This is a genomic window from Pseudomonas sp. HLT2-19-2, from assembly GCF_054898005.1.
The window spans coordinates 2,974,873-3,029,079 of record NZ_CM142712.1 but is presented as its reverse complement, the minus strand read 5'-3'; the positions used below and the strand labels follow the sequence as shown (position 1 = coordinate 3,029,079).

Here is a 54,207-nt window from a genome sequence, read left to right as displayed (position 1 = left end):
CCCAGCAAACGAGCAGCGAAGGATCAAAGCGACCTCGCCGCGCAACATGCCGCGACCGTGGCCGCCGCTTGCCGCCAGATTGAAACCGCGGAAAATCTGCCTGTACTGAGCGAACTGGCCTTGGCTGCCGGCCTCAGCAGCTTTCACTTCCATCGGGTATTCAAAGCAGTTACCGGTCTGACGCCCAAGGGTTACGCTACCGCCCATCGCTCGCGCAGAGTCCGTGAACGTCTAGCCAATGGCGGCTCAGTGACCGACGCGCTGTATGAGGCTGGCTTCAACTCCAACAGTCGTTTCTATGAAGCAGCCGATCAACTATTAGGCATGAAACCCGGTGATTACCGCTCAGAAGGCCAGAACAACCACATTCGTTTTGCCGTCGGCCAGTGTTCCCTGGGGGCGATTCTGGTGGCACAGAGTGAACGGGGAGTTTGCGCGATCCTGCTCGGAGATGATCCGCATCAACTGGTCTGCGATCTGCAGGACAAATTTCGGCGTGCGAATCTGATTGGCGCCGACCACGCGTTCGAGCAACTGATCGCCAAGGTGGTCGGTTTTATCGAAGCCCCGGCCTTGGGCCTGGATTTGCCGCTGGATGTTCGCGGCACCGCTTTTCAAGAGCGGGTCTGGCAAGCCTTGCGCGAAATTCCTGTTGGCTGCACTGCGAGCTACGCCGATATCGCCCAGCGAATCGGCGCGCCAAAAGCGATGCGCGCCGTGGCTCAAGCCTGCGGCGCGAACACTCTGGCGGTGGCGATTCCATGCCACCGCGTGGTGCGCAGCGACGGCAACCTGTCAGGCTATCGCTGGGGTGTAGAACGCAAACGGCAATTGCTGGAGCGTGAAGCCCTGTAATCAGCGATTCACATCCACCACAACCCGCCCACGCAATTGCCCCGCGAGCAACCGCGAAGCGGCGTCGATCGCTTCACTCAAGCCGATTTCGTGGCTGATCAGCGGCAGCAAGGCGAAGTCGAGATCCGGCACACGAACTGAAAACTCGACTGGCCTTGTATCAGTCATTGCTGATACAAAAACGGCCCTACCGTCCCTGCCCTGTTATGACGTCGGAGAACCTTTCAAATGAGCAAATGGCCAGACACTCGCATTCTTGACCTGCTCGGCATTGAACTGCCGATCATCCAGGCGCCCATGGCCGGCGCGACCGGTTCGGCCATGGTTATCGCAGCCAGTAACGCCGGCGGCCTGGGCTCGATGCCTGCCGCCATGTTGAGCATCGATCAGTTGCGCGAGGAGCTGACAACGATTCGCCAACACACTCGGCGCCCGATCAACGTCAACTACTTCTGCCATCAGTCACCCGCCACCGATGAGCAACGCGCTCGAGACTGGAAGAATCTACTGGAACCTTACTACCGGGAACTGGGCGTGGACTTCGACGCGCCGACGCCGGTGTCCAATCGAGCGCCGTTCGATAACACGGCCTGCGAAGTGATCGAAGAGCTTCGTCCCGAAGTCGTGAGTTTCCACTTCGGCCTGCCGGAAAAGTCCCTGCTGGACCGCGTGAAAGCCACTGGAGCGAAAGTACTCTCCTCGGCCACCACTGTCGAAGAAGCCATCTGGCTCGAGCAGCACGGTTGTGACGCGATCATCGCCATGGGGTATGAAGCCGGTGGCCATCGGGGCATGTTTCTCAGTGATGATCTGAGCAGCCAGGTGGGGATCTTTGCGCTGGTCCCGCAGATCGTCGACGCGGTGAAGGTGCCGGTGATCGCTGCCGGCGGTATTGCCGATGCACGAGGCGTCGCGGCAGCTTTCCTGTTGGGCGCTTCGGCGGTGCAAGTGGGCACAGCGTACTTGTTCACGCCAGAGGCCAAGGTAAGCCCTTCTCATCACAAGGCGTTGCGCACCGCCAAGGAAAGTGAGACAGCCGTCACGAACATTTTCACCGGACGCCCGGCGCGTGGAATTCTCAATCGGGTGATGCGCGAACTCGGGCCGATGAGCGCCAAAGCACCGGCCTTCCCGCTGGCGGGTGGTGCGTTGATGCCGTTGCGGGCCAAGGGGGAAGCGGATTTCAGCAATCTCTGGGCGGGTCAGGCGCTCACGCTGTGCGTTGAAACGACCACGGCTGAACTGACCCGGCGCCTGGCGGAAGAAGGGTTGGTGAAATTGCTTCGTCGGTAACGCGCGTCCATGTAGCAGCTGCCGAAGGCTGCTACTGATTCATGCGTGGCCACAACAACGCGCATCCAACACGTTCCGTTTGCAGGCATTTCGCTATATATTCCACTATATAGCGCTTACCCCCTCGTTGCACTTGCCTACCACGGAGCCGTTTCATGACCATTCGCGCCTCACGTTTTGCGCCAACCTGCCTGACAACCCTGCTCGCAGTGTTCGCTTTCGGGTCCGCCCAGGCGGACGAAGTCCAGGTTGCCGTCGCCGCCAACTTCACTGCACCCATTCAGGCGATCGCCGCCGATTTCGAAAAAGACACCGGGCATAAACTGGTCGCTTCCTATGGTGCCACTGGGCAGTTCTACACCCAGATAAAGAATGGCGCACCGTTCGAAGTGTTCCTCTCAGCAGACGACACCACCCCGCAAAAACTCGAAACCGAAGGCGACACGGTCAAAGGTTCGCGCTTCACCTACGCCGTCGGCACTCTGGCGCTGTGGTCGGCCAAGGAAGGTTACGTCGATGCCAAGGGCAAAGTGCTAAGCGACAACCAATACCAACACCTGTCCATCGCCAACCCGAAAGCGGCGCCTTATGGTCTGGCCGCTACTCAGGTGCTGGCCAAGCTGGGCCTGACCGACAAGGTCAAAACCAAGATCGTCGAAGGCCAGAACATCACCCAGGCCTACCAATTCGTCTCCACCGGCAACGCCGAAATCGGTTTTGTGGCCTTGTCGCAGATCTACAAAGACGGCAAAGTCACCAGCGGTTCGGCCTGGATCGTTCCAACCGACATGCACGACCCGATCAAACAAGATGCGGTGATCCTCAACAAAGGCAAGGACAACCCGGCTGCCAAGGCGCTGGTTGACTACCTCAAAGGCCCAAAAGCTGCCGCTGTCATCAAATCCTACGGTTACCAACTCTAAATGACGCTATCGAGTGCCGACTTTTCCGCCATCTGGCTGACCCTGAAACTGGCGTCGCTGACGACAGTCATCCTGCTGGTCATCGGCACTCCGATTGCGTTATGGCTGTCGCGCACCCGTTCGTGGTTGCGCGGCCCGGTCGGGGCGATCGTCGCCCTGCCCCTGGTACTGCCGCCGACGGTGATTGGCTTTTACCTGTTGCTGGCGCTCGGCCCTAACGGGTTTGTCGGCCACTTCACCCAGTCACTGGGGCTCGGCACCCTCACGTTCAGTTTTGCTGGGCTGGTGATCGGCTCGGTGCTCTACTCGATGCCGTTCGTGGTCCAGCCACTGCAAAACGCTTTTTCTGCCATCGGTACTCGCCCATTGGAGGTGGCCGCGACCTTACGCGCCAATCCCTGGGACACGTTTTTCAGCGTGATCCTGCCGCTGGCCCGCCCCGGTTTCATCACCGCTGCCATTCTCGGTTTCGCCCACACCGTCGGTGAATTCGGCGTGGTGCTGATGATCGGCGGTAACATTCCCGACAAAACCCGCGTGGTCTCGGTGCAGATCTACGATCACGTCGAAGCGATGGAATACGCCCAGGCCCATTGGCTGGCCGGGGCGATGCTGGTGTTCTCCTTTGTTGTGTTGCTGGCGCTCTACTCCAGCCGTAAAACCAAATTGGGCTGGAGCTGATCGATGATTCATACGCGTCTGAAACTGAGGTATTCGGGATTCACCCTGGAGGTGGATCTGCAATTGCCCGGCCGCGGAGTCACTGCACTTTACGGTCATTCCGGTTCGGGCAAGACCACCTGCCTGCGCTGCATCGCCGGCCTGGAGAAGGCCGAGCAAGGTTTCATCCAAGTCAACGGTGAAGTCTGGCAGGACAGCGACAAGAAGATTTTCGTGCCGCCACACAAACGTGCGCTGGGTTACGTCTTCCAGGAAGCCAGCCTGTTTCCCCATCTTTCGGTGCTGGCCAATCTGGAGTTCGGCCTCAAGCGCATTCCTCGCCAACAGCGCCGGGTCGACATGGCTCACGCGACTGAACTGCTTGGGATCGGCCACCTGCTGGATCGCCATCCGCAGAATCTTTCGGGCGGTGAACGCCAGCGCATCGGCATCGCTCGCGCCCTGCTCACCAGCCCCAAACTATTGCTGATGGACGAGCCGCTGGCAGCCTTGGATAGCCAGCGCAAAAACGAAATCCTGCCGTACCTGCAGCGACTGCATGATGAACTGGACATCCCGGTGCTGTACGTCAGCCATTCCCAGGATGAAGTCGCGCGGCTGGCCGACCACCTCGTCCTGCTCAGTAACGGCAAGGCACTGGCCAGCGGTCCTATCGGCGAAACCCTGGCCCGTCTCGACCTGCCCTTGGCGCTGGGCGACGACGCCGGCGTGGTGGTCGAGGGGCGCGTTAGTGCCCATGACGCCGACTACCAGTTGCTGACCCTGCAACTGCCCGACACGACCCTGAACATTCGAGTGGCTCACTCACCGATGGCCTTGGGTCAGGCGCTGCGCTGCAAGGTTCAGGCGCGGGATGTCAGCCTGAGCCTGCAAAGCGTCGAGCAAAGCAGCATCCTCAATCGCCTGCCGGTCACCGTGATCAGTGAAATGGGCGCGGATAACGCCGCCCACGTGCTGATCCGTCTGGACGCCGGCGGCACACCGCTGCTGGCGCGGATCACCCGCTACTCCCGGGACCAATTGGGCGTGCACCCCGGCCAGCAACTCTGGGCACAGATCAAGGCGGTGGCGGTGCTGGCATAAATGCGCTGGCACGACTGCAATGGTGTGCGGTCAATGGCTGTAACGGCCCCCTGATCCGCCGCCAAGGACTATCGCCATGTCCGATATCGCGCTGCCCGATGTGCTGCCATCCGACCTGCATTACGTCGATGACACCCAGCCCGGCATCACCCGCAAGAAACTGGGCGGCAAGTTCTGTTATTACGACCCTGCGGGTCAGCGCATCACCGACCAGGATGAGATCAACCGCATCAACGCCCTCGCCGTGCCCCCGGCCTATACCGATGTGTGGATCTGTGCCGACCCGCGCGGACATCTACAAGCCACCGGCCGTGATGCCCGAGGTCGCAAGCAATACCGTTATCACTCACGCTGGCGAGAAGTGCGCGATGCCGACAAATATTCGCGCCTGCGGGACTTCGGCCTGGCCCTGCCGAAACTGCGCAAACAGCTTGAAGCACTGCTGGCGGCTCCCGGTTTCAGCCGCGACAAGGTCATGGCCACGGTCATCACCTTGCTTGATGCGACGCTGATCCGGGTCGGCAACACCCAGTACGCTCGGGACAACCGCTCCTACGGCCTCACCACCCTGCGTAACCGTCACGTCGAGGTCAACGGCAGTGCGATCCTGTTCCAGTTCCGCGGCAAGAGCGGCATCGAGCATCAGATCACCGTGAAAGACCGGCGCTTGGCGCGAATTATCAAACGCTGCCTGGAAATTCCCGGGCAAAACCTGTTTCAGTACCTGGATGAAAACGGTGAGCGGCACGCCGTCAGTTCCTCCGACGTCAACGCCTACCTGCAAACCCTCACCGGCGCCGACTTCACTGCCAAGGATTACCGCACCTGGGCTGGCAGCGCGTTGGCGTTGGCGGTTTTGCGGGAACTGCAGTGGGAACCCGAGTCGGATGCAAAGCGGCATTTGGTGGAGATGGTCAAGAACGTCGCCAAACAGCTGGGTAACACCCCGGCAGTCTGCCGCAAGTGCTACATCCACCCGGCGGTGCTTGATGGTTTTCTTCTGGGTGCGTTGGCTGAGCTGCCCAGGCCACGAGCGCGCAAAGGGCTCAGGGCAGAGGAAGTCGGGCTCGCGGTGTTTTTGGAGATGAGGGCCGCAATGGCTGAGGCGACGAACTGACCCGTCTATTTTTTGCACGATCGCAAATGGCTTCTATAGTTATTCTGAACACGAATTAGCTGCGGTGGCGCCATGGAAGACATTTTTGTTGTTAAACGTTGCAATAAGATCATCATCCATGGCCGCCGAGACGGAGAAACCAGCCATCCACCACCGGACGCCGCCGTTTGGTACCGCATCGCCGATACTCGAACCCACGGCTTCATCGGTGACGGTTTCGACCGTGAAGAAGATGCCCATCGTGAATGCTGGCATTTAAACGCCAGGTCACAAGTGACGGCCCGACAAGGCTAAGGTCACCTGCCTTTTACGGGTCTATACTGAGAAAGCTGAAGGAACAGCGACCCCATCGGCAGAAAGCTCGCTCCCAGCGGGCTTTTTGCTGCCAAATACAGGTTTCTTGAACGGAGGTGTTTGCCATGTCCGAAAAAGAGTCCATCACCACTTTGCTCACCCTGCTCGACTCCCGTCAGGCTCGCCTGGCAGCGGCGTGCAAGGAAATCGCCGACTGGGTCGATCATCAAGGCGGGCACCCGACGGCCCTCAGAATTCGTGATCGTCTGAACGACATCGAGAAAGACGCGCCACTGATTCGCAATACGCTGTCGTCGCTCAAACCTGTCGACCCGCCCCTGCCGCGGTTCAGATGACTCGATCTGGACACCTTCAAGGATACGGCCTGATTCAGGACGCATGAACGGCGACATTGTTGTCACCGAGTGCGTCCTTGCCTGATCGCTTCCTGGTACATCCCCAACCCGGCCTGGTGCTGGGCTTTTTTATGGCTAAGCAGTCTATTTCACACGGCGTTCACATCTCAGGCTCTACATTGACCGGACTCCTTTGAAGAATCCCCTGGCCCGCCCGCACGCGGGCCTTTTTTTGCCCGTTACGCCAGCAACGAACGTCACCGTACGCTGGAGGTCAAACGATTACACGTCACCAAGGAGGCGTCTGATGGTTACTCACTTCAAAGTCGGCGGGCATCTGGCCTGCGGTCACAAAGGCAGCAAACTCGTCTCAACGAGCGAACTTACCCGGGTGAAATGCAGAAGCTGCCGCGAAACCGACGCGTTCAAGGATGCGCGCAAAGACCAGCGCAACGCTGCACGCCGCGCCGCACGCAAAGCCAAAGTTACGCACACTGCCATTGACTGGCGTGCGGCCTGGGTAGAACGACTCACCGCCATGGAAGGACGGCAACGATTGCCTCGTGGTTTTACCGGTCAGCCTTTCGTTTAGCTGACAGCTTCGGCGGCTGAATCGGGCTCACTCGATTCGGCCGCTGACGCCATGATTTCGTTAGTTAGATGATTCTTTAATGCACACTGTATTTATTATTGGTTTTCTTACTTGCTTCATCGTCTAGTCAGACTGAAGCACCCCACCACTGTGCACAGTATTGCATTCCTTTCCAAATGCTTTATAAGTCATCCAGATCGCGTCAGCCGTCAACGTCCAATTACCTTTAGCTCTGGATAATCAGCAGTTTTAATTACGCTGCTCCACCAGGATTCAAGGTTTCCGAGAATGGTTCCCCCTTGGCGGTTTTGCTTTTGAGCGGCAGTCACTAACTGACTCGTAACTTCCACCTCGTTACTATTTTTTATATTAATACAACGCAACTTTTAAGTTAGACAAACACAAACTGATCAATATATTTTTTGACGATAAGTCAATAGCGACGTCAGTGAGGTGCGCACCATCGCCATGCCCTTTTTTTTGGCGGCAAACAGATTTCTCGACTAGGGTTCTATCGAACCAAAATTGCGCCGACGGTGTTGGCGGGCCCCCATCAAGGAGGGGACAGATGACATCAATTCGTGAGACCGAGCAAACCTATCGCGCCTGGTCCAGCCCCATCTTGCTTGAACTCAAGGAGAGAGAGCACCAGCTGGACGCTGCAGCCCGCCAGGCCCTTCAAAATGTCTTGGTGGAGAGAAGGCTTGTCAATACAGGCAACCCTTCTGGCGAAGACCGACGCGAGGCTAATCCAGCGACTAACGACCGGCATCGATAGCTGCGCCCAACAAAATAGCCGGCTAGAAACAAACAAGGGTTTGCATCAGCTTTCGCCCGCAAACCCTTGATTTAAGATGGTGCCCGAAGCCGGAATCGAACCGGCACGCCCTTACGAGCGGGGGATTTTAAGTCCCATGCGTCTACCAGTTTCGCCATTCGGGCGGTAGCGCGGTGAAGCAGTCTGAAGACAGCCAAATAACGATCTGGCCGTTCTGACGCTTGTGCAGCGGAGGGGGAAATATATACATCCCGCCCCGGCGAAGCAAGTTCGCGACTGCCCTTTTCAAGACTAAATCTTGCAGGACAGCGCAAATAAAAAAGCTCCGTAAATCATAGATCTACGAAGCTCGTTTAAAGTGGAGGCCGAGGTCGGAATCGAACCGGCGTAGGTGGATTTGCAATCCACTGCATAACCATTTTGCTACTCGGCCTCAAACATCTGATGTCATGTAGCACAACATCAAACGCGTACAAACTTGGAATCAGATACGCGATCTAACTCCTTGAAAACATTGAGCTTTTTCAGCGGTCAGTGCTTTCGATGGCGTGAATTATGTACTGATTTCCCGAGGCTGGCAACCCCTTGATTTCAAAAAAAATTCTGTCAGGCGGTTTCTATGTTTCAAGGGGCTGGCTCAGCCCTTCTGGCTGGGATCGTCCGTTACGTCTTCCAACGCAATCAACGGTTCAATGCCCCAGTCCCCATGCAGGTACCAATCGTCTCCGATCATTTCGGCCGGATGCATCGTCCTGTCGGAGCCATTGCCGCACGCCAGGGAATTGGCTGGGCAGTATCTGTCGCAGCCCCAGCAAATGCGCTCGGGATGCTTGGGGCTTATGGGAAAATTCTTGGCCATGTTGATCCCGTGTTCGTCTCTAGGATGTGCCTTCAACCTACATCGCTTGTGCAAAAATGCCCTTGATACGGATCAAGGACTGAAATCGAATGCCTTAATCGCTGCAAACTTGATAACAATCATTATTATTCGCAAGAAAGCTTCCTACACTCGGGTTCTTACTCGTTAGTGCCCAGGAAGACATCATGCGTACGACCTTTTCGCTGTCACTCGCCCTGCTCTTGCTCACACCGTTAGCTCAGGCCAAGGAATACCCGATCGGGGAACCCCAGTTGTGTCCAGGGCTGGAAGTCGGGGCGGTGTATTTGCAGCCGATCGAGATGGCACCTGCCGGAATGATGCGGGCCACTGCAGATTCCGATGTGCATCTGGAAGCCGACATTCGCGCCACGGCGGACAATCGACAAGGCTTTCAGGAAGGCAGTTTCGTGCCGTACCTCAACGTCTCGTTCAATTTGAAAAAACAAGGCAATAAGAACGAACTCAAAGGTGATTTCCACGCCATGGTCGCCAATGACGGTCCGCACTATGGCGACAATGTAAAGCTGCTCGGTCCAGGTAAATATCAGCTGACCTTTACCGTCCTGCCACCCGGCGGTCATGGATCCCTTGGTCGCCATACCGATAAGGAAACTGGCGTAGCCCCCTGGTTTGAACGCTGCGAATTGCACTATGAGTTCATCTACGCCGGCATCGGTAAAAAAGGCGGCTATTGAATGAAGCGCCTGCACATTGCCTGGCTGATGCTTGCTGGAGCAGTGATGCCATTGACGGCTTATGCCGAGTTACCCAGCTATGAGCTGAGCCTGCGCGATGGCCACTTCTCCCCCGCCTTGCTGGAGGTTCCGGCCGGACAGCGCTTCAAAATCATCCTGAAAAATATCGGTCAAGGCCCAGCCGAATTCGAGAGCACGCCATTGCGGGTTGAAAAAGTACTGTCGCCGGGAGTGACAACCTTCGTGGTCATTCACCCCCTCAGGCCCGGTCACTACCCCTTCTTTGACGAGTTCAACCCTCAACTGCCCGAGGGCGGCATCCTCGCGAAATAACCCGTTCAAACACGGAGTTCCCATGAATCAATCAATGTTCATTGTCTGGCGCGAAAGCGTCGAAGCGCTGCTGGTGATCGGCATTCTCCAGGCCTGGGTCAGCCAGCAGCATCAGGGTGATCGACTGGTGAAGTACTTGTGGGCCGGTGTCGTGCTGGGGTTGATGTTTTCGGGCCTGCTGGCGGTGTTGATTCTGTTTGCCGGTGAGGCCATGAGCGGCTCAGCCAGTGAATGGTTCCAGGCCGCACTCTCGTTGGTTGCCAGCCTGCTGATCGTGCAAATGGTCGGTTGGATGCACCGTCACGGGCGCACGCTCAAGCACGATTTGCAACGACACGCCGATAGCCACCTGGCCCGGCAAGGTGGCGCAGGTCTGTTGCTGCTGGCCATGCTCGCCGTCAGCCGCGAAGGCAGTGAAACGGTAGTCTTTCTCTATGGCGCCGGCGCTCAGCTACGAGGTCCGCAGCTTGGTTTGTTTGCCGTCGGCGGTGCATTGGGACTGGTGTTGTCGGTGCTGACGATTGCGCTGCTCCACAGCAGTCGCCGGTTTATTTCGTGGCAGCGATTCTTTGCCATCAGCGAAGCTGTTTTGCTGATGCTCGGCGCGGCAATGTTGGTCAGCGGAACTGAGCGAATCGGCGGACAATTACTCGCCCTGGATTTGCCGGAAGTGATGTACAGCCTCGTTGGCGAAACGCTTTGGGACAGCAGTGCCTTGCTCAGCGACAGCCATGGGCTGGGCGGTTTTCTGGCCGGTTTTGCCGGTTATCGCGCGACGCCCAGCGGCATGACTTTGCTGGTGCTGGCAGGTTATTGGCTGGCCGTCGGCGGTTGGCTGCGCCAACGTGCTGCGGAAAAAGTCCCATGCCTAAGCTGAGTCGTCGCAATCGATGGCTGCGGCGCCTGGGCGATGGAATGCGTCGCCATGCGCCGGTCATTCGTGCCGTGCAGTGGGCCGTTGTACTGTTCTATGCGTTGCTGTTGGTGATCCCGGCGCTGTTGCCGCTCCCGGACAGCCAGGCACGGCTGCTCGACAACCTGACCCTGTTCGCGCAGTTTTTGTTCTGGGGTATTTGGTGGCCGTTCGTGCTGCTGTCGATCGTGCTGTTCGGCCGACTCTGGTGCGGCGTTCTGTGTCCGGAAGGCTCACTCAGCGAATGGGCCAGCCATTACGGCAAAGGCCTGGGTGTGCCGCGCTGGTTGCGCTGGGGCGGCTGGCCAACCTTGGCGTTCTGCCTGACGACCCTCTACGGCCAGTTGATCAGCGTCTACGACTACGCCCAAGCGGCGTTGTTGATTCTGGGCGGATCGACCGTCGCGGCGGTTGTCGTCGGGTTGCTGTTCGCCCGGGGCAAGCGGGTCTGGTGCCGTTACCTGTGCCCGGTCAGCGGCGTCTTCGCCCTGCTCGCCCGCCTGGCGCCCGTGCATTTTCAGGTAAACGAACAACGCTGGATGGAAAATGTCGCGCCGCGCCTGCCACCGCCCAACTGCGCGCCCTTGCTCGACATCCGTCGTATGCAAGGCGCGAGTGACTGCCACGCCTGCGGACGCTGCAGCGGACAACGCAGTGCGGTTCAGCTGATCGCCCGCTCCAGCAACCAAGAGATTCTTCACGCGACGGCGCAGACGCTTTCACCGTGGGACGCGCGCTTACTGCTGTTCGGTGTGATTGGCCTGGCCATGGGCGCGTTTCAGTGGACGGTCAGTCCATGGTTCGTCGCCCTTAAGCAAACCCTCGCCCAATGGCTGGTTGAGCACGACCAACTCTGGGCCTTGCAGGACAACGCGCCCTGGTGGCTGCTCACCCATTACCCGCAGCTCAACGACAGCTTCAGTTGGCTGGACGGCTTCAGCATCGTCGCTTACTTGAGTTTGAGTTCAATGGTGTTGGGCATGGCGTTGATGATCCTCCTGCGCCTGACGGCTCGACTGGCACACAATCGCGGACTGTATTGGCCCCTGGCACTGACACTCACGCCTCTGGGTGGTGCCGGGTTGTTTCTCGGGCTGTCGGCCACAACGGTGAAATTGCTGCGCTACGAAGGTCTGCTGCTGGAATGGGTACAACCGGCCAGGGCCGGTCTGTTAATCACCGCGATGGGTTGGAGTCTGCTGCTGGGTTGGAAACGGCTGAACCGCGAAGGTCTTTCCCTGGCGCGGTCCGTGTCTGGCAGTCTGTGCCTGCTACTGGCCATCGGCATGGTGGGATTTGGCTGGTGGTTGCAATTCTGGGGCTGGGTATAAGCTATCCCCGCAACACGAAGGCTGGAAACAGCTCGCGCATGGCCTCCCATAAGTCAGGTAGCAAGGCTTGTGCCGAAACACTCGGCAGCAGCGGATCGAACATCCGTTCAGTGCGAACCAGCTGCACGGCGAAGCGTTTGACGCCGAGCTCGTTCAGACGCTGTGCCAGGATCAGCAGACGCGCCGGCTCGAACAGATGCCAATGCACGGTGGTGCGACATTCGTAGTCGACACCGCTGGCCAGCAGATGCTCAAGGCTGCGCCAGTTAGCGGTTCCGCTGCCCTCGACGCGGGTGATGGCCTGGCAATCCTCGGGCAACGCCTTGACATCGAAACCGACCCAGTCGGCCCCGGTCAGTGCCTTGGCGAACGCTGCGGGTTTGATGCCGGCGCTGTGCAAACCGATGCGAAATCCCATCGCCCGCACCTCATCCATCGCGCCGAGCAAACCGTCCTGCAAGGTTGGCTCTCCACCACTGAACACCACGGCATCGAGCAGGTCCTGGCGCCGTTGTAGAAAGGCCAACACCCGCCGCCAATCCACTTCGTCTGTGCCACGAGGCGGGATCAACTGCGGGTTGTGGCAGTAACGACAACGCCAGGCGCAACCCTGGCAAAACAACACGCAGGCAAGCAGTCCCGGATAGTCGATAGTGGTCAGGGGCACCATGCCCCCGACCCGAAGCGTTCGACTCATTGGCGCCCGGCCAGCGCCGCGCTTTCAGTGAAGTGCACCCGCTCGCGGTGCTCCGACTGTTTACCCGGATTGAACGCCGACACAGGACGGTGATAGCCCATCACCCGGGTCCAGACTTCGCAGCGTTGACGTTGAGCCTGGGGCAATGTTTGCGATGCAGTCATGGTGAAGCTCCTTGCAGTTGAGTGGATCGAAATCAATGAACGGTGCCGGCTTTCTGTTCTTGCAGCAGCAGTGCTTCGTCGCACTTGGGGCAGAACTCATGCTCGCCATCGAGGTAGCCGTGCACCGGGCAGATGGAGAACGTAGGGGTCACGGTCAGGTAAGGCAGGCGGAAGCGCCCAAGGGCCTTGCGCACCAGTTGCTTGCAAGCCTCGGTCGAAGAAATCCGCTCGGCCATGTACAGGTGCAAAACCGTGCCGCCGGTGTATTTGCATTGCAGCTCGTCTTGAAGTTCCAGCGCCTCGAAAGGGTCTTCGGTGTAGCCCACGGGCAGTTGCGAGGAGTTGGTGTAATACGGCGCTTGCGTACTGCCAGCCTGGAGAATGTCGGGGTAGCGTTTGAGGTCTTCCTTGGCAAAGCGGTAGGTCGTGCCCTCGGCGGGCGTCGCTTCCAGGTTGTACATGTGGCCGGTTTCTTCTTGAAAACGCAGCAGCGTGGCGCGCACATGGTCCAGCATCTTCAGGGCAAACTGCCGACCGTGGTCGGTGTGCATGCCCTCCTCGTCGCCGGTGAAATTGCGCAGCATTTCATGCATGCCGTTGAGGCCTATGGTGGAAAAATGGTTGCGCAGGGTTCCGAGGTAACGCTTGGTGTAAGGGTACAAACCGGCGTCCATATGGTGCTGAATCACCTTGCGTTTGACCTCCAGGCTTTCCATCGCCAGTTCCATCAATGTGTCCAGACGCTGCAGTAAACCGCTGGTATCACCTTTGAACACATAGCCCAACCGCGCGCAGTTGATGGTCACCACGCCGAGCGATCCAGTCTGTTCCGCCGAGCCGAACAAACCGCCGCCACGCTTGAGCAACTCGCGAACATCCAGCTGCAAACGGCAGCACATCGAGCGCACCTGGTTGGGCTGCAGGTCCGAATTGAGAAAGTTCTGGAAGTACGGCAAGCCGTAACGCGCGGTCATCTCGAACAGACGGTCAGCGTTTTCACTGTCCCACGGAAAGTCATGGGTGATGTTGTAGGTCGGGATCGGAAAGGTGAACACCCGCCCTTTCGCATCGCCGGCCTGCATCACCTCGATGTAGGCACGGTTGAGCAGCTCCATTTCAACTTGCAGGTCGCCATAAGCAAACGGCATTTCCTCACCGCCGATGATGGGGATCTGCTCGCGCAAATCCTGCGGGCAAACCCAGTCGAACGTCAGGTTGGTAAAGGGCGTCTGAGTGCCCCAGCGCGAGGGAACGTTGAGGTTGTAGATGAACTCCTGGATCGCCTGGCGCACCTCCTGATAGCTCAGCTGATCCTTGCGCACATAGGGCGCCAGGTAGGTGTCGAACGAGCTGAACGCCTGGGCGCCCGCCCATTCGTTTTGCAGGGTGCCGAGGAAATTCACCATCTGCCCCAAAGCACTGCTCAAGTGCTTCGGCGGACCGGCTTCGACTCGCCCCGGCACACCATTGAGCCCTTCGTGCAACAGGGTGCGCAGTGACCAGCCGGCGCAGTAACCGGCGAGCATGTCGAGGTCGTGCACATGCAAATCCGCCTCGCGGTGGGCCTGGCCGATGGCCTCGCTGTACACCTCGTCCAGCCAATAGTTGGCGGTGACCTTGCCCGACACGTTCAACACCAGTCCGCCCAGTGAATAACCCTGATTGGCGTTGGCCTGGACCCGCCAGTCTTCACGGTCCAGGTACTCGTTCATCGAGGTCGCCACTTCGACCATGGTCCGGCGGTCACGACGCAAGCGCCCGTGCTGTTCGCGGTAGACGATGTAAGCACGCATGGCGAGGAAAAAACCGGCGTCCATCAACACCCGTTCAACACGGTCCTGGATTTGCTCGACATGCAGTCTTGGCAGACCTTCCAGCCTGGCCAATACCGCCTGAAGCAACCCTTCGACCTCAACCTCGCCGTACTCCCCCGTCGCCTTGCCGGCGGCGATCAATGCCTGACGGATTTTGTCGGCATCGAAGGCGACTTGGCTGCCATCGCGCTTGTGCAAGCGGTTACTTCCTACTGCGATCAGCGTGCTTTGCATTCGTCCTCCAGACACTACATATAGATGTTTTATTGCAAACAAACACAACATGCGGTGAAGACTACGGACAAAGTGCTGATCTGCAATTGATCGATATCAAGGTTTGTCGGCGAAAAAAAACCGCCAGCGGCGGCTAATTCCAGTGGGTTAATAAACTCTGGCTTCACATATTCCCTACGGTCCGCGTAGCTGCCAGAACTGACCGGCATTAACATCAAGGATCAACCACCACTCATGTTCATGAACCGCACAATCTGGACCTCCCCTTCGGGGCTGAAATCGTGGCGCAATGGCTTGCCGCGTAGCGCCCGCTGGACAGCGCTAATCACGGGTTGATCATCCAGCGGATAACGCCGCAGCAATCCCCGCAAATCCAGCGCATCGTCCTGGCCCAGACACAGCAACAGTTTCCCTTCAACGGTCATTCGCACCCGATTACAGCTGCCACAAAAATTGTGGCTGTTGGGTGAAATGAAACCGATCCGGGTATCAGGATAGCGTTCAAGACGCACATAGCGCGCCGGTCCGCCGCTGTTTTCGGTACTGTCGAGCAACCGATGCTGGCTGGCGATCAGCGCCCGTACTTCCTCGCTGGAACAAAACGACTCGCCCCGGGAACGACCGACGTCGCCCAAGGGCATTTCCTCAATAAAACTGATATCGATGCGCTGATCGATGGCGTATTGCACCAACCCCAGGACTTCATCGAAGTTGCGCCCTTTCATCACCACGCAGTTGAGTTTGATCCGTTCGAAGCCCGCGTCCCGCGCGGCTTCAATGCCGTTGAGCACCTGATCGAGGTCGCCGTTACGGGTGATCGCCCGAAACTTCTGCCCGTCAAGGCTATCGAGGCTGATGTTCATCCGCTTGACCCCGGCGTCGACCAACGGCCGGGCCAGACGGCCCAACTGCGAGCCGTTGCTGGTCATCACCAGTTCGCGCAAACCGGGCAACGCGGCGATGTTGCGACACAGTCCGACAATGCCGGGACGGATCAGTGGCTCGCCGCCAGTCAGACGGATTTTGCGCACACCCAGGCCAACGAACAGCGTCGCCAAGCGCTGCAATTCCTCCAGGGTGAGCACCTGCTGACGCGGCAGGAAGGTCATGTTTTTCGCCATGCAATACACGCAACGAAAATCACACCGGTCCGTCACCGACATCCGCAGATAATCGATCTGCCGCCCAAAACCATCCTGCATCACAACGTTCATCACTTCTCCCGGTTTGCCCAATGCTCACTGCACCAGCGGTGAGTCGGCGCCCTGTAAGTGGATGCCACGAATATCCGCCGCTCCGATCAGGGTTTGCAGGTATTGCACCAGCGCTTTCTGCCACACGCCTTGCTGCAACTGCGTGCGGATCGCCGTCGACACCACTTCATAGGGCAACGGCATGCCTTCGATCCTCTGATCGACGCTGACCACATGCCAGCCGTAACGGCTTTCCAGTGGTTTGCTCGCCAGGCCCGGTGCCAGGGTGAACAGCTGACGTTCCAGTTCGGGCACGGTCTGGCCCTTACTGATTTGTCCCAAAGAACCGCCCTGAGCCTTCGACGGGCAGGCCGAATATTTCACGGCCAGCTCGGCGAAACTGCCAGGGAATTCTTCCAGGCGCTGCAGCAGGATTTCCGCCTGAACACGCGCCAGCTCGCGGGCCTCGACATCGTCCGGTGCACATTCGAGCAGGATGTGCCGCACCGCCAGCAACGGCGCGCTGTGGAAGCGCCCGCGATTGTTTTCGTAGTAACGCAGACTGGTTTCTTCGTCGCACTGAGGCACTTTCACCTCACGTTCGAGCAGCAAGCGCGTGGCCGCTTCTTCTTCGTTCTCACCGGCGCCAATCTCCAGCGACACACCGAGCTCGGTGATGCGCTGCTGCAACAACTCGCGGATCACCAGAGCCCTGGCGGCCAGGTAGACCGCCTCCTCACGGCTTTCGGCCGGGTGATATTGCAGCTCCTGGGCCATCGCCTCCGAGGTGATCGACACCTCGTTGACGCTGATGATCGGCCACTCCTGTTCACTGCTGGCGATCAACTGCGTCGGGGCGTCATCGGCAGCCGCGGGCTCAACCGGCAGGGCTTCAAACTGCGCCTCTGCGGCCGGTGCGATGTCGAGAACGTCCTCGGTTTTTTTGGAAGAACCGCAGCCACCGCTGCCCCCTTTGCCGCCACCACATCCACATCCACCTGACATGATTGTCTCCTCAGTACTTCTGACGAACGATTTGATAACGACGCCCCAGGTACCAGATCGGTGCGCTGATCATGTGTACGAGACGGGTGAAGGGGAACAGCACAAACAGGGTCAAACCTAGAAACACGTGCAACTTGTAGGTCATCCCGACCGGCGCGATAGACGCCGCTGCTTCCATCGGCCGCAACAGCACCGTGTTCTGCGCCCAATCGGCGAGCATCACCATCACCGAACCGTCCATGTGTCCGGTGGACGCGACGATCGTCGCCAGACCGAGCAGCAATTGCGCCAGCAGCACCAGCAGAATCAGGATGTCCGAAGGACTTGAGGTGGCGCGTACTCGTGGATCGGTGAGGCGCCGGTTGACCAGCATCAGCAGGCCAATCAGGCACAACAGACCGAAGAACCCGCCAGAAACCATCGCCAGCAACTGCTTGTTCTCAGTGCTGATCACATGGTGATAAATCGACGCTGGGGTCAGCAGGCCGACGAAATGCCCGGCCAGCACGAACAACACACCGATGTGAAAGAGGTTGCTCGCCACGCGCATGCCGCGCTGATTAAGCATTTGGCTGGAGCCAGCCTTCCAGGTGTACTGCGACAAATCGAAGCGCGCCCAACTGCCAATCAGGCAAACCGCCAGGGCCACGTAGGGATATACCCCGAACAACAACAGGTTCCATTTAGACATTGCCCACCTCCTTGGCTGGCACGACGGCCAGCCCTTCATGCTGAAAATCCACCCAGTGCAACGGCACCGCGCTTTCTTCCCGGGCCTTGCCCGGCGCGCTTGGCAGCGAACTGCAACGGTCCTGCTGTTCGGCCTGGAGAAAGTCCACGGCCTCCTCTTCCCAGATCTTGTCGAGGGCTTCGAGGGAGTCGTCGCGAGGTTCCGCCGCGACTTGCGCCCGCAGATCGGCGACCGCCTGATGGGGCTCGGCCCCGGCAATTTGCAGCAGCGCCCGGAAGCAACTGGCATAGGCGCTCTCGCGCTCTTCCAGACGTGCCGCGAGCAAGGCCAGCAGGTGCGAAACATCCGCCAGACCCTCGCGGGCCTCGATGTCTTCGCGGGTGGAAAGGAACTCCAGGTACAGCGGGATATAGTCCGGCAGCTCCTTGACGCCGATGGCAAAACCGGCGGCTTCGTATTGCGCCATCATGTCGACCATCGCCTGGCCACGGTCGCGGGATTCACCGTGCACATGTTCGAACAACAGCAGCGACAACGAGCGCCCCCGACCGAACAGCGCACCGTAGTGCTCCTGCCCATCCATCAGGTCATTGGCGCAGATCAACTCCAGCAATTCGAACAACGCACCGCGCTGTTTAGGGCTGATTTCCCGTGACTGGATGATCGCTTGCTCCAGCTCGTCGCGACCGCCAATCAGCGCCTCGGTCGGGTAATCGAGCAGCAGCGAAATCACCTTGAGAATTTGCATGCTCATTCCTCCCACAACTGGACGGTTTTCAGGATGTCGCGGCGATTGGCTTTCTTGGCGCCAAACATGTTGGTGTCGGAGCTGCCGCTGCAGCCGCTGCCGAAACTGAAGCCGCAGCCGGAACGCTCGGCGAAGGCATCGCTCATGGCGTCTTCACGGTGCGCACTCGGCACCACGAAACGGTCTTCATAGTTGGCGATCGCCAGGTAGCGATACATCTCCTCGACCTGGGCCACGCTCAGGCCGACATCCGCCAGCACTTGCAGATCCTGAACGCCATCAACTTGCTCGGAACGTTTGTAGGCGCGCATCGCCAGCAAGCGTTTCAGCGCACGCTTGACCGGTTTTTCATCACCCGCCGTCAGCAGATTGGCCAAGTACTTCAGTGGAATACGCAGGCTGTCGACGTCTGGAATCACCCCGTTCATGCCCACGGTGCCGGCAGTGGCAGCGTTCTGGATCGGTGACAGCGGCGGTACGTACCAAACCATCGGCAAGGTGCGGTATTCCGGGTGCAGCGGCAGTGCCAGTTTCCAGTCCACGGCCATTTTGTAGACCGGCGAACGTTGCGCCGAGTCGATCACCGACTGCGGAACCCCGTCTTCGAGGGCCTGACGAATCACCGCTGGGTCGTTCGGGTCGAGGAAGATCTCCAGTTGTTTCTCGTACAGATCCTGCTCATTGGCGGTGCTCGCCACTTCGCTGATGCGATCGGCGTCATACAGCAGCACGCCGAGGTAGCGGATACGCCCGACACAGGTTTCCGCGCACACGGTCGGCAGCCCGGCTTCGATGCGCGGGTAGCAGAAAATACACTTCTCGGACTTGCCGCTCTTCCAGTTGAAATAGATCTTCTTGTATGGGCAGCCGCTGATGCACATCCGCCAGCCACGGCATTTCTCCTGGTCAATCAGGACGATGCCGTCTTCTTCACGCTTGTAGATCGCCCCGCTCGGGCAAGCCGCTGCGCACGTCGGGTTGAGGCAGTGCTCGCACAGGCGCGGCAAATACATCATGAAAGTGTTTTCGTACTCGCCGTAAATGTCCGCCTGGATCTTGTCGAAGTTCTTGTCCTTGCGGCGCTTGGCGAATTCGGTGCCGAGGATTTCTTCCCAGTTCGGACCCCACTCGATCTTCTCCATGCGCTTGCCGGAGATCAGCGAACGCGGGCGCGCGGTAGGCTGATGCTCGCCCAGCGGCGCGGTGTGCAGATGCTGGTAGTCGAAGTCGAACGGTTCGTAGTAATCGTCAAGACTCGGCAGGTCCGGGTTGGCGAAAATATTCGCCAACACGCGGAATTTGCCGCCAATGCGCGGGTTGATTGTGCCGTTGGCATTGCGGATCCAGCCGCCCTTCCACTTGTCCTGGTTTTCCCATTCTTTCGGGTAGCCGATCCCGGGTTTCGATTCGACGTTGTTGAACCATGCGTATTCCATGCCTTCGCGACTGGTCCAGACGTTTTTGCAGGTGATCGAACAGGTGTGGCAGCCGATGCACTTGTCCAGGTTCAGAACCATGCCGATTTGTGAGCGAATCTTCATCTCAGTTCTCCTCGATATCGGTCGGCAGGGGACGCGGCAGGTCATCGCCGGACGAACCATCGAGCCAGTCGACTTTGGACATTTTGCGCACCACGACAAATTCGTCGCGGTTGCAACCGACCGTGCCGTAGTAGTTGAAACCGTAGGCTTGCTGGGCATAGCCGCCGATCATGTGGGTCGGCTTGAGCACCACCCGGGTGACCGAGTTGTGGTGGCCGCCACGGGTCTTAGTGGTTTCCGAACCGGGCACGTTAACGATCCGTTCCTGGGCGTGGTACATCATCACCATGCCGTCCTTGACCCGTTGGCTGACCACCGCGCGGGCGGTCAGTGCACCGTTGATGTTGAAGCACTCGATCCAGTCGTTGTCCTCGATACCGGCGCGTTTCGCATCGTTCTCCGAGAGCCAGACAATCGGCCCGCCCCGGCTGAGGGTGAGCATCAGCAAGTTGTCGCTGTAGGTGCTGTGGATGCCCCATTTCTGGTGCGGGGTGATCCAGTTCAGGACGATTTCGATCTCGCCGTTGCTGCGCTTGCCTTTCACCCCTTCGATGGTGCGGGTGTTGACCGGCGGCCGATAACTCATCAGTTGCTCGCCGAACGCCTGCATCCAAGGGTGATCCTGATAGAACTGCTGGCGACCGGTGATGGTGCGCCATGGAATCCCTTCGTGAACGTTGGTGTAGCCGGCGTTGTAGCTGACGTGATCGTCTTCGAGGCCCGACCAGGTCGGGCTGGAAATGATCTTGCGCGGCTGCGCCTGAATGTCGCGGAAACGGATCGCTTCGTGGGCCTTGGACAGCGCCAGGTGGCTGTGGTCGATGCCGGTGAATTCCGACAACGCGGCCCAGGCCTTCACGGCAACCTGGCCGTTGGTTTCCGGCGCGAGGGACAGAATCACTTCAGCAGCATCGATGGCCGTGTCGATTTTCGGCCGACCCTGGCTGATACCGGCATCGCCTTCTTTGTGATTGAGTTCACCGAGGAATTTCACTTCGTCTTCGGTGTTCCAGTTGATGCCTTTGCCACCGTTGCCGTGTTTCTCCAGCAACGGCCCGAGGGACGAGAACTGCTTGTAGATATTCGGGTAGTCACGCTCCACCACGTGCAGGTTCGGTGCGTTCTTGCCCGGCTCCGGTGCCACGCCGGCGCTTTTCCAGTCGGTGCCGCCAAACGGTTGGGCCAATTCGCCGACGCTGTCGTGCATCAACGGGATGGTCACCAGGTCCTTTTCAACGCCCAGATGCCCTTCGGACATGCTGGAAAACGCCTTGGCGATGCCTTTGTAGATTTCCCAGTCGGAACGCGATTCCCATGCCGGGTCGATGGCGGCCGACAACGGGTGAATGAACGGGTGCATGTCCGAGGTGTTCATGTCGTCTTTTTCGTACCAGGTTGCCGTCGGCAACACAATGTCGGAATAGACGCAGGTCGAGGACATGCGGAAGTCCAGCGTGGTGACCAGATCGAGCTTGCCGATGGCGCCCTCGTCCACCCATTCGGCTTCTTCGGGTTTGCAGTCGCCGACCTGGCCGATGTCTTCGTTCATCACCCCGTTCTTGGTGCCGAGCAGGTACTTGAGCATGTACTCGTGGCCCTTGCCCGAGGAGCCCAACAGGTTGGAACGCCAGATAAACATGTTGCGCGGGAAGTTGACCGGGCTGTCTGGCTGTTCGCAGGAGAAGCGCAGTGAACCGTCCTGCAACGACTTGACCACGTAGTCTTTCGGGTCCATGCCGGCCGCAGCCGCGTCGCGGCAAATGTGCAAAGGGTTAGTGTTGAGCTGCGGTGCGCTGGGCAACCAGCCGGCGCGTTCGGCGCGGATGTTGTAGTCCAGGGCATGCTCGGGGAATTGTGTTTTATCGGCCAATGGCGAGAGCACGTCGTGCATGCTCATTTTCTCGTGACGCCACTGCGAACTGTGGGCGTAGAAGAAGCTGGTGCCGTTCATTTGGCGAGGCGGACGGTTCCAGTCCAGGCCGAACGCCAGGGGCAGCCAGCCGCATTGCGGACGGAGTTTTTCCTGACCGACGTAATGCGCCCAACCGCCACCGGTCTGACCGACACACCCGCAGAGCATGAGCATGTTGATCAGCCCGCGGTAGTTCATGTCCATGTGGTACCAGTGGTTCATCGCCGCGCCGACGATGATCATCGAGCGACCCTTGGTCTTGTCGGCGTTGTCGGCGAACTCACGGGCAATCTGGATGGCTTTCTCACGGCTCACGCCGGTGATCTGCTCCTGCCAGGCTGGAGTGCCAGGCACCGAGGCGTCGTCGTAATCCTTGGCGACGTTTTCGCCACCGAGGCCGCGATCGATGGCCAGGTTGGCGGCCGACAGGTCAAACACGGTGGCGACTTTGGCCACGCTGCCGTCCGCCAGCACCACGTTATGCACTGGCACGCGGCGGTATTGCACGGCATCGCCGGCCACGTGCTGGAAGTGCTCATGGGACTCGCCGGCAAAATACGGGAACGCCACTTCGGCGACGTCATCGCCGATCAGGCTCAGCTTCAGATCGATCTCACGGCCTTCGCCGCCTTCACGGGGAAGGATGTTCCACTTGCCCTTCTCGCCCCAGCGATAGCCGATGGAACCCTGAGGGGACACCAGTTCGCCGCTGACATCGAGGGCGATGGTTTTCCATTCCGGATTGTTTTCCTGGCCGAGGTTGTCGGTCAGGTCACTGGCGCGCAAGAAGCGGTCCGGCTGATAACCGGCGCCCGGTGCCTTGTCGACCATTTGTTTGAGTAGCACCAGCACCGGCAAATCGGTGAAGCGCTTGGCGTAATCGGTGAAATAGGCGCTCGGTTTGTCCAGGTGGAATTCTTTGAAGATCACATGGTTGAACGCTTGGGCCAGCGCCGCATCGGTGCCCTGCTTGGGGTTCAGCCACAGATCGGTGAGCTTGGCGACTTCCGAGTAGTCCGGGGTGATCGCGACCGTCTTGGTGCCCTTGTAACGGACTTCGGTAAAGAAGTGCGCATCCGGGGTGCGGGTCTGCGGGACGTTGGAGCCCCAGGCAATGATGTAGTTGGAGTTGTACCAGTCGGCCGATTCCGGCACGTCGGTCTGCTCGCCCCAGACCATCGGCGAGGCCGGTGGCAAGTCGCAGTACCAGTCGTAGAAACTCAGGCAGGCGCCGCCGATCAGCGACAGATAACGTGAACCCGCGGCATAGCTGACCATCGACATGGCCGGGATCGGCGAGAAACCGACGATCCGGTCGGGGCCATACTGCTTGATCGTATAAACGTTGGCGGCAGCGATGATCTCGTTGACTTCCTCCCAATTGGAGCGAATGAAACCACCCATGCCGCGCTTGCTTTTATAGGAGTCGGCCTTGACCTTGTCCTCGACGATGCTGGCCCAGGCTTCGACCGGCGCCATGGTCTGCCGCGCATCGCGCCAGAGTTTAAGCAAAGGCTTGCGGATTTTCGGGTACTTGAGCCGGTTGGCGCTGTAGATGTACCAGCTGTAACTGGCTCCACGGGGACAGCCACGGGGCTCATGGTTAGGCAGATCGTTACGGGTACGCGGGTAGTCGGTCTGCTGGGTTTCCCAGGTGATCAGGCCGTTCTTGACGTAGATTTTCCACGAGCAGGAACCGGTGCAGTTCACCCCGTGGGTGGAACGCACGATCTTGTCGTACTGCCAGCGCGAACGGTAGACGTTCTCCCAGTCGCGAGACTCTTTGCGGGTCTCGCCATGACCGTCGGAAAACTCGTTTTGCTTGCGATTGAAAAACTTCAGTTGATCCAGTAAATGACTCACGGTGTAGTCCTCTCAGGCTTGCTGCGGGGTTCTGTGCCCCGCCCACGCAATGGTTGGATTCGGCTCGATTCAGCAGGGTGTCGCGGCGCCTTTGCGCGCGTACCACCACCAGGTCACCACGATGCAGCTCAGGTAAAAGCCGACGAACATGTAGAAGGCCATCTCCGGGCCGCCGGTCTGGGCCATCGAAGTGCCGAAGGATTTTGGAATGAAGAACGCACCGAAGGCGCCCATGGCGGAACTGAAGCCCAGGACCGCGGCTGACTCTTTGCCGGCATTTTTCAGCGCTTGTTCGCGCACGGCGGGTGGTTTTCCGGCCGAGGCTTTTTCGTGCTGAGTGCGGAAGATCACCGGGATCATGCGGAAGGTGGAGCCGTTGCCGATGCCGGTGGTAATGAACAGCAGCATGAACATGCCGAGATAGCCGTAGAAGTTGCCGCCGGAACCGTTCTGCGGGAGAGCGCCGTGGCTGCTTTCTGGTAGAAAGTGCATGACGCCGAAGACCATCACGATCATCGCCACGAAGTTCCACAAGGTCACCTTCGCGCCACCGAGCTTGTCCGCCAGCCAGCCGCCCAATGGACGCACCAGCGCGCCAACCAAAGGGCCGAGGAAGGCGAATTTCAAGGCGATGACGTCAGGGAAGGAGGTTTTGATCAGCAACGGAAACGCAGCGGAAAAACCGATAAACGAACCGAAGGTCGCCAGGTACAACCAGCACATCAGCCAGTTGTGTTTGCGTTTGAAGATCACCGCCTGCTCGCTGAAAGAAGCGCGAGCGCTGGACAGGTCATTCATGCCGAACCAGGCCAGCACCGTCACAAGGACAATAAAGGGCACCCAGATGAAACCGGCGTTCTGCAACCACAACTGACCGCCATCCGGCAGTGCTTGCGGCGAGCCGCCCATGAAACCGAACACACCGAAGGTAATCACCAGCGGCACGCAGAACTGCATCACCGAAACGCCAAGGTTACCCAGCCCGGCGTTGAGGCCCAGGGCTGTGCCCTGCTGCGACTTGGGATAGAAGAAGCTGATGTTGGACATGCTCGATGCAAAGTTGCCGCCACCAAAACCGCAGAGCAAGGCAATCAACACGAACACGCTGTAGGAAGTGCTCGGGTCCTGCACGGCGAAGCCCATCCAGATCGATGGCAGCAACAGCGACGCGGTGCTCAGGGCAGTCCAGCGACGGCCACCGAAGATCGGCACCATAAAGGAATAGAAGACGCGCAAGGTCGCACCGGACAGCCCCGGCAACGCCGCCAGCCAGAACAGCTGGTCGGTGGTGAAGGTAAAGCCGATGGCGTTCAAACGCACGATCACCGTGCTCCAGACCATCCACACCGCAAAGGCCAGCAGCAGCGCAGGAATGGAAATCCACAAGTTGCGCGTGGCGGTCTGTTTGCCGCTACGTCCCCAGAATGCTGGGTCCTCGGGGCGCCAGTCATGAATGACCGGGCCTTTGTCAGGCTTTTGCAGAACGGACATGTTCTTCTCCTAGGGCAATGCTGGAAATCGGGGACGGGGTCAGCAACGGCGCTTTACCCAGCACCGGGCTTTTGCGTATTTCGCTGAAGTACATCCAGGTGAGGGAGACCCAGACCACGCCGTACATCAACATGAAACAGGAAGAGCGCACGCCGGTGAGGTCCACCAGGGCGCCGAACAGGATCGGCAATACGAAACCGCCCAGGCCACCGGCGAGGCCGACGATGCCGGACACCGCACCCATGTTTTTCGGGTAGTCGTTGGCGATGTATTTGAAGACCGAAGCCTTGCCGAACGCGAAGGCGATGCCCATGACGAACAGCAGTACGGTGAACAGCGCGGGATTGAGGCCGATGTGGAAATCCACCGGGCCGTTGATCGTTTGCACTTGCAGCTGGGTTTGGGGGTACGAGAGCAGGAACAGGCAGATCCAGCTGACCCACAACACCCACCAGGTCACGCTTTGCGCACCCCAGCGGTCCGACATCCAGCCGCCGACGGCACGCAGCACGCCACCGGGCAGGGAAAAACAGGCCGCCAGCAGCGCCGCGCTCTGCAGGCTGAAACCGTATTCCTGCACGTAGTACTTGGTCATCCACAGCGCGAGGGCGACATAGCCACCGAAGACGATCGAGTAGTACTGGCAGTAGCGCCACACCGCCGGGTCCTTCAGCGAACTCAATTGCTCACGCAACGTGGCGCCGGTGGCACTACGATGGTCCTTGTTTTCGGCGCTGAAGAACCAGAACAACAGCGCGGTGATAAAGAGGATTGCGCTGAAGACTTTCGGCACCAGCTGCCAACTGCCGGCAGCGATCAGTGCCGGGGCGAGAAACTTGGTCACCGCAGCCCCGGCGTTACCGGCACCGAAGATGCCCATCGCAAAGCCCTGATTCTCTTTGTCGAACCATTTGGCGACGTAGGCAATCCCGACCGAGAACGAGCCACCGGCCAGGCCGACGAACAAGCCCAGCACCAGGAACTGCCAGTAGGCGGTGGCGTGACTGATCAGGTACAGCGGCGCCACGCAGGCCAACATCAGCAGGAAGAACACGCTGCGCCCGCCAAAACGGTCGGTCAGCAGACCCAGTGGCAAACGCACCAGCGAGCCGGTCAGTACCGGGGTCGCGGCCAGTAGGCCGAACTGGGTTTCGTTGAGCTGGAGAAGGTCCTTGATCGGCACCCCGAGCACGGCAAACATCATCCAGACCATGAAACAGACCGTGAAGGCCAGCGTACTCATGCCCAGCACCAAGCCTTGTCGTACACGCGGTTGGTTCACAATGCTCTCCAGTCAGTTAGCCATGGCGGCAGACTAGAGAGGCCAACCCCGTAAAAACTTGATCCATGTCAACGAAGCCCTAGGGGGCATTGGCCTATGCTTGTGCGGTCTACCTCTAAGGAGGTAGTACAAAAAAATCTTAAAACCGTATGTTTATCAGCGTCTTAGGGTTTTCTTCCAAGGTTTTTACTGACAAGGATCAGTCGACAACTCTTTAGAGGTAGCGCGCCCGGGATCGGCGGCAAAACCCCACTCTGGTGCTGCACATGCTCTGTTTTCCTGATTTCTTCCCGGATCAGCACCGATGATGCGCTGGTTGCGCAGCTCCCTGCCCGCTCGCGCCGGGCTGGCGGTGATCCTGATCGCCGTGCTTGCCCTCGCCAGTTCATTGAGCGCCGGACTGATCGCCTGGTTCAGCCAAGGTGATGCCGCTGCCATCAACACCGCAGGCTCGGTGCGCATGGAAACCTACCACCTGAGCTGGAAACTGGCGGCGGGCGCAACAACCTCTGACATCGCCGCCATCACCGACAGCCTGCAAACCCGTCTCAACAGCCAGTCACTCAAGGCGGTGCTGGAAGATGGCCCGACCACCGCGCTGCAAATCAGCTACGGGCAGATCCAGCGACAATGGAACGAGGATTTGCGCCCGGCACTGGAGCGCGGCGATGCCGCCTATTTTCAGGTTCAGGCCCTGCACTTCGTTGAACAACTGAACCAGTTCGTCAACCTGTTGCAGCGCGAAAGCGAACAAAAGCAGGGCTGGCAACAGGCGATCCAGGGCCTGGCCCTGTTTACCACCATAATTATTCTGCTGATCGGGCTGTACGAGTTGCAGTACGGTGTCGTCACGCCCTTGAAAGAGTTGGTGGACGCAACCCAGCGTTTTCGTCGCGGCGATTTCAAGGTGCGGGTCAACCATCAGTCCCAGGACGAGCTGGGCCAGTTGGCCACAAGCTTCAACGCCATGGCCGAGACCATCGAAGACTCGCACCGCACGCTTGAGAGTCAGGTCCAGCAAAAAACCCTGAACCTGCAACAAGCCAATGCCGCCCTCGAGTTGCTGTACCAAAGCAGTCGAAGCCTGGCCACACGCCTGGCCAATGCCGAAGGGCTGGATGAATTGATTCGACGCTTCCAGCAACGCCTGCCCGGCTTGCGCCTGTCGCTGTGCCTGCAAGGACAATTGCAGGCACCGGCCCAGCAGTTGCTCGCCCTCCACGGCGCGAACATCCGGGAAGTTTGCGCCAGCAGCGACTGCGCCACGTGCCAGAAGCACCATAAAGCCAGTCCACAAACGTTCAGCATCAGCAACCAGGGCAGTGAACTGGGTGAGCTAAAGGCGCATTTTGTCGACGGACACCCGACACAAGCCTGGGAAACCCAGCTGATTCAGGCCCTGGCCAACCTGATTGGCACCTCGCTCTCGCTCAAGCGTCAACGGGAGCAGGACCATCGTCTGCTGTTGCTCGACGAACGCACGATCATTGCCCGCGAGTTGCACGACTCACTGGCCCAGGCCCTGTCCTACATGAAGCTGCAAGTCAGCCGCCTGCAAACCCTGATGCGCCGTGGTGAACCGGTCGAGACCCTGGAAAACGTCACCGCCGAATTGCGCGAGGGGCTGAACAATGCCTATCGCCAGTTACGCGAGTTGCTGACCACCTTTCGCTTGCAGATTCACGACGCGGGACTGGTGCAGGAACTCAAGGACACCGCCGAGGAGTTCTCCCGTCGCGGGGAATTCCAGGTGCACCTGCACGTCGACGCGCTGGCCTTTCAGTTATCGGCCAGCGAGCAAATCCACATTTTGCAGATCACCCGCGAGGCGCTCTCCAATTGCCTGCGCCACGCCCACGCACAAAACGCCTGGCTCGAACTGCGTCAGGACGGTGAAACCGTCAGGCTCATCGTCGAAGACGATGGGCGCGGGTTCAGCGGCAACGTCGACCAACGCGAACATCATGGCTTGAACATCATGGATGAGCGGGCCCGCAGCTTGCGCGGCCAGCTGCAGATATTTTCCAGGGAGCCGCAAGGCACCCGCGTCCAACTGGAATTCCAACCGGAGTTTCTCGGGCAGCAAACAGAAGGTAGCGTCACATGAACCCGTCCCCGCAACACACCATCCTGTTGGTCGACGACCATCCGATGATGCGTCACGGCATCCGCCAGATGCTCGAACTCGAAGATGATTTTCTGATCGTCGGCGAAGCCGGTAACGGTGAAGAAGCACTCAGTCTGATCGAGCCGCTTAAACCGGATCTGGTGTTGCTCGATAACAACATGCCGCAGATGAATGGCATTGAAACCCTGCGCCAATTACGGGCGATGCACTACACCGGCAAGGTGCTGCTGTTCACAGTCTCGGACGCTGAAGACGATATTCGCGACGCACTGCGTCTGGATGCCGACGGCTATCTGCTCAAGGACATGGAACCCGAACTGTTGATTCAGTACATCCGCAATGCCTTGAACGGCGAATTGGTGATCAGCCCGGGCCTAACTCAAGTCATGGCCCAGGCACTGCGCTCACCGCAGCGCCAGACCGTGGTGGAACTGACCGAGCGTGAACGTCAGGTGCTGAAAACCATCGCCAGCGGCTTCAGCAACAAAGTCATCGGGCACAAGCTGGGCATCACCGAAGGGACGGTCAAGGTTCACGTCAAAAACCTGCTGCACAAACTCGGTTTGCGCTCGCGGGTAGAGGCGGCGGTGTGGGCCATGGAGCATCTGCGCAATGCGGGCTGACGGGCATCCCTCCTTGGAGGTAGGCCGGCAGAGGCATAGGTCATCCGGCCGGCGCTCTCTACTATGAGCGTCAGCGGAGGTACGCCATGCTGACCCACCCTTCCATCGTTTTAACGTTGCGTCGTCACCATCTGTTCAGCCAACTGCCGGAGAAAATCTTCGAGGAAGTCTGCAGCCTGGCGATGCTCAAGCGCCTGAGTTGTCACGGCACACTCATGCATCAAGGGGACCCGGCCAAGCGCTTTTTCCTGCTGGTCAGCGGTCAGATCAAGTTGTACCGGCTCACGGGCGAAGGTCAGGAGAACCTGGTGGAGATCATTCAGCCCGGCCAGACTTTTGCCGAAGCCCTGCTGTTCAGCCAGGCCCGTCTCTACCCGGTGAGCGCCACGGCGCTGAAGGACAGCGTACTGGTGAGTATCGAGGGCACCCATTACCGCAATGCACTCGAGGACCAGCCGAAGGTTTGCCTGGCCATTCTGGCGAGCATGAGCGTTCACCTGCACCTGCGTCTGCGCGACATCGACACCTTGACCATGGCCAGTGCAAGCCGTCGGGTGATCAATTTTCTGTTCCAGGAACGCAACCCGATCAGCGGTTTGATTGTCTTGCAGGTGTCCAAACGCTTGGTCGCCTCGAAGCTGGGTATTCAGCCGGAAACCTTCTCGCGGATTTTGCACCGTCTGGTGGACAGCGGCCTGATCGCCATGGAACGACGCAACATCAGCATCCTCGCCGAAGAAGATCTCGCGGCATTCCAATAGACGCAATTGACCGAAGTCAATGCGCATTGCCAGCGGCCTTGCACACTGAAGAAGTCCATCCATGGAGAGTGCTCATGCCCCGTTCAACCTTGCCTCTGGTTTACTCCTGCTCAGGCTGCTCCAACGTCGCTCAACTGGCCAATAGCCTGGCCGTGCGACTGGATCGCAGCGGACTGGCCGAGATGTCCTGCATCGTCGGCGTCGGCGGGCATGTGGCGGCGCTGGTCAACAAGGTGCGTTCGGGACGACGGATCTATGCGCTGGACGGCTGCCCGCTGGAATGCGTCGAAAACTGCCTGAAGCAACATAGCCTGCACGCGGATGTGCACTTGATTCTTAGCCATTACGGGCTGCGCAAACGCAATGGCGAGGACTGCACGCAGGCGCAGGGTGATGAGTTGTTTGAAGAGATCAAGAAGTTGATTTCGAGTGATGCTCGGCAGCATGAAAGCTCGCAAATTGGAGCCTCTGAAAGTATGGCTTGAGGGCAATGAAAATCTAATGTGGGAGCGAGCTTGCTCGCGATAGCGACAGCACATTCAACATTGATGTCGACTGCTCCACCGCTATCGCGAGCAAGCTCGCTCCCACAGTTGATCTGTGTTGGTCATCTTGCCGCTAAGCCCTTCCCTGCCCGCTCCAGATTGCGCCACAGCCAGACCGGCAACACGTCGGGATCAAGGCTGTCGATCAGGTTCTTCAGCGCCAGCCCCAGTTCGGTGTCGCCCTCGATCACCAGGCGCCTGCGAAAGAACAGCGTGTCCGGGTCTTCCTGACGGCTGGCCAGCAATAAAAACTCTCGCCAGTTACCGCTGATGGTCACATCCGCCGGGGCGTGCTCGGCAATCCGCAAACCCTCACGACTGAGCGTCAGGTACCAAGACAAGCCGAGATCCGGGATCCGCAGGCACAGCCAGCGCCCGCGTAACACTTCAAATTCGCCATCGCGCAACGGCTCGGCGAGGCAGCGATTGAGCGCCTGCTGCAACGCCAGGCGCTGCACCGCAAAGGGCACCCGGCGCACCAGCGGCAGTAACCGGTCGGCGCCTTTCAGCAGCCACTTTTTTCGGTTCAACACAGGCCGACCTCCTCGACGCGCAACATGCCGGCCTGGCCATGCCAGTAGCCATTGCAACCGTCGACGAACAGCGGCGGTGTCTCGCCCAGACGAACCCGTTGATAGGCGGCAATGACCTCGGCCATGCCCTGAGCACGGGGACTTAAACGCAACAGATCGGAGCCACAGGCAACCAACCCGGCGTAATCCGCCAGCAGATTGGTCACCTCGGCCGACATCGTTTGAATACCGTTGATGGTGAACAACGCCTGCCCTTCCTGACTGGTCAACGGCAGGCCGTCGGGGTAGTTGATGCAGCAAAACTGGCAGTCGTCCTTGGGCTTGTTTTCCGCACGGGCGGTGAAGCAGCGAGCGGAATAGGCCAAGGGCAAATGCCCATAAGCAAAGATTTCAACTTCCGGAACCTCACGACCCAGTTCTCGCACCTGCTCGAGCACATCGCCAATCAGCGCCGCCGAACATTCCACGGGCGGCACCCATCGGGTCATCCCGCAGTCCAACAGCTGCGCCAGCGTATGACCGTTGTACAAATTAAGCGCCGGCCCCCCCACGAAAGGCAACTTGCGCTCGGCCATAAACTGCACCGCGCCCATGTCGTTGGCTTCCACCAGCAACTGGCCGTTGTCGCAGAGCCGACGCAGGCTGGAGAGTTCGGACGCTGCTTCGATCAGCGTCAGGCTGGAGAGCACCAACTGCGCCTGGCTGCATTCCTGTAACTCGCGCCCCAGCCCCAGCCATTGATCCAGTGAAAAGGACCGGCGTTTCGAACACACGGTTTCCCCCAGATAAATCACGTCCAGGGGCAAGGCCGACATCTCGGCGTAAAAGTGACTGAGTTGTTCTTTGTCCCAATAAAACAGGACCGGTCCAAGGCTGAGCTTCATGTCGCCTCCCTCATTGCCATGATCGATGATAAGCACCCAGGGTGGTCTGGCTGCCTTCGGACAAACCGGCCAGCACCCGACGCCATTCATCCTTGACCCGAAAACTGCCCGGCGAGCCACGGTGGGCATCCAGTGCCGCGCGCCAGACACGGGTGACTTGTTCGACATAGGCCGGGCTGCGTTGGCGACCCTCGATTTTTACCGCTTCAACGCCGATGGCCGTCAATTCCGGCAGCAAGTCCAGCGTGTCGAGGCTGGTGGGTTCTTCCAGCGCATGAAAGCGTTTGCCGCCGACCAGGAAGCGGCCTTTGCACAGGGTTGGGTAACCGGCGGGTTCGTCAGGGGTGTAGCGGTCGATCAGCACTTCACTGAGCCGTGCGCTCAAGCCTTCGGCGTCGTCACTCCAACGCACCGCTTTGGCTGGCGAACACACACCGCACAGGTTCGGCGACTCGCCGGTGATGTAGGAAGACAGATGGCAACGCCCTTCAGCCATGATGCACAAGCTGCCGAAGCCGAAGACTTCGATGGGCACCGGGCTGCTCGCGGCGACCTGGCGCACTTGCGCCAACGACAACACCCGTGGCAACACCGCACGACGAATCCCGTAACGCTGCGCATAAAACTCCAGCGCCGCTGCATGGGTCGCCGAGCCCTGGACCGACAGGTGCAACGCGAGTTGCGGATGCCGCTGGCTGGCGTAGTTCAATACCCCTGGATCGGCGGCAATCAGCGCATCCACGCCGAAATCGGCGGCCCGATCGACCGCGCGCTGCCAGCGTTCCCAGCCCTTGGGTTGTGGGTACGTGTTGACCGCGACGTAGAGTTTGCGTTGATGCTGGCGGATGTGGGCGACCGCGGCGTCGAACTGTTTGTCGTCCATGTTCAGCCCGGCGAAATGCCGGGCATTGGTGTCATCGCGAAAACCGACATAGACGGCATCGGCGCCTTCGCGCACCGCCGCTTTTAGCGCAGGCAGGTTCCCTGCCGGGCAGACCAGTTGCATGGATAATCCTCATGGAAAAACGCGTCTCGACCCTCAATCGATGCCTGTGTCGCAGTCATCGAAAAAGGCGCTGCCAGTCTAGCGAGACCGGCAGGCACAGCCTTGACGGCAATCAATTGCGATCAATGCATCAGGTCGGCGAAGGACAGGAACATGACCTTGTCGTGCTTGAGCACTTGCTGCTCGCACTCGATCACCGCCAGCCCGTCAGCCCAGCACGCCGCAGTCAGCATGGCGGAGCTTTGCTGAGGGTGCAGCTCCACGCTCAATTGGCCGTCAGCGCCAGGCGTCAGCCGTGCCCGCAGGTACTGCCGGCGCTTGTTGCGCTGCAGCCAGTCGAATCCGGCGGGCACGGCCAATGGCACCGGCAATACGTCGCTGACGCCCTGGGCCCTGAGCAGGAACGGACGCACCACCACCAATGCGGTAATCAGCGCTGCTGAAGGATTGCCCGGCATGCCGATCCAGGGTTTGCCGGCCACTTCGCCAAAGGCCAACGGTTTACCCGGCTGAATGGCCAGTCGCCAGAAGTCCAGACTGCCCAGTTCCTCGATGGCCTGTTTGAGGTGATCTTCCTCACCCACCGAGACGCCACCGGAACTCAACAGCAGGTCGCATTCCGAAGACGCCAGGTTCAAGGCATGTCGGCTGGCCGCCAACTCATCGGTCATGACGCCATAGTCATGCACCTCCACGCCCCAACCGCGCAATAACGCAGCGAGGCAGTAACGATTGCTGTTGTAAATCTGCCCGGGCGCCAACGGATCGCCCGGTTCACGCAGTTCATTGCCGCTGCTGAGCAAGCACACTTGCAACGGTCTATAGACCTCTACCCGCGCAATGCCCGCGCCGGCCAGCAACCCCACTTCCTGCGCGCGCAGCCGCTTGCCGGCCTTAAGCAATAGATCGCCTCGACGAACTTCCTCACCCTCCTTGCGCACGTGATCGCCAGCGTTTACGGGCGGCAACCAAACACGCTCGGCCTCGATTCGGCAACGCTCTTGCGGCACCACCGTGTCGGCACCCGGTGGTAATGGCGCACCGGTAAAGATTTGCACCACTTGATGCGCGAGCAAGGGTGAGCACGCAGGATCTCCTGCCGCAATCCGTCCGCCAATCGACAAACAACCACCTTCCGGTGGCAGGTCAGCGGCCCTGAGGGCATAACCGTCCATGGCGCTGTTGTCCCAGGCCGGCAGGTTGACCGGGGAATGAATGTCCGCCGCCAGAACTCGCCCCAAGGCTTGATCCAGTCCGATCATTTGCGCCAGGGGGGGCGGCGTAGCCTGCTCCAGCAGACGGCTGATGGCCTCGTCCACGGGCATCAAGTGGCCGAGGTCGCACACCCGCCCGGTCATGAGCGTGACTCGCAGGCTTCGATGACCCGTTGTGCTTGCGGTTTCAAATGTGGGGCGAAATTGCACGGGCCGGTGCGACTGTCCAGTTGTTCGAGCAGGATCTGGTTCCAGGCGGTTCGACACGCTCCCGGCGAACCCGGCACGCAGCACACCAGCACGCCGTTGCTCATCCCGGCCAATGCCCGGGATTGCAGACTGGACATGCCGATTTCCGCCAGGGACACCTGACGGAACAGTTCGCCGAAGCCTTCCACGTGTTTGTCCAGCAATGGCAGGACCGCTTGTGGTGTGTTGTCGCGTGCGGTGAACCCGGTGCCGCCGGTCATCAACACCACTTGCACTTTGGGGTCGGCAATCCAGTGGGAGACCTTCGCGCGAATCTGGTAAATGTCGTCCTTGACCAGATCACGATCGATCAACACATGCCCGGCCGTTTGCAGCAAATCCGTCAGGGTCTGCCCCGAGGTGTCGGTGTCAAAGGTGCGCGTATCGCTGATGGTCAGCACGGCAATGTTCAGGGGTTCAAACGTGCGTTGCGCCAGATGGGCCATATCCGAGCCTTCCCGTAGATGAGGGTATGGCCCAAAGCCTGAACCGGAATGGCGAGCGAGCCTATTCCTCCAAGGAGGTACCTCGTCGGGGCAATATCCCTCAAGGCGCCAGGCGATTGTGCTGCCATACGCCGTCACACAACCGGTAATCGAGACGGTCATGCAAGCGGTCGGCACGGCCCTGCCAGAACTCCAAACGATCGGGCTGCAGGCAATAACCGCCCCAATGTTCGGGCCGCGGCACGGTCTTGCCGGCGAAGCGTTGGGTGGTTTCCCTCAACAGCGATCCAAGCGCGGCCCGATTGGCCAACGGCTGGCTCTGCGGTGAAGCCCAAGCGCCCAGACGACTGTCCAACGAACGGGAATCGAAATACGCATCCGACAGCGTCGGGTCGAGCCTGGACACCCGGCCTTCAATACGCACCTGACGCTCCAGCCCCGGCCAGAAAAAGGTCATGGCGGCATTCGGGTTAGCAGCCAGTTGCTGGCCCTTGTCACTCTGGTAATTGCCGAAAAAGGTAAAGCCGTCATCGCTCAAGCCCTTGAGCAGCAGGACCCGACAGTGCGGGCGCCCTTCACTGTCGACCGTCGCCAACACCATGCTGTTGGCTTCGGCAGGCGGGCACTCGAGGTCGCGGGCCAGTTGCAGCCATTGCCGGAACATCGCCAGCGGGTCGTCCAGCGCAGATTCGTCCTGCAGGCCAAGAAGGGTGTAGTTGCGGCGCATTTGTGCCAGGGAAAGGGGCATGACGGTAATCTCCGGAAGGTTCTGCACAGTGTGCAAGGCACTGCGCAACACCACCTTGACCACCATCAACACTGAGCATGCCCACCTTTATTTGAGACGCAGACGCCGAGCCAGTTTGTGCAGGTTACTGGGATCGATTTCCAGAATCCGCGCGGCGCTGGCCCAGTTTTCCCCGGACAGGCTCAAGGCCTGAAGAATTTTCTTGCGCTGGTAATCGTCAACCGCTTCGCCCAAGGGCTGGAACGGCGTATCAGCCGTATCGTCCAGAGGACTTTCGACGACCGCGCCCTGCCCGCCCATGGCACTGTCGAGGTCCAGAATCTCGGGTTCCAGCGTCATGATCAGGGTGCGACTCGTGCCACGACTGAGCTGCTTCAACGCGGCTCGACTGATCACATGTTCCAGTTCCCGCACATTGCCCGGCCAGCTATAAGTCAGCAGCGCTCGCTCGGCCGCTGGCGACAGACGCAAACCACGCAGGCCAAGCCTCGCCCGATTGAGCTCAAGGAAATGCCCGGCCAGCATCAACACATCGTTGCCCCGCTCGCGCAGGGGCGGAATCGGCACCGGATACACCGAGAGCCGGTGATACAGATCGGCCCGAAACAAGCCGTCGCGGATGCTGTCCGGCAGGTGCCGGTTGGTCGCTGCGATGATGCGCACATCGACATGCAACGGCTTGTCGGCACCGAGGCGCTGGATCTCGCCGTTCTGCAGGGTGCGCAGCAGTTTCGCTTGCACGGCCAATGGCAATTCACCGACCTCATCGAGAAACAGCGTGCCACCGTTGGCGGCATCGAAACGTCCGGCACGGTCACTGGTGGCGCCGGAAAAGGCGCCTTTGACATGGCCGAACAATTCACTCTCTGCCAGAGACTCCGGCAAGGCTGCGCAATTGACCTGAATCAGCGGCTTGTGGCTGCGACGTGAAAGGCGATGCAAGCGCCGGGCGAACAGCTCTTTGCCGACGCCGGTCTCGCCCAACAGCAACACCGGCAAATCGGAGTCGCCCAGTACATCCAGCTCATTGAGCAACTGATGCAGCACTTCACTCTGCCCCAGGATCTCACCTTCATCGATGGGCATCCGCAGGTCTTGCTGGTCGCTGCGGGACAAGCGCAGGCTGCGGTTTTCCTGCTCGAGCCGGGTCACCCGCACGGCGGCTTCGATCTGCAAGGTGCAGCGCTTGAGTTCTTCCCGCGCACGGCTGTCGAAGGTCCCGGCATGCAACGCATCGAGGGTGATCGCGCCCCAGATCCGACCTTCCACATACAGGCTCACGCCCATGCAGTCATGCACCGGCAGCGGTTCGCCGACGTGGTTATCGAGCAAGCCGTCATAGGGATCCGGCAAGCGACTGTCGGGCTCGAACCAAGTGGGTTCGCGCGACGCCATGATCGCTGCCAGCCGCGGATGCTGAGCGATGACGAACCGGCGCCCCAACGCTTCATGCACCAGCCCCACCGTCGCGACCGGCCTGAGGCTATCGTCATCCAGGCGCAGCAATCCCACGGCGCCACTGTTGAAGTACTCGCGCAGGGTCTGGACCAGTCGTTGCAACCGCACAGCATTGGGCAACTCGACGATCAGGTCGGCCGCCAGGCTTTCACGCAGCATGGTAGTTATTACCCTCTATGGTTGGATTCACCCTAAAGCGTCAGGGTGACTATCACCACAACTAAAAATTTATCGATATTTTTCAAAACGTTAAAGATGGCATGCCGGATGCAATAAGCCTGGGGAACCGTTGAAATCCAAACAAGGAACCCTGATGAGCCTGACCCTACTGGAACGAAGTCTTGGCCAACTGGCCTGCGACATTCCCGGCGCCACCCGGATTTTTCACACCTTCAAACTGGACTTCTGTTGTGGCGGGCATAAAAGCCTGCGTGAAGCGGCGCTCGGCAAAGCGCTCGATCCGGTCCTGATTGCCGATGCGCTGCACAGGCTGCAAGACACTGGCGAAACCCAACACGACTGGCGCAACGAACCTTCGGAGCTGTTGATCGCTCACCTTCTGGCGCGCTACCACGCCCGCCACCGCGAGCAGCTGCCGGAACTGATCCGCCTGGCCCGTCGTGTCGAGCAGGTCCATGGTGCGCGCAGCAACTGCCCCAATGGCCTGGCCGATCTTCTGACGGACATTCAGCAAGAACTCGAAGGCCACATGCTCAAGGAAGAACAAGTGCTCTTCCCGATGCTGCAACAGGGCATCGGCCCTCAGGCCGCACCGCCGATCCAGGTGCTGCGTTTTGAACATGATCAACATGGTGAAGCGCTGGAGAGGCTGCTCGCACTGACCCACAACATCACCCTGCCTGCCGATGCCTGTAACACCTGGCGTGCCCTTTATCGTGGGCTGCTGGAGTTTCGAGATGACCTGATGCAACACATCCATCTGGAAAACAACGTGTTGTTCATTAACGCCCTGAACCCTCGCCATTGATTGATTGCCGGTCACACCCAACCCGCGCCAGCCAACCGGTTGACGCGGGTTTTGTCTGTCAGGGGCGGCGTGCGATCAACCGTGCCAATAGAACATGGCCTTGGCCAGGATCACGATCAGTACCATGTGCCCGAGTATGCTGCGGCGAATCCAGCTGGCACGGGGCGCGGTCAGTCGGGCGCTTTTCAGCCAGTACGCCAGCAAGAAGTAGTGGCCAATGATGCTCAGCGCCAGGACGATCTTCAGGCTCAGTAACGTGCCAAAGCTGCTGGCCAGCGGCTGACTCAATACGCCACGGTGCTGCCACGCCAGGCTGATGCCGGCGCCATACAACAGCAACACCACGCCATGCAGCACCTTGCGCGAACGCACTGCGATTGCCTGATCCGCCGTCGTTTGCGCGGTAGCCGCCAACGGCTGACGGGCGTGATGCCAGATCACCACCTCGAAAAACAGCGTGCCGATGAAGGCAATCGCCGCCAGTAAGTGGGTGACCAGTAAAAAGGGATACATCACCGGCAGCCTCCATCAGTTCGCTTGCTTATCCCGGATGACCGTCGACGCGGGCCTGCAGCAGCATCGGCCCATAGCGCCAAGCGTACAGCGCAAACGCCAGTGTCCAGCACAGACCGGCCAGCCACAACGCAGGCAAGGGAAAGAACAGGATTAACACGACCCGGCTCAAGCACGCCAGATTGAGCAGAATGAACGCCAGGGTGATGCCCGACGGCGGCTCCAGCGCTCGGCCGGTATGCCCCAGGCTAACCCGCGCGATCATCGCCAGCACCAAGCCGCCCATCGCACCGATCGTCAGGCAATGCACCGCCAGACTCGGGTTCATCGGCACGCCGAAATGCCACAGCGCCATCCCGAGACAGGCCACCGCCAACCAGCCATAAGCCAAGTACAACGACCACAGCAACGGCACGCGCCAGAGTGCGCGATCATGCCAGCGAACCAGACGCACCAAATGCGCTGCGGCCAACACGGCGAACAACAGGCCCACCCAGAGAGTGGGCTCAAGCGCTGGTCCGGCGGCATATAACAAGGCCACGAGGGGTGAACCAATCAGCAGCAGCCAATCCAGCCAGGGCCAAGGGGCAACGCCCTCGACCTTGCCGAGGCCGCGCTGGATGAAGAACGGAATGACTCGCCCGCCGATCAACCCCATCATCGCCGCCACCAGCCAGAGGCCGGTCAACACGCCTTGACGCTGCCAGCCTTCATGACCTTCGACCAGGCCGTACAGGGACAATCCGTCGGCCGCCGCTAACAACAGCAGCACAACCGCTATCGGGTAGTTACGTTTCTGCCGCACCTTCCACAAGGTGAAACCCATCAGCGCGGCCACCGCCAGCGGAAACGCCAATTCCAGCACCGCAAGCACCGGCCACGGTGCATTGACCAACCAGGCCACACGCGCCAACAACCACAGCAACGCCAGCGCGGCCAGCGGTTGCCCGCTGATGCCGGGGCGACCGGTCCAGGTTTGCACGGCCGTCAGCAGAAAGCCCGCGATGATCGCCAGCCCGAACCCGAACAACAATTCATGTCGATGCCAGCCCAGCCAGCCACCGGCCGGCTGCCAACCGGAAAGCGCACCACTGAAGGCGGCCAGCCAAAGCGGAATGGCCAGCACGGCCAAGAGGCAGCCCGCGAGGAAGAACGGCCGAAAGGCCAGACGTAACAGCGGCGCGATTGCCATCGCTTTACGGCGGTCAAGCACTTGCATAAAGCCACTCCTTTACCTTGCTGCTGACCTGGCGCTAACCCGCAAGCGCCGAGGTAAGTCCGGGGGCAATCATCGGGTATCAGCGATCAATTGCCTTTGTCGCAGATCAAGTGTGCAAGGGGCGTGCCCCGCTGCCGCTCAGTGCCGGGGCAGGCTTTCCTTCCCCACAGGAGCCATCTATTCAGGGTACAAATGACCATTTAATGGTCATTTGTACCCTAACGCTCATGGTCTTTTTTACCCTTCTGTTTGACAACCCCACTAAACAAGGACTTCCAGGCATGGCCCGCGTTTTGCTCAAGCTACGGGAATCAAAGAAACCTTGATCCCTCTCGATCCTCAGGAGTCGTCATGAAAAAAGTCATCCAGCCACTGGCCTGGTTTGTGGTGCTGACCTCGGTCCTGGCGTTGGCCAGCGGCGTCTCTCTAGGCCTTGTTTGACTTGATAGTCGCCCCCTCCTCAACCTTCAGGATGAATTCTTATGGTGCTTCATCGCGTCCATCACCAGATTCTGCGCAGTCATCATTTGTTCGAGCCGTTAAACGAAGAACAGCTGGATGAATTGATGAGTACCAGCCACTTGCTGAGCATCGACAAAGGCGAGCCGTTGTTCCGCCAGGGTGAGCCGGCAGACTCGTTCTATTTCGTGATTGCCGGCGCGGTGAAAATCTATCGACTGACACCGGATGGGCAGGAGAAAGTGTTTGAGGTGATCAGCGATCGGCAAACCTTCGCCGAGGCGATGATGCTGATGGACACCCCGAACTATGTGGCCTCGGCCGAGGCGATCTGCCCCACTCAGCTCTACCGGTTATCCAACAACACCTACATGCGCCTCCTGCAGAGCAATAGCCGGCTGACTTTTGCGCTGCTCGGCAAGCTCTGCGTTCGCCTGCATCAACGGGTCAACGAAATCGAAACCCTGTCACTGAAAAACGCCACCCACCGGGTCGTGCGTTATCTGCTGACGCAGCTGGTGCGCCAGCAAACCGTTGACAGCCAATTCGAACTGCCAATGGCCAAGCAACTGATTGCCGGGCATCTGTCGATCCAGCCGGAAACCTTTTCGCGGATCATCCGTCGCCTGATCGATGAAAACATCATCACGCAGGACGGTCGTCAGATTGCCATTCTCGATCGTCTGCGCCTGGAACAGTTCGAGTGAGTGCCATGCCCGTCTGTTTGTATTGCCAACACGCCAACCCCTCACAGGAAACCGAGTGCCGCCAATGCGGCATGCCCCTGCCGGCATTGGCCGCGCACGCGGCGCAGCGTCGACTGCGCCGATTCATGGGGTTCTGCATCGGTTTGACACTCTTCTGCGTGACGATGTTTTTCTGGCTGCCACGCAGCATCAGTTGATGCTGCGTTTCTCAGTTCCTGGCTCAAGGCTGGGTCAACTGGCGATACAACTGCGGCAAGCGCAGGGGTAATTGCTCGGGCTGGCGGATCAAGGTGTAGCCATTGGCGCCGAACATGTACGGCAGGTAATCCCCGGCTTCGCGATCAATCGTGATACAGAACGGCGTCAACCCCTGACGCCGCGCCTCCAGCACCGCCTCGCGGGTATCTTCAACACCGTAGCGTCCCTCATACAGATCCAGATCATTCGGTTTGCCATCCGTCAGCAGCAGCAACAGTTTGCTGCGTCGTTTGCTCTTGCCCAACAGTTGGGTGGCCTGGCGAATGGCGGCGCCCATGCGTGTGTAATAACCCGGTTTGAGCCCTTGAACGCGACCTCGGGTGTTGTCGTCATAACGTTGCGTGAACGACTTGAGTTCCTGCATGCGCACTTGCTGACGACGCAGCGAGGAAAACCCGTACAGGGCGAAATCATCGCCCAGCACCGACAGGGTTTCGCCGAACAGCAGCAAGCTGTCGCGAATCACATCAATCACCCGGTGCTCATCGTTCAAGTGGGCGTCGGTGGACATCGACACGTCGGCCAGCAACAGGCACGCCAGGTCGCGGCGTGTCTGCCGTTGTTCCATGAACAAACCTCGTTCGGCACATTGGCCATGCTCACGTTCAACGTGAAAATCCAGCCAGGCCTGCATGTCCAGTTCAGACCCTTGAGGTTGCTGGCGTAACCATTGACGGTCATTGCGCAAATGCTCGAACTGGCGGCGCAGACGGTGCGCCGATGCCTTCAGCCGTGGCGGCAGTGGCTGCGCCTCACAATCGCGGGGCACCATCATTTGCAGATTGACGAAGGCGTCCTGCATCTGCTGCTTGCGATAGTCCCACTCCGGCAACTTGATGCCCTCGCCCAGGGGAATATCGTCGACATCGGCGGGCGGCAAATCCAGGTGCAGCTTGAGACCGCCGCCCTTGCGCAGACGGGTGCGCGACAGCGTCAATTCGTCCAGGTCGTCGGCGACCCTGGCGGCGTCCGGGTCTTCGCTGTCGTCCGACCAGCGATCAAGATCGACGTGTTCGCTCCAACTGAAGAGGTTTTCCAGACGCACTACCAGCAGCCCTCCTTTGCTGGTGCTTTCATCGATCCGCGTGGCGCGCTTGCGTCCGCTTTTCTGTTCGCCGGGAGGGGTGGCCAGATGATCTTCCGAGTCTTGCGATTCTTCGAGATCCCCCGCCTGGGGGCTTGCGAGGTGCAGCGGCGGATACAACCACAGCGGCAGCGGCCAGGCCGCCCGTTCGCTGCGGGGAAAATGTTCGACACTGCCGGGATCGCACAGTGCCTGGCGCAACGCCCGCTCCAGCGCCGCTTCGCCGCCCTTCAACGAGGCGGGATCCGGGCGCAATTGCAGATGAGCATCGACCAGCCGTTCGTAGCGCGAACGCAACGCCGGGTAACGTTGCAAAAGGATTTGTGTCCAGCGTTGATTATCTCGCCCCCAGTGGCGCATCTGCCCGGCCTGGGCCGCCAGCAGCGCGAGCCAGCGATACAGCTCTTGATTCAACGCAGCATCCGGGTACACCGCGAGGCTCGACGGCAGGCGAAGGTTATTCTCGTCACACCACGCCAACGGCACTTGTTTGCAGGTGCCGGCGATCTGCTGCAGCACGTTGCGCCGCAGCAACAGATCGCGGTCGCTGGCGGCTTCGACACCGATGCCACTGGCGCCGCCCATGGCGCGAAATAACAGCGCCAGCGGTCGCTGCTGGTTGATCAGTTCGACGCGGGCCTCGGGAAAGTCCGGGCTGGCGCGACGGGTGATGAAGCGATGCCAGACACTGCCAACCCACTCTTCCAGTTCGACGGTAAAGGCCATGGTTTTTCCCCTCTGAAAACCAATGTGAGACGGCCCGCTGTACCAGCCGGGCCGTCCTCCTCCGGGATGTTATTGACTCACGAACGAACAGCGGAGGCGGCAGTCGCAGTGATCCCCACTGGCACCCGTCGCTTGAAGCTGAACAGGTAGCAGAGCAGCCCTGCGAAGAAACCGAGACCGGCGCCCAGACGAGCCCAGAACAGCACTTGCAAATGATCGACAGTGGCCATGAACGGTAACGCGACGCCATCCACCGGCCAGCGTTGCAGGTAGATCTGCACGACACCGGCAGCGGTGAGTAACAGCGTGATCATCACCATCGACAGAGTCATCAGCCAGAAACCCCAGATCTCGAGTTGCTGCGAACGCTCGTCCGCTGCCTCGCCGAGCCCGCGCAGTTTCGGCATGGCGTAGCTGATCAAGGTCATCACGATCATCGCGTAAGCACCGTAGAAGGCCAGGTGACCGTGCGCCGCCGTCAGTTGCGAACCATGGGTGTAGAAGTTGACCGGAGCCAGGGTGTGCAGGAAACCCCAGACGCCGGCGCCGAAGAAGGCAGTTACCGTGGTGCCCTTGGCCCACAGCGTGGCCGCGCGGTTCGGGTGGTCCCTGCGGCGGTTCTTGACCATGCTGAAGGCGAATATCACCATCGCCAGGAAGGGTAGCGGCTCGAGTGCCGAGAAGATCGAACCGACCCACAACCAGACCTCAGGCGCACCGATCCAGAAGAAGTGGTGACCGGTACCGATGATCCCCGTTATCAGCGCCATGGCGATGATCACGTAGAGCCATTTTTCCACGACCTCCCGGTCTACACCGGTGATCTTGATCAGCACAAAGGCCAGCATCGACCCCATGATCAGTTCCCACACGCCTTCTACCCAAAGATGCACCACCCACCACCAGTAGAATTTGTCGCGGGCGAGGTTGCCGGGGTTGTAGAAGGAGAACAGGAAGAACACCGCAAGCCCGATCAACCCGGTCATCATCACCATGCTGACGGTGGTCTTGCGCCCTTTGAGCAGGGTCATGCCGATGTTGTAGAGGAAGCCCAGGCAGACCACCACAATGCCCATCTTGGAAATGGTCGGCTGTTCGAGGAACTCTCGACCCATGGTCGGCAGCAGCTCGTTGTGGGTCAGCTTCGCCAGGCCGGCATACGGCACCAGCAGATAACCGAGAATCGTCAGCACACCCGCGGCGGCGAACACCCAGAACAGGATGATCGCCAGCTTCGGACTGTGCAATTCGCGGTCGGCCTCTTCCGGAATCAGGTAGTAGGCAGCCCCCATGAAGCCGAACAATATCCAGACGATCAGCAGGTTGGTGTGCACCATCCGCGCCACGTTGAAGGGGATGATCGGGAAGAGAAAGTCTCCGATCACGTATTGCAGGCCCATGATCAAACCGAACAGTATCTGACCGAGAAACAGGATCAGGGCAAACACGAAGTACGGTTTGGCCACGGCTTGCGAGGCGAATTTCAGATGCGGATTAGCAATGCTCATCGCTTAGCCCTCCTTGTTTGGCGGCCAGCCATTGGTGTTGATTTTCGAGCTCCATTTGAGGAACTCGGCGATGTCATCCACCTCCTGGTCACTCAATTTAAACTGAGGCATCGCGCGCCTGCCCGGCACGCCCAGTGGCTGCATTTTCATCCAGGCATGCAGGAAGGGTTTGAAGCCCGCCTCCCCGCCGCGCCGCTGGAACACGTTGCCCAGCTCAGGCGCGAAGTAGGCGCCCTCACCCAACAACGTGTGGCAGCCGATGCAGTTGTTTTGCTCCCAGACCAACTTGCCCCGCTCCACTGATTCGGTTAACAGCGCTTCATTGCTGCGCTCTGGAAAGGTCTGTTCCGTGTGATAGGTCAAAGCCAGGAATATCAGGAAGAAGAAGATGCTTCCCCCAAAGTAAATATTCCTGGCCATGCCTTTGGTGAAGGTGTCTGACATGGTCGCTTCCTCTTTGCTAGGCGTGTCCATGATAGGAAGCGAAGGGTTGAAACCTGCTTGATGGCGATCAAGAAAGCCAGATGGTTATGGTCGGGTATAGATCGTATGGCTGACGAAGATCCAATGTGGGAGCGAGCTTGCTCCGGGCGGCGTTCCGACGATAGCGGTCTGACAGTCAACGAAGATGTTGAATGTTATGGCCCCATCGTCGGATCGCCGCCCGGACCAAGCTCGCTCCCACATTGGAGTTACGGTGTTTTACAGACTGTATTCCTTCAGCGGAACGACACCAATGTCAGCCCCACCACGGCCGCCAACACCAGCGCCCAGCTCAACATCAAGCTGCGCCACAGGCGCGGTGCGTGGCGCATCTCCATGAAGCCGTCGGTGATCAGCCACGCCTTGCCGACCGCCACCAGCAAGATGGCAATTGACAGCAACCACGTCGCCCCGGCCTGCGCCAGCACCACGGTGCAGACGCTTAACGTCGCGAGCGCGGCCCAACAGACGAGCAAAAACCTGGAAACAGACATGAGAACCTCGTCAACTCAGCACATAGACCCGCGGGAAAAGCATGACCCAGATCAGATCGACCATGTGCCAATAGAGCACGCCGGATTCAAATCCACTGCGCGTGTTGGCGTCGTACAGGCCACGGCGACAGCGTTCGGCCAGCCATCCGAGAATGACCATGCCGAGCAAGACGTGGAGAAAATGAAACCCGGTAAGGATCCAGTAGAGGGTGAAAAACGTGTTGTGCTCCATGCCCAGTCCCGAGGCCAGCAAGTGCCGGTATTCCGTAAGCTTCAGCACCACGTAGACACTGGCGGCGAGCAAGGCCATGAGCAGGAAGACGGCGCCGCGCCGGGACCGTGAGCGCCTGACGTGCTCCTGCGCCAGCGCGGCGAACAGCCCCGCGGTGAGCAGGCTCAGGGTCATCACCAACCCGGTTGAGGTATTCAGCAATAGACGGCTTTCACTGAACATCTGCGGCTTGAGTGCCTGGGTTACGGCAAACGTCAGGATCAGGATGGCGAACACCGACAGCTCGGCCAGAATGAAAAACCACATCGCCAGATCGCCCGGCAAGTGGCGACGCGAGAGGCCCGTGGACTCAGCCGAAGTGGACATCAACCACGTCCATCAGCGCGGCAACGGTCAGCGGATCATCGCTCAGCGGCTCGGCCAGACAAGCCATGCAGGCCTCACGCGGGTTCATGCCGGAGCGAATCATACGCGCCGTGAAAATCAGCAGTCGCGTTGAGGCGACCTCCTCCAGATCATGTTGATCGAGCCGCCGCAGCGCCTGGCCCAGCCGGACCACTTGCGCCGCCAGCGCGTTGTCCACCTGAGCCTCCCGGGCAACGATGCGTTCCTCATCGGCCACTGGCGGATAGCCGAAGCGCATCGCCACGAAGCGTTGTCGGGTGCTGGGCTTCATACCTTTAAGCAGGTTCTGGTAGCCGGGGTTGTAAGACACCACGAGCATGAATGACGGCGGCGCGTTCAGCACTTCGCCGGTGCGCTCCAGGAACAACTCGCGACGGTCATCGGCCAGGGGATGCAGCACCACCACAGTGTCCTGGCGTGCCTCGACCACTTCGTCGAGGTAACAGATGCCGCCTTCACGCACCGCGCGGGTCAGCGGTCCGTCCTGCCACCAGGTGCCTTGGGCACCGATCAGATGGCGACCGATCAGGTCGGCCGCGCTCAAATCATCGTGGCAAGCCACGGTGTACAGCGGCAGTTTCAGCCGATGGGCCATGTGCTGGACAAAACGGGTTTTGCCACATCCCGTAGGGCCTTTGATCAGCACCGGCATGCCGTGTCGCCAGGCTTGCTCGAACAGCGCCTCCTCATTATTGAGCGGTTGGTAGAAGGGTTCGACCTTGTGTTCGCAAGACTGGATACGGTCCATGGGCTGCCTGTTCCAAACGCGGATTCAAGCAACACGCTACGGGCCCCTGCGACAACCTGGCAAGTGACATGACCGGCAAACTTGATCGTCGTCAAGCGAGCATTGGCCTGCTCGGGCATAGCCTTGCACGGCACTAAGAACCTGCGTTCTGCGCTGCCGTTTCAGCACATCGCAAAGGTCTTGCCTGAGGAGAAATGGAATGCTGATCAGCAATAGAAAAACGTTTGCTCTGACCCTTACCACGCTGTGTTCGGCACTGGCCCTGGCGGTGAGTCATGCCGCCAGCGCCGAGGAGCCCGCCGCTGCTGCGGCCTCCCCGCCCATGGTCAAAACCGCTGGTGCTCCCGACATGAGCCAGGGCGAGTTCGACTCATCAAAGGAAATCTACTTCCAGCGCTGCGCAGGCTGCCATGGCGTTCTGCGCAAAGGCGCCACCGGCAAACCGCTGACACCGGACATTACCCAGAACCGCGGACAACCGTTTCTGGAGGCCTTGATTACCTACGGGTCGCCGGCGGGCATGCCGAATTGGGGGACGTCCAATGCACTGACCAAGGACCAGATAACGTCAATGGCCAAGTTCATTCAGCACGCGCCGCCAACGCCGCCGGAATGGGGCATGGCCGAGACGCTGAAGACCTGGAAAGTGTTGGTCAAACCCGAGGATCGTCCGAAGAAGCAGCTGAGCAAACTTAACCTGCCGAACCTGTTTTCGGTGACGCTGCGCGATGACGGCAAGATCGCCCTGATCGACGGTGACAGCAAGAAGATCGTCAAACTCATCGAGACCGGTTACGCGGTGCACATCTCGCGCATATCAGCTTCGGGTCGCTACCTGCTGGTGATTGGTCGAGACGCCCGGATCGACATGATCGACCTGTGGCCAGTCGAGCCGACCAAGGTCGCCGAAGTCAAAGTGGGCATCGAGGCGCGTTCGGTCGAGACCTCCAAGTTCAAGGGCTACGAAGACAAATACACCATCGCCGGTTCTTATTGGCCGCCGCAATTCACCATCATGGATGGTGAAACCCTGGAGCCCAAGCAGATCGTTTCGACCCGCGGCATGACCGTCGACAAACAGGAATATCACCCGGAACCCCGGGTCGCGGCGATCATCGCCTCCCACGAATGGCCGGAGTTCATCGTCAACGTCAAAGAAACCGGCAAGGTCATGTTGGTCAATTACCAGGACATCAAAAACCTCACCGTCACCTACATCGATGCCGCGCCCTTTCTGCATGACGGTGGTTGGGACAGCACGCACCGCTACTTCATGACCGCCGCCAACAACTCCAACAAGGTCGCCGTGATCGACTCCAAGGAGCGCAAATTGACCGCGCTGGTGGACGTCGGCAAAACCCCGCACCCGGGCCGCGGCGCCAACTTCAACCACCCGACGTACGGACCGGTTTGGGCCACCAGCCACCTGGGTGATGACGGCATCTCGTTGATCGGCACCGACCCGACCAAACACCCGCAATACGCCTGGAAACAGGTCGCCTCACTCAAGGGCCAGGGCGGCGGTTCGCTGTTCATCAAAACCCACCCAAAATCCCGTCACCTGTACGTCGACACCACCCTCAACCCTGACACCAAGCTGAGTCAGTCGGTGGCGGTGTTCAACCTCGACAAGCTCGACGCCGGCTACACCGTGCTGCCCATCGCTGAATACGCGGGCATCAAGCAAGGCGCCATGCGTGTCGTGCAACCGGAATACAACAAGGCCGGCGATGAAGTCTGGTTCTCCGTCTGGAGCGGCCAGGCAGACGAGTCGGCGCTGGTGGTGATCGACGACAAAACACTGAAGCTCAAGTCAGTCATCAAGGACAAACGACTGATCACACCCACCGGGAAGTTCAACGTCTACAACACCCAACACGACATCTATTGAGCTCCATCAATGCAAGGAACCACCATGAAAAATACTCTGTTTTCACTGTTCGCCCTGACCGCTGCGCTGAGCGTGCAGCCGGCCATGGCCGAGGACGGGCTGGCGTTGTTCAAGAGCAAACCCTGCGCCGCCTGCCATTCCATCGACGCCAAGGTCGTCGGCCCTGCACTCAAGGATGTCGCGGCCAAGAACGCTGGCGTACCCGGGGCCGTGGACACCCTGGCTGGCCGCATCAAGAACGGCACACAAGGTAATTGGGGGCCGATGCCAATGCCGGCCAACCCGGTAACGGATGAAGAAGCAAAAATTCTCGCGACCTGGGTCCTGACACTCAAATAACCGCCTGGAGGGCGTCATGATGGTTTATCGACACGCTGTGATTCTGGCGGCCCTCCTCCTCATTTGCGCAACCGCGGTTGCGGCGCCGGACGCCCAGCGTCAGGCACAACTCGAACACTTGCTGACCCAGGACTGCGGCGCCTGCCATGGGCTGCACCTGACCGGCGGACTGGGTCCCGAACTGACGCGCGCAGCGCTGGCCGGCAAGTCCAGGGACAGCCTGATTGCCACCGTCACCCAAGGTCGGCCCGGCACCGCGATGCCCGGTTGGGCCCCGTTGCTCAGCCCCGGCGACATCCGGGGGCTGGTCGATCTTCTTCTCCAGGGATATCCCGCACCATGATCCGTTCAATCCTGCTGTCAGCGGCGACCGGGCTGTTGTTGTCCGCTTGCGTTCAGCCACCGTTGCGAGGCACCGGCGATCTGGGCGTGGTGGTGGAGCGCGCCACCGGTAGCGTTCAGATCATCGAAAGCGACACCCACACCGCGCTCGCCCGGCTCGAAGGTTTCGGCGACCTGTCCCATGCCTCGGTGGTGTTCGCGCGCGACCAGCGCTATGCCTATGTGTTCGGACGCGACGGCGGGTTGAGCAAAATCGATTTGCTGACCCGGCGTATCGACCATCGTGTGATCCAGGGCGGCAACAGCATTGGCGGCGCCATCAGTCAGGACGGCAAGTTGATCGCGGTCTCCAACTACGTGCCCGGGGGGGTCAAGGTGTTCGATGCCGAAACCCTGCAGCTGGTGGCCGATATTCCGGCCACGCCCCTGACCGATGGCAGCAAGCGCTCCCGGGTGGTCGGCCTGGTCGACGCGCCCGGGCAACGTTTTGTCTTCAGCCTGTTCGATACCGGCGAGATCTGGACCGCCGATTTCAGTCAGGGCAGCACACCACAAATCAGCCGCTTCACCGGCATCGGCCAGCAACCCTACGACGCCCTGATTACCCCCGATGGGCGCTACTACATGGCCGGCTTGTTCGGTGAAGACGGCATGGCCCAACTCGACCTCTGGCATCCAGAGCGCGGTGTGCAGCGGGTGCTCGGCGATTACGGACGCGGCCAGGCGAAACTGCCCGTCTACAAGATGCCGCACCTGGAAGGCTGGGCCGTTGCCGATAATCAGGCCTTCGTCCCCGCCGTTGGCCGTCATCAAGTGTTGGTGATGGATTCACGCACCTGGCAGCAGACCGCTGTGATCCCGGTCGCCGGTCAACCGGTGTTCGTCACGTCGCGCCCGGACGGTCGGCAGCTATGGGTCAATTTCGCCTACCCGGACAATGATCGGGTTCAGGTCATCGACACCGAAACCTACGCTGTGGTCGCGGATCTGAAGCCGGGGCCGGCGGTGCTGCACATGGAATTCACCGCACGCGGTGACCAACTGTGGCTGTCGTTACGCGACGGCGATCAGGTTCAAGTCTGGGATCCGTACCGCCTGAAGCTGCTGAGCACCCTGCCCGCCAACGCGCCGAGCGGCATCTTCTTCAGCAGTCGCGCGCAGAAAATGGGGTATTGAAATGAACCTTGAGCTGCTCAGTCGCCAACTTATCGACCGCTTCCAGCACGGCATGCCGCTGTGCCCGGCACCGTACAAGGAGATGGCGCGGATTCTCGGTTGCCGCGAATCGCAAGTCATGGCCTGCCTGGAAGAAATGGATCAGGCCGGCACCCTTTCACGGATCGGCCCGGTGTTCGAACACAGTCGCGCCGGGGCCAGCACCCTCGCAGCCCTCGCCGTGCCCGCCGAACGCCTGCTACAGGTTGCCGATCGCGTCAGTCAGTACCCCGAGGTCAATCACAACTACGCACGGGAGCATTTCTACAACCTGTGGTTTGTGTTGACCGGCCCTGATCGCCAACACATCGACCGTGTGCTCAAAGAGTTGGAGAACGATACCGGCCTCATGCCGCTGGACCTGCCGATGTTGACCGCCTACCGCATCGACCTGGGCTTTGCCCTGGGAGAACACTCATGACAACTGGATTGAACCCCAAACAAACGCTGGCGCTGCGCCGGCACCTCGAAGGCGGGTTGCCGCTGGTATCGCGCCCGTATCAGGCCCTCGCCGAACGGATAAACACTGACGAAGCCCGGGTGCTTGAACAAATGCGTCAGTGGAGCGAGCAAGGGCTGTTTCGTCGCGTTGGCCTGGTGCTGCACCATCGCGCGCTGGGCTTTACCGCCAACGCCATGCTGGTGCTGGATATTCCCAATGCGCTGATCGACGAAGTCGGCCAGCGCCTGGGGCAAGAGCCCGGCATTAACCTTTGCTATCAGCGGCCCCGACGCTTGCCGCAGTGGCGCTACAACCTGTTTTGCATGGTGCACGGGCGTCAACGTGATGAGGTTGAAGCGCAGATCCACGCGTTGCTGGAGGACCATCTGCTGAGCGACCTGCCCCATCAACTGCTGTTCAGCACCCAAGTCTTCAAGCAGTGCGGCGGACGCTTTGCGCCCTCGCGAACAGGCGCACCGACCCATGGATGACCTCGACCGTCGTCTGATCAGCCGCTTGCAATTGGGCCTACCGCTGGTGCGCCACCCCTGGCAGGCATTGGCTGTCGAACTGGAGAGCAGCAGCACTGAACTGCTCGACCGACTGCATGCCTTGCTCGATGACGGCGTGCTCACACGCTTCGGCCCGATGTTCGACATCGAACGGCTGGGCGGTGCCTTCACCCTCGCCGCACTGGCGGTGCCGGAAGAACGTTTCGACGACGTCGCCGAGCAACTGCATGCCATGCCGGAAGTGGCGCACAACTACCGACGCGAACACGCCTGGAACATGTGGTTCGTGCTCGGCTGCGCAACCGAACACGCCATCGCCGAGACGCTGCAGCGCATCGAAACCCTGACCGGCCTGCCGCTGCTCAATCTACCCAAAGAGGAGACCTACCATGTCGGTCTGTATTTCCCGGTCTGAAGACACCCTCGCCCAGCGGCTGATCGCGTTGACCCAGACCGGTCTGCCACTGCTGGACGACCCGTGGGCGTGGCTCGCCGAACAGCTGGAACTGAGTATCGAATCCACCCTGGATCTGCTTAAGCGATTGCAGGCCGAGGGCGCGATTCGGCGTATCGCCGCCGTGCCCAACCACTACCGATTGGGCTATCGCCACAACGGCATGACGGTCTGGGATGTGTGCGACACCGACATGCCGCGCCTCGGTGCGCTGATCGGCGCGCAACCCTTCGTCAGCCACTGTTATCGCCGCCCGCGCCGAACCGACTGGCGTTACAACCTGTTCGCCATGGTTCATGGCCGCAGCAGCGATGAAATCAACAGCTACCGCGAGCACCTGCGCTACTTGCTGGGCGACGCCTGTGCCGCCGACGAGATGCTGGTGAGCAGCCGCATCCTGAAAAAAACCGGCTTGCGCTTGCCGCCCGCGTCGCGCTGAACACACCCTGACTCAAGGAGAGTTGCATGTTGAGGATCAGCCAATACCTGCGTGCGCTGGCCGGCCACGCGCCTGCGCCCAGAACCAGTCCACCGGGCAGTAACCGACCGCCGGTGGTGATATGGAACCTGCTCAGACGCTGCAACCTGACCTGCAAACATTGCTACGCCACCTCCGCCGACAGCGTCTTTCGCGACGAACTGGATACGGCCGCCGCGCTGACTGTGATCGACGACCTGCACGATGCCGGGGTGAAGGTATTGATCCTTTCGGGTGGCGAACCGCTGCTGCGCGAGGATCTGTTTGTGCTCAGTGCCTACGCCCGAGCCAAGGGTTTCTTTGTGGCCTTGTCCACCAACGGCACGCTGATTAATGAGCAGAACATCGCGCAGATCAGCGCGGCGAATTTCGACTACGTCGGGATCAGCATCGATGGCCTGGAAGCCACCCATGACGCCTTCCGCCAACTCAAGGGCAGCTTCGCCCGTTCCATGCGGGCGATCCGGCTCTGTCGCGAACAGGGCATCCGCGTCGGCCTGCGCACCACCCTGACCCAGGAGAACCATCCGCAGCTGCCTCAGTTACTGACGCTGATGCGCGAGTACGACGTGCAAAAGTTTTACCTGTCGCACCTCAACTACAGCGGTCGCGGCAAACGCAGTCGCAAACTCGACGCGCAACAGCAGATGAGCCGCGAGGCCATGACACTGATCTTCGAACACGCCTGGAACGACATCCAACAGGGCTGCGACAGCGATTTTGTCAGCGGCAACAACGATGCCGACGCCATTCTCCTGCTGCAATGGGCCGGCCTTCGTCTTCCCGAGCATTACCCCCAGCTGGAAAACATGCTCCGCGCCTGGGGCGGCAACGCGTCCGGCAGCGGCATTGCCAATATCGACAACACCGGCGAAGTGCACCCGGACACCTACTGGTGGCAGCACTCGGTGGGCAATGTCCGGCGCACACCCTTCCGCACGCTGTGGCTGGACCAGCCGGATGCCCTGCTGTTGCGCCTGCGTGAGCATCCCCGCGCCGTCGGCGGCCGCTGCGCGCAATGCCGCTGGTTGCACATCTGCAACGGCAATACCCGCACACGCGCCTGGGCCGAGGGTGATCTGTGGGGCCAGGACCCCGGCTGCCACCTCAGCGATGAAGAAATCGGTATGCCGCCGTCAACGACCATTCCTTGCATCACCCACTGAATAGCCCGTCCGGCCACCCACCTGACAGAGGCTGGGGCCGGCCAACCTGATGAAGCACCAAGGACGTCCCATGCCTCCATCGATTGCTATACCGGCCACTCTTCAGTCCCCGTTCAGACCGGGCGAAGTTGCCCTGGTCGGCGCTGGCCCCGGCGATCCACGCCTGCTGACCCTGCGTGCCTGGAGCCTG

At 59.9% G+C, this 54,207-nt stretch carries 58 protein-coding genes, 2 tRNA genes and 1 pseudogene (2 of these 61 cut by a window edge); 31 read left to right on the top strand and 30 right to left on the bottom strand.

All coding sequences use genetic code 11. From position 1 onward, the window contains the following. Window positions 1-855: the 3' portion of a bifunctional DNA-binding transcriptional regulator/O6-methylguanine-DNA methyltransferase Ada gene (gene ada / locus ACYZTU_RS14135; RefSeq protein WP_461963602.1), read on the top strand. The gene continues 210 nt to the left of window position 1, outside the view; only the last 855 of its 1,065 coding nucleotides appear in the window; its start codon lies off the left edge, out of view; it ends in the stop codon at window positions 853-855. On the opposite strand, the pseudogene ACYZTU_RS14130 reads toward ada, so the two are convergent. Then, window positions 856-981 (bottom strand): annotated as a pseudogene (locus ACYZTU_RS14130) (oxidoreductase); the annotation flags it as partial. Window positions 982-1,083: 102 nt separating this feature from the next. On the opposite strand from ACYZTU_RS14130, the gene ACYZTU_RS14125 reads away from it, so the two are divergent. The 9 genes from ACYZTU_RS14125 (at window position 1,084) to ACYZTU_RS14085 (ending at window position 7,972) form a co-directional block, all read left to right on the top strand. Continuing rightward, on the top strand, window positions 1,084-2,148 hold the full coding sequence (locus ACYZTU_RS14125; protein WP_461963601.1) for an NAD(P)H-dependent flavin oxidoreductase: 1,065 nt from the start codon (window positions 1,084-1,086) through the stop codon (window positions 2,146-2,148). A gap of 155 nt (window positions 2,149-2,303) precedes the next feature. Beyond that, window positions 2,304-3,071 carry a molybdate ABC transporter substrate-binding protein gene (gene modA, locus ACYZTU_RS14120; RefSeq protein WP_461963600.1) on the top strand — a complete coding sequence of 256 codons (768 nt, stop codon included), beginning with the start codon at window positions 2,304-2,306 and terminating at the stop codon, window positions 3,069-3,071. Then, window positions 3,072-3,752 carry a molybdate ABC transporter permease subunit gene (gene modB / locus ACYZTU_RS14115; RefSeq protein ID WP_461963598.1) on the top strand — a complete coding sequence of 227 codons (681 nt, stop codon included), beginning with the start codon at window positions 3,072-3,074 and terminating at the stop codon, window positions 3,750-3,752. Window positions 3,753-3,755: 3 nt separating this feature from the next. Beyond that, a complete protein-coding gene (gene modC / locus ACYZTU_RS14110; RefSeq protein WP_461963596.1) occupies window positions 3,756-4,835 on the top strand; it encodes a molybdenum ABC transporter ATP-binding protein in 1,080 nt (359 codons plus the stop codon). A gap of 76 nt (window positions 4,836-4,911) precedes the next feature. Further along, the gene (locus ACYZTU_RS14105; protein ID WP_461963595.1) at window positions 4,912-5,952 is read left to right on the top strand and encodes a DNA topoisomerase IB; all 1,041 of its coding nucleotides are present in this window, start codon (window positions 4,912-4,914) and stop codon (window positions 5,950-5,952) included. 72 nt (window positions 5,953-6,024) lie between these two features. Continuing rightward, window positions 6,025-6,246, top strand: a complete 222-nt coding sequence (locus ACYZTU_RS14100) for a hypothetical protein (RefSeq protein WP_461963593.1) — start codon at window positions 6,025-6,027, stop codon at window positions 6,244-6,246. A gap of 125 nt (window positions 6,247-6,371) precedes the next feature. Further along, entirely contained in the window at window positions 6,372-6,602 is a 231-nt protein-coding gene (locus ACYZTU_RS14095; RefSeq protein WP_010460746.1) for a hypothetical protein, read from the top strand. A gap of 307 nt (window positions 6,603-6,909) precedes the next feature. Beyond that, entirely contained in the window at window positions 6,910-7,194 is a 285-nt protein-coding gene (locus tag ACYZTU_RS14090; RefSeq protein ID WP_449643720.1) for a hypothetical protein, read from the top strand. A gap of 568 nt (window positions 7,195-7,762) precedes the next feature. Next, window positions 7,763-7,972, top strand: a complete 210-nt coding sequence (locus tag ACYZTU_RS14085) for a hypothetical protein (RefSeq protein ID WP_461963591.1) — start codon at window positions 7,763-7,765, stop codon at window positions 7,970-7,972. Between the two features lie 77 nt (window positions 7,973-8,049). On the opposite strand, the gene ACYZTU_RS14080 is transcribed toward ACYZTU_RS14085, so the two are convergent. The 3 genes from ACYZTU_RS14080 to ACYZTU_RS14070 all read right to left on the bottom strand — a co-directional run bounded on the left by ACYZTU_RS14080 (window position 8,050) and on the right by ACYZTU_RS14070 (window position 8,831). Then, window positions 8,050-8,136 (bottom strand) — tRNA-Leu (locus tag ACYZTU_RS14080). 195 nt (window positions 8,137-8,331) lie between these two features. Next, window positions 8,332-8,405, bottom strand: a tRNA-Cys gene (locus tag ACYZTU_RS14075). A gap of 204 nt (window positions 8,406-8,609) precedes the next feature. Continuing rightward, window positions 8,610-8,831: a DUF3079 domain-containing protein gene (locus tag ACYZTU_RS14070; RefSeq protein WP_461963589.1), complete on the bottom strand. Its 222-nt coding sequence runs from the start codon at window positions 8,829-8,831 to the stop codon at window positions 8,610-8,612. 185 nt (window positions 8,832-9,016) lie between these two features. Here ACYZTU_RS14070 and ACYZTU_RS14065 point away from each other — a divergent pair, with 185 nt between their 5' ends. Genes ACYZTU_RS14065 through ACYZTU_RS14050 form a run of 4 tightly spaced genes read left to right on the top strand, consistent with a single transcriptional unit; the run spans window position 9,017 to window position 12,124 of the window. Further along, entirely contained in the window at window positions 9,017-9,547 is a 531-nt protein-coding gene (locus tag ACYZTU_RS14065; protein WP_461963587.1) for an iron transporter, read from the top strand. After that, the gene (locus ACYZTU_RS14060) at window positions 9,548-9,880 is read left to right on the top strand and encodes a cupredoxin domain-containing protein (RefSeq protein ID WP_461963586.1); all 333 of its coding nucleotides are present in this window, start codon (window positions 9,548-9,550) and stop codon (window positions 9,878-9,880) included. It abuts the gene before it with no gap. Between the two features lie 22 nt (window positions 9,881-9,902). Continuing rightward, entirely contained in the window at window positions 9,903-10,757 is an 855-nt protein-coding gene (locus ACYZTU_RS14055) for an FTR1 family iron permease (RefSeq protein ID WP_461963584.1), read from the top strand. Further along, window positions 10,745-12,124, top strand: a complete 1,380-nt coding sequence (locus ACYZTU_RS14050) for a 4Fe-4S binding protein (protein WP_461963581.1) — start codon at window positions 10,745-10,747, stop codon at window positions 12,122-12,124. Before ACYZTU_RS14055 ends, ACYZTU_RS14050 begins: the two co-directional genes overlap by 13 nt. 1 nt (window position 12,125) lies before the next feature. On the opposite strand, the gene ACYZTU_RS14045 is transcribed toward ACYZTU_RS14050, so the two are convergent. The 11 genes from ACYZTU_RS14045 to ACYZTU_RS13995 all read right to left on the bottom strand — a co-directional run bounded on the left by ACYZTU_RS14045 (window position 12,126) and on the right by ACYZTU_RS13995 (window position 26,759). Then, a complete protein-coding gene (locus ACYZTU_RS14045; protein WP_461963578.1) occupies window positions 12,126-12,821 on the bottom strand; it encodes an anaerobic ribonucleoside-triphosphate reductase activating protein in 696 nt (231 codons plus the stop codon). Then, entirely contained in the window at window positions 12,818-12,985 is a 168-nt protein-coding gene (gene nrdD / locus ACYZTU_RS14040; protein WP_017338867.1) for an anaerobic ribonucleoside-triphosphate reductase, read from the bottom strand. The genes ACYZTU_RS14045 and nrdD overlap by 4 nt, the downstream gene beginning before the upstream one ends. Window positions 12,986-13,017: 32 nt before the next feature. Beyond that, window positions 13,018-15,033 carry a ribonucleoside triphosphate reductase gene (locus ACYZTU_RS14035; RefSeq protein ID WP_461963575.1) on the bottom strand — a complete coding sequence of 672 codons (2,016 nt, stop codon included), beginning with the start codon at window positions 15,031-15,033 and terminating at the stop codon, window positions 13,018-13,020. A gap of 221 nt (window positions 15,034-15,254) precedes the next feature. After that, the gene (gene moaA / locus ACYZTU_RS14030; RefSeq protein ID WP_461963573.1) at window positions 15,255-16,247 is read right to left on the bottom strand and encodes a GTP 3',8-cyclase MoaA; all 993 of its coding nucleotides are present in this window, start codon (window positions 16,245-16,247) and stop codon (window positions 15,255-15,257) included. 24 nt (window positions 16,248-16,271) lie between these two features. Then, entirely contained in the window at window positions 16,272-17,231 is a 960-nt protein-coding gene (locus tag ACYZTU_RS14025) for a peptidylprolyl isomerase (RefSeq protein WP_461963571.1), read from the bottom strand. A 10-nt stretch (window positions 17,232-17,241) separates the two neighbouring features. After that, window positions 17,242-17,922 carry a respiratory nitrate reductase subunit gamma gene (narI, locus tag ACYZTU_RS14020; protein ID WP_461963569.1) on the bottom strand — a complete coding sequence of 227 codons (681 nt, stop codon included), beginning with the start codon at window positions 17,920-17,922 and terminating at the stop codon, window positions 17,242-17,244. After that, window positions 17,915-18,670 carry a nitrate reductase molybdenum cofactor assembly chaperone gene (gene narJ, locus ACYZTU_RS14015; RefSeq protein ID WP_461963566.1) on the bottom strand — a complete coding sequence of 252 codons (756 nt, stop codon included), beginning with the start codon at window positions 18,668-18,670 and terminating at the stop codon, window positions 17,915-17,917. The genes narI and narJ overlap by 8 nt, the downstream gene beginning before the upstream one ends. Window positions 18,671-18,672: 2 nt before the next feature. Beyond that, window positions 18,673-20,211 (bottom strand): nitrate reductase subunit beta, encoded by a 1,539-nt coding sequence (gene narH, locus ACYZTU_RS14010; RefSeq protein WP_461963563.1) that lies wholly within the window; start codon window positions 20,209-20,211, stop codon window positions 18,673-18,675. Window position 20,212: 1 nt separating this feature from the next. Continuing rightward, window positions 20,213-23,986 (bottom strand): nitrate reductase subunit alpha, encoded by a 3,774-nt coding sequence (locus ACYZTU_RS14005; RefSeq protein WP_461963561.1) that lies wholly within the window; start codon window positions 23,984-23,986, stop codon window positions 20,213-20,215. A gap of 69 nt (window positions 23,987-24,055) precedes the next feature. After that, the gene (locus ACYZTU_RS14000) at window positions 24,056-25,477 is read right to left on the bottom strand and encodes a NarK family nitrate/nitrite MFS transporter (RefSeq protein ID WP_461963559.1); all 1,422 of its coding nucleotides are present in this window, start codon (window positions 25,475-25,477) and stop codon (window positions 24,056-24,058) included. Continuing rightward, a complete protein-coding gene (locus tag ACYZTU_RS13995; RefSeq protein WP_461963557.1) occupies window positions 25,455-26,759 on the bottom strand; it encodes an MFS transporter in 1,305 nt (434 codons plus the stop codon). The genes ACYZTU_RS14000 and ACYZTU_RS13995 overlap by 23 nt, the downstream gene beginning before the upstream one ends. A gap of 304 nt (window positions 26,760-27,063) precedes the next feature. Here ACYZTU_RS13995 and ACYZTU_RS13990 point away from each other — a divergent pair, with 304 nt between their 5' ends. The 4 genes from ACYZTU_RS13990 to ACYZTU_RS13975 all read left to right on the top strand — a co-directional run bounded on the left by ACYZTU_RS13990 (window position 27,064) and on the right by ACYZTU_RS13975 (window position 30,756). Then, the gene (locus tag ACYZTU_RS13990) at window positions 27,064-28,866 is read left to right on the top strand and encodes a HAMP domain-containing protein (protein ID WP_461963555.1); all 1,803 of its coding nucleotides are present in this window, start codon (window positions 27,064-27,066) and stop codon (window positions 28,864-28,866) included. Further along, window positions 28,863-29,510, top strand: a complete 648-nt coding sequence (gene narL / locus ACYZTU_RS13985) for a two-component system response regulator NarL (protein WP_461963553.1) — start codon at window positions 28,863-28,865, stop codon at window positions 29,508-29,510. The genes ACYZTU_RS13990 and narL overlap by 4 nt, the downstream gene beginning before the upstream one ends. An 86-nt stretch (window positions 29,511-29,596) precedes the next feature. After that, window positions 29,597-30,271 (top strand): Crp/Fnr family transcriptional regulator, encoded by a 675-nt coding sequence (locus ACYZTU_RS13980; protein WP_449643741.1) that lies wholly within the window; start codon window positions 29,597-29,599, stop codon window positions 30,269-30,271. Window positions 30,272-30,345: 74 nt separating this feature from the next. Then, complete coding sequence (locus tag ACYZTU_RS13975; RefSeq protein ID WP_461963551.1) at window positions 30,346-30,756, top strand: putative zinc-binding protein; 411 nt, start codon at window positions 30,346-30,348, stop codon at window positions 30,754-30,756. A 122-nt stretch (window positions 30,757-30,878) separates the two neighbouring features. Here ACYZTU_RS13975 and ubiT read toward each other — a convergent pair whose 3' ends face one another. From ubiT to norR, 7 genes are all read right to left on the bottom strand, one after another. Then, window positions 30,879-31,349, bottom strand: a complete 471-nt coding sequence (gene ubiT, locus ACYZTU_RS13970) for a ubiquinone anaerobic biosynthesis accessory factor UbiT (protein ID WP_461963549.1) — start codon at window positions 31,347-31,349, stop codon at window positions 30,879-30,881. Beyond that, complete coding sequence (locus ACYZTU_RS13965; protein ID WP_461963548.1) at window positions 31,343-32,233, bottom strand: U32 family peptidase; 891 nt, start codon at window positions 32,231-32,233, stop codon at window positions 31,343-31,345. Before ACYZTU_RS13965 ends, ubiT begins: the two co-directional genes overlap by 7 nt. Before the next feature lie 10 nt (window positions 32,234-32,243). Beyond that, window positions 32,244-33,239, bottom strand: coding sequence for a ubiquinone anaerobic biosynthesis protein UbiU (gene ubiU / locus ACYZTU_RS13960; protein ID WP_461963545.1), 996 nt, complete (start codon window positions 33,237-33,239; stop codon window positions 32,244-32,246). Between the two features lie 122 nt (window positions 33,240-33,361). Next, on the bottom strand, window positions 33,362-34,597 hold the full coding sequence (locus tag ACYZTU_RS13955; RefSeq protein ID WP_461963543.1) for a molybdopterin molybdotransferase MoeA: 1,236 nt from the start codon (window positions 34,595-34,597) through the stop codon (window positions 33,362-33,364). Then, window positions 34,594-35,148 carry a molybdenum cofactor biosynthesis protein B gene (gene moaB / locus ACYZTU_RS13950; RefSeq protein WP_461963541.1) on the bottom strand — a complete coding sequence of 185 codons (555 nt, stop codon included), beginning with the start codon at window positions 35,146-35,148 and terminating at the stop codon, window positions 34,594-34,596. Before moaB ends, ACYZTU_RS13955 begins: the two co-directional genes overlap by 4 nt. A gap of 100 nt (window positions 35,149-35,248) precedes the next feature. Beyond that, complete coding sequence (gene pdxH, locus ACYZTU_RS13945; RefSeq protein ID WP_461963539.1) at window positions 35,249-35,896, bottom strand: pyridoxamine 5'-phosphate oxidase; 648 nt, start codon at window positions 35,894-35,896, stop codon at window positions 35,249-35,251. 87 nt (window positions 35,897-35,983) lie between these two features. Continuing rightward, the gene (gene norR, locus ACYZTU_RS13940; protein ID WP_461970931.1) at window positions 35,984-37,513 is read right to left on the bottom strand and encodes a nitric oxide reductase transcriptional regulator NorR; all 1,530 of its coding nucleotides are present in this window, start codon (window positions 37,511-37,513) and stop codon (window positions 35,984-35,986) included. A gap of 154 nt (window positions 37,514-37,667) precedes the next feature. On the opposite strand from norR, the gene ytfE reads away from it, so the two are divergent. Continuing rightward, window positions 37,668-38,342, top strand: a complete 675-nt coding sequence (ytfE, locus tag ACYZTU_RS13935) for an iron-sulfur cluster repair protein YtfE (RefSeq protein ID WP_461970929.1) — start codon at window positions 37,668-37,670, stop codon at window positions 38,340-38,342. Between the two features lie 75 nt (window positions 38,343-38,417). Here the strand turns inward: ytfE and ACYZTU_RS13930 are convergent, their stop codons facing one another. Together ACYZTU_RS13930 and ACYZTU_RS13925 are read right to left on the bottom strand one after the other, a co-directional pair. Further along, the gene (locus ACYZTU_RS13930; protein ID WP_461970927.1) at window positions 38,418-38,855 is read right to left on the bottom strand and encodes a CopD family copper resistance protein; all 438 of its coding nucleotides are present in this window, start codon (window positions 38,853-38,855) and stop codon (window positions 38,418-38,420) included. Window positions 38,856-38,883: 28 nt separating this feature from the next. Then, complete coding sequence (locus tag ACYZTU_RS13925) at window positions 38,884-40,074, bottom strand: NnrS family protein (RefSeq protein WP_461970926.1); 1,191 nt, start codon at window positions 40,072-40,074, stop codon at window positions 38,884-38,886. 482 nt (window positions 40,075-40,556) lie between these two features. Here ACYZTU_RS13925 and ACYZTU_RS13920 point away from each other — a divergent pair, with 482 nt between their 5' ends. Both ACYZTU_RS13920 and ACYZTU_RS13915 read left to right on the top strand, forming a co-directional pair. Next, entirely contained in the window at window positions 40,557-41,240 is a 684-nt protein-coding gene (locus ACYZTU_RS13920; RefSeq protein WP_283184266.1) for a Crp/Fnr family transcriptional regulator, read from the top strand. Beyond that, window positions 41,237-41,437 carry a protein DnrP gene (locus tag ACYZTU_RS13915; protein ID WP_461970924.1) on the top strand — a complete coding sequence of 67 codons (201 nt, stop codon included), beginning with the start codon at window positions 41,237-41,239 and terminating at the stop codon, window positions 41,435-41,437. The genes ACYZTU_RS13920 and ACYZTU_RS13915 overlap by 4 nt, the downstream gene beginning before the upstream one ends. A 23-nt stretch (window positions 41,438-41,460) precedes the next feature. Here the strand turns inward: ACYZTU_RS13915 and ACYZTU_RS13910 are convergent, their stop codons facing one another. The 6 genes from ACYZTU_RS13910 to ACYZTU_RS13885 form a co-directional block, all read right to left on the bottom strand. Then, a complete protein-coding gene (locus ACYZTU_RS13910; protein WP_461970922.1) occupies window positions 41,461-43,308 on the bottom strand; it encodes a nitric oxide reductase activation protein NorD in 1,848 nt (615 codons plus the stop codon). Window positions 43,309-43,385: 77 nt separating this feature from the next. Beyond that, a complete protein-coding gene (locus tag ACYZTU_RS13905; protein WP_282381564.1) occupies window positions 43,386-44,816 on the bottom strand; it encodes a cbb3-type cytochrome c oxidase subunit I in 1,431 nt (476 codons plus the stop codon). 3 nt (window positions 44,817-44,819) lie between these two features. Next, entirely contained in the window at window positions 44,820-45,260 is a 441-nt protein-coding gene (locus ACYZTU_RS13900) for a c-type cytochrome (protein ID WP_008156283.1), read from the bottom strand. A 275-nt stretch (window positions 45,261-45,535) separates the two neighbouring features. Beyond that, window positions 45,536-45,793: a cytochrome C oxidase subunit IV family protein gene (locus tag ACYZTU_RS13895; RefSeq protein WP_461970920.1), complete on the bottom strand. Its 258-nt coding sequence runs from the start codon at window positions 45,791-45,793 to the stop codon at window positions 45,536-45,538. A 10-nt stretch (window positions 45,794-45,803) separates the two neighbouring features. Then, complete coding sequence (locus ACYZTU_RS13890) at window positions 45,804-46,391, bottom strand: cytochrome c oxidase subunit 3 family protein (RefSeq protein ID WP_461970918.1); 588 nt, start codon at window positions 46,389-46,391, stop codon at window positions 45,804-45,806. Then, window positions 46,375-47,178, bottom strand: a complete 804-nt coding sequence (locus ACYZTU_RS13885; RefSeq protein WP_461970916.1) for an AAA family ATPase — start codon at window positions 47,176-47,178, stop codon at window positions 46,375-46,377. The genes ACYZTU_RS13890 and ACYZTU_RS13885 overlap by 17 nt, the downstream gene beginning before the upstream one ends. A gap of 199 nt (window positions 47,179-47,377) precedes the next feature. Between ACYZTU_RS13885 and ACYZTU_RS13880 the strand changes: the two genes are divergently transcribed. The 10 genes from ACYZTU_RS13880 to cobA form a co-directional block, all read left to right on the top strand. Further along, window positions 47,378-49,069, top strand: coding sequence for a cytochrome D1 domain-containing protein (locus ACYZTU_RS13880; RefSeq protein WP_461970914.1), 1,692 nt, complete (start codon window positions 47,378-47,380; stop codon window positions 49,067-49,069). Window positions 49,070-49,093: 24 nt separating this feature from the next. Next, the gene (locus ACYZTU_RS13875) at window positions 49,094-49,408 is read left to right on the top strand and encodes a c-type cytochrome (protein ID WP_282383221.1); all 315 of its coding nucleotides are present in this window, start codon (window positions 49,094-49,096) and stop codon (window positions 49,406-49,408) included. 16 nt (window positions 49,409-49,424) lie between these two features. Next, on the top strand, window positions 49,425-49,751 hold the full coding sequence (locus ACYZTU_RS13870; RefSeq protein ID WP_461970912.1) for a c-type cytochrome: 327 nt from the start codon (window positions 49,425-49,427) through the stop codon (window positions 49,749-49,751). Next, window positions 49,748-50,926 (top strand): cytochrome D1 domain-containing protein, encoded by a 1,179-nt coding sequence (locus ACYZTU_RS13865; RefSeq protein WP_461970910.1) that lies wholly within the window; start codon window positions 49,748-49,750, stop codon window positions 50,924-50,926. The genes ACYZTU_RS13870 and ACYZTU_RS13865 overlap by 4 nt, the downstream gene beginning before the upstream one ends. 1 nt (window position 50,927) lies before the next feature. Continuing rightward, window positions 50,928-51,386, top strand: a complete 459-nt coding sequence (locus ACYZTU_RS13860) for an Lrp/AsnC family transcriptional regulator (RefSeq protein ID WP_461970908.1) — start codon at window positions 50,928-50,930, stop codon at window positions 51,384-51,386. Continuing rightward, a complete protein-coding gene (gene ahbB, locus ACYZTU_RS13855; protein ID WP_461970906.1) occupies window positions 51,383-51,898 on the top strand; it encodes a siroheme decarboxylase subunit beta in 516 nt (171 codons plus the stop codon). The genes ACYZTU_RS13860 and ahbB (ACYZTU_RS13855) overlap by 4 nt, the downstream gene beginning before the upstream one ends. Next, on the top strand, window positions 51,891-52,334 hold the full coding sequence (locus ACYZTU_RS13850; protein WP_461970904.1) for an Lrp/AsnC family transcriptional regulator: 444 nt from the start codon (window positions 51,891-51,893) through the stop codon (window positions 52,332-52,334). The genes ahbB (ACYZTU_RS13855) and ACYZTU_RS13850 overlap by 8 nt, the downstream gene beginning before the upstream one ends. Next, complete coding sequence (gene ahbB / locus ACYZTU_RS13845; protein WP_461970902.1) at window positions 52,309-52,812, top strand: siroheme decarboxylase subunit beta; 504 nt, start codon at window positions 52,309-52,311, stop codon at window positions 52,810-52,812. The genes ACYZTU_RS13850 and ahbB (ACYZTU_RS13845) overlap by 26 nt, the downstream gene beginning before the upstream one ends. A 26-nt stretch (window positions 52,813-52,838) precedes the next feature. Continuing rightward, window positions 52,839-54,017: a heme d1 biosynthesis radical SAM protein NirJ gene (gene nirJ, locus ACYZTU_RS13840; protein ID WP_461970900.1), complete on the top strand. Its 1,179-nt coding sequence runs from the start codon at window positions 52,839-52,841 to the stop codon at window positions 54,015-54,017. Window positions 54,018-54,087: 70 nt separating this feature from the next. Continuing rightward, window positions 54,088-54,207 carry the 5' end (the start) of a uroporphyrinogen-III C-methyltransferase gene (gene cobA, locus ACYZTU_RS13835; RefSeq protein WP_461970898.1) on the top strand. Its footprint extends 720 nt past the window's final position, so 120 of the gene's 840 nt are visible here — the first part of the coding sequence; it begins with the start codon at window positions 54,088-54,090; the stop codon falls past the right edge of the window.

Bases quoted from the DNA above. Each gene is read 5' to 3' on its own strand.
- ACYZTU_RS13880 (WP_461970914.1), top strand. From the start codon at position 47,378: ATGCTGATCAGCAATAGAAAAACGTTTGCTCTGACCCTTACCACGCTG.
- ACYZTU_RS14100 (WP_461963593.1), top strand. From the start codon at position 6,025: ATGGAAGACATTTTTGTTGTTAAACGTTGCAATAAGATCATCATCCAT.
- ACYZTU_RS14035 (WP_461963575.1), bottom strand. From the start codon at position 15,033: ATGCAAAGCACGCTGATCGCAGTAGGAAGTAACCGCTTGCACAAGCGC.
- ACYZTU_RS13850 (WP_461970904.1), top strand. From the start codon at position 51,891: ATGGATGACCTCGACCGTCGTCTGATCAGCCGCTTGCAATTGGGCCTA.
- ACYZTU_RS13865 (WP_461970910.1), top strand. From the start codon at position 49,748: ATGATCCGTTCAATCCTGCTGTCAGCGGCGACCGGGCTGTTGTTGTCC.
- ACYZTU_RS14025 (WP_461963571.1), bottom strand. From the start codon at position 17,231: ATGTCAGGTGGATGTGGATGTGGTGGCGGCAAAGGGGGCAGCGGTGGC.
- ACYZTU_RS14060 (WP_461963586.1), top strand. From the start codon at position 9,548: ATGAAGCGCCTGCACATTGCCTGGCTGATGCTTGCTGGAGCAGTGATG.
- ahbB (WP_461970906.1), top strand. From the start codon at position 51,383: ATGACAACTGGATTGAACCCCAAACAAACGCTGGCGCTGCGCCGGCAC.
- ACYZTU_RS14070 (WP_461963589.1), bottom strand. From the start codon at position 8,831: ATGGCCAAGAATTTTCCCATAAGCCCCAAGCATCCCGAGCGCATTTGC.
- ACYZTU_RS13910 (WP_461970922.1), bottom strand. From the start codon at position 43,308: ATGGCCTTTACCGTCGAACTGGAAGAGTGGGTTGGCAGTGTCTGGCAT.
- pdxH (WP_461963539.1), bottom strand. From the start codon at position 35,896: ATGCCCCTTTCCCTGGCACAAATGCGCCGCAACTACACCCTTCTTGGC.
- narI (WP_461963569.1), bottom strand. From the start codon at position 17,922: ATGTCTAAATGGAACCTGTTGTTGTTCGGGGTATATCCCTACGTGGCC.
- ACYZTU_RS14095 (WP_010460746.1), top strand. From the start codon at position 6,372: ATGTCCGAAAAAGAGTCCATCACCACTTTGCTCACCCTGCTCGACTCC.
- ACYZTU_RS13860 (WP_461970908.1), top strand. From the start codon at position 50,928: ATGAACCTTGAGCTGCTCAGTCGCCAACTTATCGACCGCTTCCAGCAC.
- modC (WP_461963596.1), top strand. From the start codon at position 3,756: ATGATTCATACGCGTCTGAAACTGAGGTATTCGGGATTCACCCTGGAG.
- ACYZTU_RS14045 (WP_461963578.1), bottom strand. From the start codon at position 12,821: ATGAGTCGAACGCTTCGGGTCGGGGGCATGGTGCCCCTGACCACTATC.
- ytfE (WP_461970929.1), top strand. From the start codon at position 37,668: ATGAGCCTGACCCTACTGGAACGAAGTCTTGGCCAACTGGCCTGCGAC.
- ACYZTU_RS14050 (WP_461963581.1), top strand. From the start codon at position 10,745: ATGCCTAAGCTGAGTCGTCGCAATCGATGGCTGCGGCGCCTGGGCGAT.
- ACYZTU_RS13905 (WP_282381564.1), bottom strand. From the start codon at position 44,816: ATGAGCATTGCTAATCCGCATCTGAAATTCGCCTCGCAAGCCGTGGCC.
- ACYZTU_RS13990 (WP_461963555.1), top strand. From the start codon at position 27,064: ATGATGCGCTGGTTGCGCAGCTCCCTGCCCGCTCGCGCCGGGCTGGCG.
- ACYZTU_RS13955 (WP_461963543.1), bottom strand. From the start codon at position 34,597: ATGACCGGGCGGGTGTGCGACCTCGGCCACTTGATGCCCGTGGACGAG.
- ACYZTU_RS14125 (WP_461963601.1), top strand. From the start codon at position 1,084: ATGAGCAAATGGCCAGACACTCGCATTCTTGACCTGCTCGGCATTGAA.
- ACYZTU_RS13875 (WP_282383221.1), top strand. From the start codon at position 49,094: ATGAAAAATACTCTGTTTTCACTGTTCGCCCTGACCGCTGCGCTGAGC.
- narJ (WP_461963566.1), bottom strand. From the start codon at position 18,670: ATGCAAATTCTCAAGGTGATTTCGCTGCTGCTCGATTACCCGACCGAG.
- ACYZTU_RS14065 (WP_461963587.1), top strand. From the start codon at position 9,017: ATGCGTACGACCTTTTCGCTGTCACTCGCCCTGCTCTTGCTCACACCG.
- ahbB (WP_461970902.1), top strand. From the start codon at position 52,309: ATGTCGGTCTGTATTTCCCGGTCTGAAGACACCCTCGCCCAGCGGCTG.
- ACYZTU_RS14055 (WP_461963584.1), top strand. From the start codon at position 9,903: ATGAATCAATCAATGTTCATTGTCTGGCGCGAAAGCGTCGAAGCGCTG.
- ACYZTU_RS13870 (WP_461970912.1), top strand. From the start codon at position 49,425: ATGATGGTTTATCGACACGCTGTGATTCTGGCGGCCCTCCTCCTCATT.
- ACYZTU_RS14090 (WP_449643720.1), top strand. From the start codon at position 6,910: ATGGTTACTCACTTCAAAGTCGGCGGGCATCTGGCCTGCGGTCACAAA.
- narH (WP_461963563.1), bottom strand. From the start codon at position 20,211: ATGAAGATTCGCTCACAAATCGGCATGGTTCTGAACCTGGACAAGTGC.
- ACYZTU_RS13965 (WP_461963548.1), bottom strand. From the start codon at position 32,233: ATGAAGCTCAGCCTTGGACCGGTCCTGTTTTATTGGGACAAAGAACAA.
- ACYZTU_RS13920 (WP_283184266.1), top strand. From the start codon at position 40,557: ATGGTGCTTCATCGCGTCCATCACCAGATTCTGCGCAGTCATCATTTG.
- modB (WP_461963598.1), top strand. From the start codon at position 3,072: ATGACGCTATCGAGTGCCGACTTTTCCGCCATCTGGCTGACCCTGAAA.
- ACYZTU_RS14085 (WP_461963591.1), top strand. From the start codon at position 7,763: ATGACATCAATTCGTGAGACCGAGCAAACCTATCGCGCCTGGTCCAGC.
- ACYZTU_RS13930 (WP_461970927.1), bottom strand. From the start codon at position 38,855: ATGTATCCCTTTTTACTGGTCACCCACTTACTGGCGGCGATTGCCTTC.
- ubiU (WP_461963545.1), bottom strand. From the start codon at position 33,239: ATGCAACTGGTCTGCCCGGCAGGGAACCTGCCTGCGCTAAAAGCGGCG.
- nirJ (WP_461970900.1), top strand. From the start codon at position 52,839: ATGTTGAGGATCAGCCAATACCTGCGTGCGCTGGCCGGCCACGCGCCT.
- ACYZTU_RS13890 (WP_461970918.1), bottom strand. From the start codon at position 46,391: ATGTCCACTTCGGCTGAGTCCACGGGCCTCTCGCGTCGCCACTTGCCG.
- ACYZTU_RS13925 (WP_461970926.1), bottom strand. From the start codon at position 40,074: ATGCAAGTGCTTGACCGCCGTAAAGCGATGGCAATCGCGCCGCTGTTA.
- ACYZTU_RS13885 (WP_461970916.1), bottom strand. From the start codon at position 47,178: ATGGACCGTATCCAGTCTTGCGAACACAAGGTCGAACCCTTCTACCAA.
- moaA (WP_461963573.1), bottom strand. From the start codon at position 16,247: ATGAACGTTGTGATGCAGGATGGTTTTGGGCGGCAGATCGATTATCTG.
- ACYZTU_RS14105 (WP_461963595.1), top strand. From the start codon at position 4,912: ATGTCCGATATCGCGCTGCCCGATGTGCTGCCATCCGACCTGCATTAC.
- ACYZTU_RS13900 (WP_008156283.1), bottom strand. From the start codon at position 45,260: ATGTCAGACACCTTCACCAAAGGCATGGCCAGGAATATTTACTTTGGG.
- norR (WP_461970931.1), bottom strand. From the start codon at position 37,513: ATGCTGCGTGAAAGCCTGGCGGCCGACCTGATCGTCGAGTTGCCCAAT.
- ACYZTU_RS13895 (WP_461970920.1), bottom strand. From the start codon at position 45,793: ATGTCTGTTTCCAGGTTTTTGCTCGTCTGTTGGGCCGCGCTCGCGACG.
- narL (WP_461963553.1), top strand. From the start codon at position 28,863: ATGAACCCGTCCCCGCAACACACCATCCTGTTGGTCGACGACCATCCG.
- ACYZTU_RS13980 (WP_449643741.1), top strand. From the start codon at position 29,597: ATGCTGACCCACCCTTCCATCGTTTTAACGTTGCGTCGTCACCATCTG.
- ACYZTU_RS13975 (WP_461963551.1), top strand. From the start codon at position 30,346: ATGCCCCGTTCAACCTTGCCTCTGGTTTACTCCTGCTCAGGCTGCTCC.
- nrdD (WP_017338867.1), bottom strand. From the start codon at position 12,985: ATGACTGCATCGCAAACATTGCCCCAGGCTCAACGTCAACGCTGCGAA.
- ACYZTU_RS14000 (WP_461963559.1), bottom strand. From the start codon at position 25,477: ATGTCCGTTCTGCAAAAGCCTGACAAAGGCCCGGTCATTCATGACTGG.
- moaB (WP_461963541.1), bottom strand. From the start codon at position 35,148: ATGGCCCATCTGGCGCAACGCACGTTTGAACCCCTGAACATTGCCGTG.
- modA (WP_461963600.1), top strand. From the start codon at position 2,304: ATGACCATTCGCGCCTCACGTTTTGCGCCAACCTGCCTGACAACCCTG.